General features: G+C 53.1%; 57 protein-coding genes and 2 riboswitches (2 of these 59 cut by a window edge). Of the genes, 27 read left to right on the forward strand and 30 right to left on the reverse strand.

The features are described 5' to 3' along the window. The 3 genes from EDM60_RS26285 to EDM60_RS26295 form a co-directional block, all read right to left on the reverse strand. Positions 1-359, reverse strand: partial view of a methionine ABC transporter ATP-binding protein gene (locus tag EDM60_RS26285; RefSeq protein WP_122966698.1) — the 5' portion only. Its footprint begins 655 nt before the window's first position; 359 of the gene's 1,014 nt are visible here — the first part of the coding sequence; it begins with the start codon at positions 357-359; its stop codon lies off the left edge, out of view. A 110-nt stretch (positions 360-469) separates the two neighbouring features. Then, positions 470-589: riboswitch (SAM riboswitch) on the reverse strand. A 105-nt stretch (positions 590-694) separates the two neighbouring features. Next, a complete protein-coding gene (locus EDM60_RS26290) occupies positions 695-994 on the reverse strand; it encodes a Ger(x)C family spore germination C-terminal domain-containing protein (protein WP_233454207.1) in 300 nt (99 codons plus the stop codon). 283 nt (positions 995-1,277) lie between these two features. Continuing rightward, a complete protein-coding gene (locus EDM60_RS26295; protein WP_122966601.1) occupies positions 1,278-2,291 on the reverse strand; it encodes an LCP family protein in 1,014 nt (337 codons plus the stop codon). A 189-nt stretch (positions 2,292-2,480) separates the two neighbouring features. On the opposite strand from EDM60_RS26295, the gene EDM60_RS26300 reads away from it, so the two are divergent. Then, complete coding sequence (locus EDM60_RS26300; RefSeq protein ID WP_141254253.1) at positions 2,481-3,041, forward strand: MFS transporter; 561 nt, start codon at positions 2,481-2,483, stop codon at positions 3,039-3,041. 288 nt (positions 3,042-3,329) lie between these two features. Continuing rightward, entirely contained in the window at positions 3,330-3,893 is a 564-nt protein-coding gene (locus EDM60_RS26305; protein ID WP_233454138.1) for an MFS transporter, read from the forward strand. A 100-nt stretch (positions 3,894-3,993) separates the two neighbouring features. Here the strand turns inward: EDM60_RS26305 and EDM60_RS26310 are convergent, their stop codons facing one another. The 4 genes from EDM60_RS26310 to rnjA form a co-directional block, all read right to left on the reverse strand. Next, a complete protein-coding gene (locus EDM60_RS26310) occupies positions 3,994-4,695 on the reverse strand; it encodes an SDR family oxidoreductase (protein ID WP_122966603.1) in 702 nt (233 codons plus the stop codon). 113 nt (positions 4,696-4,808) lie between these two features. After that, complete coding sequence (locus EDM60_RS26315; RefSeq protein WP_122966604.1) at positions 4,809-5,681, reverse strand: aldo/keto reductase; 873 nt, start codon at positions 5,679-5,681, stop codon at positions 4,809-4,811. Positions 5,682-5,752: 71 nt separating this feature from the next. Continuing rightward, complete coding sequence (locus EDM60_RS26320; RefSeq protein WP_122966605.1) at positions 5,753-6,181, reverse strand: BrxA/BrxB family bacilliredoxin; 429 nt, start codon at positions 6,179-6,181, stop codon at positions 5,753-5,755. Between the two features lie 88 nt (positions 6,182-6,269). Then, positions 6,270-7,943 carry a ribonuclease J1 gene (rnjA, locus tag EDM60_RS26325; protein WP_167470390.1) on the reverse strand — a complete coding sequence of 558 codons (1,674 nt, stop codon included), beginning with the start codon at positions 7,941-7,943 and terminating at the stop codon, positions 6,270-6,272. 286 nt (positions 7,944-8,229) lie between these two features. On the opposite strand from rnjA, the gene EDM60_RS26330 reads away from it, so the two are divergent. Then, positions 8,230-8,568 (forward strand): YqzG/YhdC family protein, encoded by a 339-nt coding sequence (locus EDM60_RS26330; RefSeq protein ID WP_122966607.1) that lies wholly within the window; start codon positions 8,230-8,232, stop codon positions 8,566-8,568. Positions 8,569-8,570: 2 nt separating this feature from the next. Here EDM60_RS26330 and EDM60_RS26335 read toward each other — a convergent pair whose 3' ends face one another. Both EDM60_RS26335 and EDM60_RS26340 read right to left on the reverse strand, forming a co-directional pair. Next, positions 8,571-9,194 carry an SCO family protein gene (locus tag EDM60_RS26335; RefSeq protein ID WP_063229424.1) on the reverse strand — a complete coding sequence of 208 codons (624 nt, stop codon included), beginning with the start codon at positions 9,192-9,194 and terminating at the stop codon, positions 8,571-8,573. Positions 9,195-9,275: 81 nt separating this feature from the next. Continuing rightward, positions 9,276-9,587, reverse strand: coding sequence for a rhodanese-like domain-containing protein (locus EDM60_RS26340; protein WP_063229423.1), 312 nt, complete (start codon positions 9,585-9,587; stop codon positions 9,276-9,278). A gap of 562 nt (positions 9,588-10,149) precedes the next feature. Next, a riboswitch (SAM riboswitch) is annotated at positions 10,150-10,258 on the forward strand. A gap of 90 nt (positions 10,259-10,348) precedes the next feature. On the opposite strand from EDM60_RS26340, the gene EDM60_RS26350 reads away from it, so the two are divergent. The 11 genes from EDM60_RS26350 to EDM60_RS28980 all read left to right on the forward strand — a co-directional run bounded on the left by EDM60_RS26350 (position 10,349) and on the right by EDM60_RS28980 (position 21,911). Continuing rightward, a complete protein-coding gene (locus EDM60_RS26350) occupies positions 10,349-11,650 on the forward strand; it encodes a homocysteine synthase (RefSeq protein WP_122966609.1) in 1,302 nt (433 codons plus the stop codon). Positions 11,651-11,884: 234 nt separating this feature from the next. Then, positions 11,885-12,931: an ArsR/SmtB family transcription factor gene (locus tag EDM60_RS26355; RefSeq protein WP_122966610.1), complete on the forward strand. Its 1,047-nt coding sequence runs from the start codon at positions 11,885-11,887 to the stop codon at positions 12,929-12,931. Further along, positions 12,931-14,139, forward strand: a complete 1,209-nt coding sequence (locus EDM60_RS26360) for an MFS transporter (RefSeq protein WP_122966611.1) — start codon at positions 12,931-12,933, stop codon at positions 14,137-14,139. The genes EDM60_RS26355 and EDM60_RS26360 overlap by 1 nt, the downstream gene beginning before the upstream one ends. A gap of 56 nt (positions 14,140-14,195) precedes the next feature. Then, on the forward strand, positions 14,196-15,134 hold the full coding sequence (locus tag EDM60_RS26365; RefSeq protein WP_122966612.1) for an AAA family ATPase: 939 nt from the start codon (positions 14,196-14,198) through the stop codon (positions 15,132-15,134). Between the two features lie 5 nt (positions 15,135-15,139). Further along, positions 15,140-16,330, forward strand: coding sequence for a DUF58 domain-containing protein (locus tag EDM60_RS26370; RefSeq protein WP_122966613.1), 1,191 nt, complete (start codon positions 15,140-15,142; stop codon positions 16,328-16,330). Beyond that, a complete protein-coding gene (locus EDM60_RS26375; protein ID WP_122966614.1) occupies positions 16,327-17,694 on the forward strand; it encodes a DUF4129 domain-containing protein in 1,368 nt (455 codons plus the stop codon). The genes EDM60_RS26370 and EDM60_RS26375 overlap by 4 nt, the downstream gene beginning before the upstream one ends. 154 nt (positions 17,695-17,848) lie before the next feature. Then, positions 17,849-18,937, forward strand: a complete 1,089-nt coding sequence (locus EDM60_RS26380; RefSeq protein ID WP_122966615.1) for an ArsR/SmtB family transcription factor — start codon at positions 17,849-17,851, stop codon at positions 18,935-18,937. A 1-nt stretch (position 18,938) separates the two neighbouring features. Continuing rightward, a complete protein-coding gene (locus EDM60_RS26385; protein WP_122966616.1) occupies positions 18,939-19,748 on the forward strand; it encodes an ABC transporter permease in 810 nt (269 codons plus the stop codon). Positions 19,749-19,764: 16 nt separating this feature from the next. After that, positions 19,765-20,751 (forward strand): ABC transporter ATP-binding protein, encoded by a 987-nt coding sequence (locus EDM60_RS26390; RefSeq protein WP_122966617.1) that lies wholly within the window; start codon positions 19,765-19,767, stop codon positions 20,749-20,751. Further along, complete coding sequence (locus EDM60_RS26395; protein ID WP_122966618.1) at positions 20,748-21,563, forward strand: ABC transporter permease; 816 nt, start codon at positions 20,748-20,750, stop codon at positions 21,561-21,563. Before EDM60_RS26390 ends, EDM60_RS26395 begins: the two co-directional genes overlap by 4 nt. A gap of 228 nt (positions 21,564-21,791) precedes the next feature. Next, complete coding sequence (locus EDM60_RS28980) at positions 21,792-21,911, forward strand: putative holin-like toxin (protein WP_208715247.1); 120 nt, start codon at positions 21,792-21,794, stop codon at positions 21,909-21,911. 222 nt (positions 21,912-22,133) lie between these two features. On the opposite strand, the gene EDM60_RS26405 is transcribed toward EDM60_RS28980, so the two are convergent. The 6 genes from EDM60_RS26405 to EDM60_RS26430 form a co-directional block, all read right to left on the reverse strand. Beyond that, entirely contained in the window at positions 22,134-22,826 is a 693-nt protein-coding gene (locus EDM60_RS26405; protein WP_122966620.1) for a M24 family metallopeptidase, read from the reverse strand. 20 nt (positions 22,827-22,846) lie between these two features. Then, entirely contained in the window at positions 22,847-23,623 is a 777-nt protein-coding gene (locus EDM60_RS26410) for an HAD-IIB family hydrolase (protein WP_122966621.1), read from the reverse strand. A gap of 121 nt (positions 23,624-23,744) precedes the next feature. Further along, positions 23,745-25,124 (reverse strand): MocR-like pyridoxine biosynthesis transcription factor PdxR, encoded by a 1,380-nt coding sequence (pdxR, locus tag EDM60_RS26415; protein ID WP_122966622.1) that lies wholly within the window; start codon positions 25,122-25,124, stop codon positions 23,745-23,747. 247 nt (positions 25,125-25,371) lie between these two features. Further along, the gene (locus tag EDM60_RS26420) at positions 25,372-26,400 is read right to left on the reverse strand and encodes an NADH:flavin oxidoreductase/NADH oxidase (RefSeq protein WP_063229408.1); all 1,029 of its coding nucleotides are present in this window, start codon (positions 26,398-26,400) and stop codon (positions 25,372-25,374) included. A 713-nt stretch (positions 26,401-27,113) separates the two neighbouring features. Further along, positions 27,114-28,217 carry a citrate synthase/methylcitrate synthase gene (locus EDM60_RS26425; protein ID WP_122966623.1) on the reverse strand — a complete coding sequence of 368 codons (1,104 nt, stop codon included), beginning with the start codon at positions 28,215-28,217 and terminating at the stop codon, positions 27,114-27,116. Positions 28,218-28,337: 120 nt separating this feature from the next. Next, a complete protein-coding gene (locus EDM60_RS26430; RefSeq protein WP_122966624.1) occupies positions 28,338-29,252 on the reverse strand; it encodes a LysR family transcriptional regulator in 915 nt (304 codons plus the stop codon). A 261-nt stretch (positions 29,253-29,513) separates the two neighbouring features. Between EDM60_RS26430 and EDM60_RS26435 the strand changes: the two genes are divergently transcribed. After that, the gene (locus tag EDM60_RS26435; protein ID WP_122966625.1) at positions 29,514-31,160 is read left to right on the forward strand and encodes a DUF6583 family protein; all 1,647 of its coding nucleotides are present in this window, start codon (positions 29,514-29,516) and stop codon (positions 31,158-31,160) included. A gap of 63 nt (positions 31,161-31,223) precedes the next feature. Here EDM60_RS26435 and EDM60_RS26440 read toward each other — a convergent pair whose 3' ends face one another. The 3 genes from EDM60_RS26440 to EDM60_RS26450 all read right to left on the reverse strand — a co-directional run bounded on the left by EDM60_RS26440 (position 31,224) and on the right by EDM60_RS26450 (position 33,992). Then, complete coding sequence (locus tag EDM60_RS26440) at positions 31,224-31,670, reverse strand: metal-dependent hydrolase (RefSeq protein WP_229049798.1); 447 nt, start codon at positions 31,668-31,670, stop codon at positions 31,224-31,226. Positions 31,671-31,722: 52 nt separating this feature from the next. Continuing rightward, a complete protein-coding gene (locus EDM60_RS26445; RefSeq protein ID WP_122966626.1) occupies positions 31,723-32,085 on the reverse strand; it encodes a cupin domain-containing protein in 363 nt (120 codons plus the stop codon). Between the two features lie 83 nt (positions 32,086-32,168). Beyond that, a complete protein-coding gene (locus tag EDM60_RS26450; protein WP_233454139.1) occupies positions 32,169-33,992 on the reverse strand; it encodes an SgrR family transcriptional regulator in 1,824 nt (607 codons plus the stop codon). A gap of 120 nt (positions 33,993-34,112) precedes the next feature. Between EDM60_RS26450 and EDM60_RS26455 the strand changes: the two genes are divergently transcribed. Beyond that, positions 34,113-35,300, forward strand: coding sequence for an MFS transporter (locus EDM60_RS26455; RefSeq protein WP_229049797.1), 1,188 nt, complete (start codon positions 34,113-34,115; stop codon positions 35,298-35,300). A 135-nt stretch (positions 35,301-35,435) separates the two neighbouring features. Here EDM60_RS26455 and EDM60_RS26460 read toward each other — a convergent pair whose 3' ends face one another. The 5 genes from EDM60_RS26460 to EDM60_RS26480 form a co-directional block, all read right to left on the reverse strand. Continuing rightward, the gene (locus EDM60_RS26460) at positions 35,436-37,124 is read right to left on the reverse strand and encodes a methyl-accepting chemotaxis protein (RefSeq protein WP_122966629.1); all 1,689 of its coding nucleotides are present in this window, start codon (positions 37,122-37,124) and stop codon (positions 35,436-35,438) included. 190 nt (positions 37,125-37,314) lie between these two features. Continuing rightward, positions 37,315-37,896, reverse strand: a complete 582-nt coding sequence (gene clpP, locus EDM60_RS26465) for an ATP-dependent Clp endopeptidase proteolytic subunit ClpP (protein WP_122966630.1) — start codon at positions 37,894-37,896, stop codon at positions 37,315-37,317. 30 nt (positions 37,897-37,926) lie between these two features. Next, positions 37,927-38,181: a hypothetical protein gene (locus EDM60_RS26470; protein WP_122966631.1), complete on the reverse strand. Its 255-nt coding sequence runs from the start codon at positions 38,179-38,181 to the stop codon at positions 37,927-37,929. Then, complete coding sequence (locus EDM60_RS26475; protein WP_122966632.1) at positions 38,178-38,771, reverse strand: winged helix-turn-helix domain-containing protein; 594 nt, start codon at positions 38,769-38,771, stop codon at positions 38,178-38,180. Before EDM60_RS26475 ends, EDM60_RS26470 begins: the two co-directional genes overlap by 4 nt. Before the next feature lie 160 nt (positions 38,772-38,931). Beyond that, entirely contained in the window at positions 38,932-39,690 is a 759-nt protein-coding gene (locus tag EDM60_RS26480) for an MBL fold metallo-hydrolase (protein WP_122966633.1), read from the reverse strand. Between the two features lie 123 nt (positions 39,691-39,813). On the opposite strand from EDM60_RS26480, the gene EDM60_RS26485 reads away from it, so the two are divergent. From EDM60_RS26485 to EDM60_RS29505, 3 genes are all read left to right on the forward strand, one after another. Then, the gene (locus tag EDM60_RS26485; protein WP_122966634.1) at positions 39,814-40,227 is read left to right on the forward strand and encodes an Lrp/AsnC family transcriptional regulator; all 414 of its coding nucleotides are present in this window, start codon (positions 39,814-39,816) and stop codon (positions 40,225-40,227) included. Positions 40,228-40,334: 107 nt separating this feature from the next. Next, positions 40,335-40,616, forward strand: coding sequence for a hypothetical protein (locus EDM60_RS26490; protein ID WP_217365824.1), 282 nt, complete (start codon positions 40,335-40,337; stop codon positions 40,614-40,616). A 26-nt stretch (positions 40,617-40,642) separates the two neighbouring features. Beyond that, positions 40,643-40,777 carry a hypothetical protein gene (locus EDM60_RS29505; RefSeq protein WP_255679197.1) on the forward strand — a complete coding sequence of 45 codons (135 nt, stop codon included), beginning with the start codon at positions 40,643-40,645 and terminating at the stop codon, positions 40,775-40,777. 166 nt (positions 40,778-40,943) lie between these two features. Here the strand turns inward: EDM60_RS29505 and EDM60_RS26495 are convergent, their stop codons facing one another. Then, the gene (locus tag EDM60_RS26495) at positions 40,944-41,252 is read right to left on the reverse strand and encodes a cupin domain-containing protein (protein ID WP_063229484.1); all 309 of its coding nucleotides are present in this window, start codon (positions 41,250-41,252) and stop codon (positions 40,944-40,946) included. A gap of 299 nt (positions 41,253-41,551) precedes the next feature. On the opposite strand from EDM60_RS26495, the gene EDM60_RS26500 reads away from it, so the two are divergent. Beyond that, on the forward strand, positions 41,552-42,718 hold the full coding sequence (locus tag EDM60_RS26500; RefSeq protein WP_122966635.1) for a cation:proton antiporter: 1,167 nt from the start codon (positions 41,552-41,554) through the stop codon (positions 42,716-42,718). A 117-nt stretch (positions 42,719-42,835) separates the two neighbouring features. Then, entirely contained in the window at positions 42,836-43,975 is a 1,140-nt protein-coding gene (locus EDM60_RS26505) for a glycerate kinase (RefSeq protein ID WP_122966636.1), read from the forward strand. A gap of 187 nt (positions 43,976-44,162) precedes the next feature. Here EDM60_RS26505 and rpmG read toward each other — a convergent pair whose 3' ends face one another. Together rpmG and EDM60_RS26520 are read right to left on the reverse strand one after the other, a co-directional pair. Further along, positions 44,163-44,312, reverse strand: coding sequence for a 50S ribosomal protein L33 (gene rpmG, locus EDM60_RS26515; RefSeq protein ID WP_063229390.1), 150 nt, complete (start codon positions 44,310-44,312; stop codon positions 44,163-44,165). A gap of 22 nt (positions 44,313-44,334) precedes the next feature. Next, positions 44,335-45,543, reverse strand: coding sequence for a GTP-binding protein (locus EDM60_RS26520; protein WP_122966638.1), 1,209 nt, complete (start codon positions 45,541-45,543; stop codon positions 44,335-44,337). 202 nt (positions 45,544-45,745) lie between these two features. Here EDM60_RS26520 and EDM60_RS26525 point away from each other — a divergent pair, with 202 nt between their 5' ends. Continuing rightward, positions 45,746-46,507: a DUF3800 domain-containing protein gene (locus EDM60_RS26525; RefSeq protein WP_122966639.1), complete on the forward strand. Its 762-nt coding sequence runs from the start codon at positions 45,746-45,748 to the stop codon at positions 46,505-46,507. Positions 46,508-46,801: 294 nt separating this feature from the next. On the opposite strand, the gene EDM60_RS26530 is transcribed toward EDM60_RS26525, so the two are convergent. Beyond that, positions 46,802-47,752: a hypothetical protein gene (locus EDM60_RS26530; protein ID WP_122966640.1), complete on the reverse strand. Its 951-nt coding sequence runs from the start codon at positions 47,750-47,752 to the stop codon at positions 46,802-46,804. Positions 47,753-47,977: 225 nt separating this feature from the next. On the opposite strand from EDM60_RS26530, the gene EDM60_RS26535 reads away from it, so the two are divergent. From EDM60_RS26535 to EDM60_RS26545, 3 genes are all read left to right on the forward strand, one after another. Next, positions 47,978-49,339, forward strand: a complete 1,362-nt coding sequence (locus tag EDM60_RS26535; RefSeq protein ID WP_122966641.1) for a VCBS repeat-containing protein — start codon at positions 47,978-47,980, stop codon at positions 49,337-49,339. Between the two features lie 78 nt (positions 49,340-49,417). Next, the gene (locus EDM60_RS26540) at positions 49,418-50,128 is read left to right on the forward strand and encodes a response regulator transcription factor (protein WP_122966642.1); all 711 of its coding nucleotides are present in this window, start codon (positions 49,418-49,420) and stop codon (positions 50,126-50,128) included. Next, positions 50,115-51,551 (forward strand): ATP-binding protein, encoded by a 1,437-nt coding sequence (locus EDM60_RS26545; protein WP_122966643.1) that lies wholly within the window; start codon positions 50,115-50,117, stop codon positions 51,549-51,551. The genes EDM60_RS26540 and EDM60_RS26545 overlap by 14 nt, the downstream gene beginning before the upstream one ends. Positions 51,552-51,900: 349 nt before the next feature. Here the strand turns inward: EDM60_RS26545 and EDM60_RS26550 are convergent, their stop codons facing one another. Beyond that, positions 51,901-53,316: an amidase gene (locus EDM60_RS26550; RefSeq protein WP_122966644.1), complete on the reverse strand. Its 1,416-nt coding sequence runs from the start codon at positions 53,314-53,316 to the stop codon at positions 51,901-51,903. Continuing rightward, positions 53,309-53,497, reverse strand: coding sequence for a hypothetical protein (locus EDM60_RS26555; RefSeq protein ID WP_122966645.1), 189 nt, complete (start codon positions 53,495-53,497; stop codon positions 53,309-53,311). Before EDM60_RS26555 ends, EDM60_RS26550 begins: the two co-directional genes overlap by 8 nt. Positions 53,498-53,706: 209 nt before the next feature. On the opposite strand from EDM60_RS26555, the gene EDM60_RS26565 reads away from it, so the two are divergent. Further along, a complete protein-coding gene (locus EDM60_RS26565) occupies positions 53,707-56,025 on the forward strand; it encodes a transporter substrate-binding protein (protein ID WP_122966647.1) in 2,319 nt (772 codons plus the stop codon). A 7-nt stretch (positions 56,026-56,032) separates the two neighbouring features. Here EDM60_RS26565 and EDM60_RS26570 read toward each other — a convergent pair whose 3' ends face one another. Then, positions 56,033-56,665: a nitroreductase family protein gene (locus EDM60_RS26570; RefSeq protein WP_122966648.1), complete on the reverse strand. Its 633-nt coding sequence runs from the start codon at positions 56,663-56,665 to the stop codon at positions 56,033-56,035. A gap of 134 nt (positions 56,666-56,799) precedes the next feature. Between EDM60_RS26570 and EDM60_RS26575 the strand changes: the two genes are divergently transcribed. Next, positions 56,800-57,343: the 5' portion of an SDR family NAD(P)-dependent oxidoreductase gene (locus EDM60_RS26575; RefSeq protein ID WP_122966649.1), read on the forward strand. 212 nt of this gene lie beyond the right edge of the window; only the first 544 of its 756 coding nucleotides appear in the window; the start codon lies at positions 56,800-56,802; its stop codon lies off the right edge, out of view.

Genomic DNA, 57,343 nt, shown 5'->3' on the forward strand with positions numbered 1-57,343 from the left:
TTTTTCTGGATTTCAGCCTTCGAGCGATTGGCGAGCTTGAGCGGGAAAGCGACATTCTCGCCTACGGTCGCGGAAGACAACAGGTTAAAGTGTTGGAAAATCATCCCGATCTGGCGGCGCTTTTCCTGAAGCTTGCTGTCATCGAGCTTGGTCAAATCCACTCCGTCGACAACGACTTGTCCTGACGTAGGGCGCTCCAACAGGTTGATGCAACGAATCAGGGTACTTTTCCCCGCACCGGAATGCCCGATGATCCCGTAAATTTCCCCTTTATCTATGGAAAGGTCAATCCCGAGCAATGCCGGAATCGTCTTGCCTTGTACTTGATAGCTTTTATGCAGTTGTTGCAATTGAATCAACGCATCCACCTCCCAGCAAAATCTGTCTACATGCCTTGTGAAAAACAGAAAGCCCCTTTTTTCATAAACGAAAAAGGGGCTGCAACGCATGTATACGTTCGCATCCACCCTTCTCATCTATCAAGATCCAACCAATCTTGTAGGAATTGGCACCGCGACGCTCATTTTCGAAAAAATGAACCGGTTGCCGGGCTTCATCGGGCCTGTCCCTCCGCCTCTCTTGATAAGAAAGATTTCCACGTATATTATGTTCGTTTTTCATATTTTCATGATACAAACCGGATTATATCCTTTTTGAAAATATCCCGTCAATAGCAATCCCAGGAAAAACTTTTTTAATCCATCACTCCGTTGCGGATAATGGTTGCCTGAACATGAAAACGAAAAGACGCCTGCCGAAAATTTTTTCTCCAGTCGCGGTTCGTCATCTCTTTCAATCCCCTCTGCTGGGCGCGATAGACGATGCCAAATCCTGCCGGATCGACGTCCAGTTGCTGCAATTTTTTGACGACTTTTTGCAGTTCTTTCTCGATTTCCTTTTCCAATGCGTCCTCCATCGTTTTCATCATTTTGCTGTAACGGGAGGAGATGCTGCCAATGCCTTTTTTCGCAAAGTGCTCATTGTACAATGCCACCCGTATTTGCCCGCCTAAAAGTTTTTTGTCTGATTGCAAATTCGCCTTGTCCCGCATGCCCTTGCTCGTTTCCCCAGTCCCAAGTGCCTTTCGACATGATCGATATTCAGTCTATCCTGATCGATTTCCCTCAGCTTCGGAATAAGCTCGCTGTACACGACTTTGGCATCCGCCATGCGAAAACCATCTATGCAGGAACTCCTGGTCCATCTCATTCACCCCAATGTGCCTGTACTGTAGAAAATCATGGATAGTGTGCCCAAATATGCAAAAAAACAGCACGCTACATTCGCGTGCTGTCTTTGCTGTCTGTACTGTCGTCTGTTTTGTTGTCCTCTTGTTGCATCGTTTCAGTCGGCGGCTCAAGCTTTTCCTGAATGAACGACTGAATCTGGTCTACGTCGGGAATGAGCACGGCTCCTGCCTTGTGCGATTCCCGGAACATTCCCATCGGCGGCAGCTGATAGTTGCCCGGTTGCATCGTATCGAGCTTCAAGCCGAGCGCGGACAGCTTCAGCATGTCCATGGAGCTGATGTTCGTCTGGATGTACGGCGCCACTTGTTTGAGGATGGACGGCAACTGGATCAGGGATGTGCCGCTCTTCATCTGGCTCGCTACAGCGGCGAGCAATTTGCGCTGACGCTCGGTGCGCGTATAGTCGGATGTGGCGTCATGGCGGAAACGGACGTACTGCAACGCCTTGTTGCCATCCAACTGCTGCACACCTTTTTTCAGATTGATATCGTAGACGCCTTTATCTGTCGGGTCATGGTAATACATGTTTTTCTCTACGTCGATCTCGACGCCGCCCACCGCGTCGATCAGCGCCTTGAAGCCTTCGAAATCGGTAATGACGTAGCGATCCACAGGAAGTCCGGTAAACTGGCTGACCGTCTTCATCGCCAGCTCAGGCCCGCCGTCTACAATCGCCGAGTTGATACGCGAGCTGCCATTTCCGGGAATGTCCACATACGTATCCCGCAAAATGGAGAACAGATCGTAACGCTTGGATGCCGGGTCGATACTGACCAGCATCATGGAGTCGGAACGGGGAAGCCCGTTATTTTTCATTCCCCTGCGATCCACACCCATCAGCAAGATGTTCACACGCTCTTGACCATCCCACTCGGGTATCTCCGCCGCTTTCGTTGCGGCTCCGCCATCCGGCGGGGCAGGTGTAACAACATTAGGAGCCTGGATATTTTGAGCAAACTCATAAAAGGAGTATCCGTAATAACCCGCTGTCGTGGCAATCACGACAAGCATCAGGAGCAACACTCGTTTCCATATTCGCATAAAGAACTACTCCACCTTTTATTCTCTGTATCTACTTGAACTCATCTCACCACTTGTTTAGTATACTCGAATCTTTACAATGTGGAGCAGCCTTTATTTGGGTAGCTTAACTTTTTATACTTTAACGTTTACAAAATTTGCAATATTCTTTATACTACCTTCATACTCGTTTCCAAGGGGTGACTTGTCGTGCTTTCTCCATCCGTATTTTTTCAGCGTTACCCGCAGGAAGCCCTGTTTTTTCTCGTTGCAAGCTTTATCAATTCTGCTGGCAGCGCTTTCATGTGGCCGTTGACTACTTTGTACGTACATACGATTCTCCAACGCTCCATGACCGAAGCCGGCTTTGTTTTGATGGTCCAGTCTTTGGCGGGCATTGCCGGGCAATTCGTCGGCGGCTCCCTGTTTCACCGCTTGGGCGCCAAGCGTCTCATCGTGGGAGCGCTGCTTTTTCAAGGATTGATTCAGCTGTCCATTCCGTTCATCAGCAGCTGGCCCGTCTATCTCGTGCTCATGACCTGTTTGGGCTTTACTTTCAACCTTTCTTTTCCGGCGATCCAGGCATTTATTGGCTTTCGCTGGAAGGAGCAGCGCCGAGAGCTGTTTAACATCGTCTACGTAGGCAACAATCTCGGCATGGCGATCGGCACTTCGCTTGCCGGGGTCATCGCTACCTTTTCCTTTCAGTTGACCTTTTTGTTCAACAGTACGAGCACGCTGTTGTTTGCGCTGTTCTTCTTCCTTTTATGAAACGCTCTTTTCTAAGAAATTGTTGCTTTTAGAAAAGCCGTGAGTTGCTTGATATTTATAGTACCAAGCGAAGCGTGCATTCACGGTAAATGGAAATCCTATAGACTTCCTGATTTTCATTATAGAGCACACGTTTCCACAACAGCAATAGCAACAAAATTTGCGAAAAGAGCCTTATGAAAAATATCTCGCACCAAGCTGGTTGGCGACCAGGCAAAAGAAAACCGGCGGCAAGGCGAGGCGAAAAATACGTTTGCCCTGCTTCTGCGCTACCAGCTTTACTTGTTCATGGCACTGGGAGCTACCTGTATTTTCTTTTCCAACATGGTCTGGAACATGGGTGTCGCCCCTTACATTACGGCGCAGGGCATGCCGCTGTCGGCCTTCAGTTGGCTGTGGACGATCAACGGCATCATCATTTTTGCGGGTCAGCCCATCACGTCCTGGATCAAGCGCATCCTGCAGCAAAACTTGTCCGCGCAGTTGGTGGCAAGCGCGGTGGCATACGCTCTCGGGTTCGGCTTCATGCTCATGTATCACGGCAGCTACTTTGCTTTTATCGCCGGCATGATCATTACCACTTTTGGCGAAATGCTGATCTCTCCGACCATCCCGACTTTCATTACGGAAAAGACGGGGGAAAACGCTCCCTTTTACCTGGGAGTCGTCGGGGCGATTACCGCTGTGGGGCGCTTGCTCGGCCCGCTGGCGATGGGCTATATGTACGACCACGGTGGCGTGCAGCCCACGTTGCTTTTGGCCTCTCTCGTTTCGCTTGCTTCCGTCTTCCTCTGTTTGCTCCATGCGTATGTCCAGCGCGAAAAACGAGTCTCGGCGACAAAAGCCAGTTGATTCGTTTACACATAAACAAGCCGCCTGCTTCCAGCTTGGAAAAAGGCGGCTTGTTTGCTATCCAGACCGTTCTCGATTGTCGCTTTCTTCGTAAACCCGGCTACCTCACTGGCGGGCATGTCAACGATTTGCCGTTGTCCTTCGCAGAAAGGCTCATGATGTACGGCACAGCTACACGGCTCCACTCTTGTGCGGATGGGGCTGCCGCCATGTCTTGCGGCGAACACGCTTGCAGCATGGACATACCGACGCTTCCTCCCGGGTCAAGCGCGACTGCCGCCATCCCCTTCGGCAATTCTTGCGCCAGCGATTGGGTCAGCCCTTCGACTGCGAATTTGGATGCGCAATACGGTGCTACATACGCTTCCCCGACTCGCCCCCAGTACGAGCTGATGTTTACAATCACTCTGCCCTCCGGATCGGGTACCATTTTCGGCAAAAAAGCGCGACAGACGTAAAACACGCCGTTTACATTGACATTCATGACTGTCGTAAATTCCTCTGGCGACAGCTCCATCAGCAGGCTATTGCGATTGATCAGGGAGGCGTTGTTGAGGAGAAGATCCGGTACGCCAAGCTTGCTGCACACTTCCTCTGCCCAGCTTTCCACCCGCTTCCCGTCGGAAACGTCGATCATCGAAAAATGATGCCTTTTTCCAAACTCGCGATTCAAGTTCCACACTTCTGCCATCGAGCGGCCGCATCCCGCGACGACCCAGCCCGCTTCATGAAACCGCTCCACCATCGCCCTGCCCAATCCCCGGGTCGCCCCTGTAATGACCACCAGCTTGCTTGCAGACACAACAATCACCGCCTTTTATAAACTTATTATATATAATAGTATAGTAAAAGACGAAAAGGAATCCCCTTCCAGCAAATCAAATCCAGAAGAGGTTCCTTCTCTTTACGGCTCAATCAAAATGGCAATTCGGGCAGCTGATACCATTCGCCAGACATCCATTCGCGGGCTTTCCAGCGCAGGACATCCGGCCGCACGAGTGGCATGATTTGTTGGAAAAGCTCCACGCGTTCGATATCGGTCATCGGCACAAAAGCGTCTGCCGCGGCCAAATCCGCCTCCAGCTCGTCCATTTTGCTCACGCCCAAGATCGCTGTTGCGACAGGCAAACTCCATGTATAGCGCAGCGCCTGCTCCGTCCACGGAGCCAGCTTGCCCAGCCCCATCACCTTCATCCCGATGACGGCCACGCCTTTTTCGACTGCTTGCGGCACGAAATCATGGGCAAAGCTGTAGATGAAGTGATCCAGAGCAGACAAAGCCACGAGCGCACTGTCAAAAGGAAAACGGCGAATCGCTTCTGCCAGCAAGCGCGGGTCGGTATGTCCGCTAATGCTGATTTTGCGGATCAGTCCCTGCTCTTTGGCTTCCAGCAGAGCTTCCAGAGCGCCGCCTTTGGCAAAAATCGCTTCCAGATCGTGCGGCTGCATGATGTTGTGCATGCGCCACTCGTCGACGTAGTCCGTCTGGAGCCGCTTCAAGCTGCCCTCCAAATCTTTCAAAGCCAAATCGCGGGTGCGTCCTCCCGTCTTGGTCGCGATCCACACGCGGTCGCGCAAGCCTTTTAACCCCAAGCCCACCCGGGTCTCCGACTGCCCGTCGCTGTAGCTCGGAGCTGTATCGAAGTAGTTGACGCCCGCTTCTACTGCGCGGCGAATAATCGCGATTGCCTGCTCTTCGCTGCAATCGTGCTCGTCCACGATCCGCTGCGCACCGAATCCGAGCAAGGAAACTTGATGGGGATCTCGTCCAAATGATCGGGTCTGCATGCTGGTGGTTGCTCCTTTCGGATGTAAAACAAGACGCCCGATTCCGAGCGCCTTGTCATGGTCATTGTTGTTTATTTGTATGTCTCGTAAGCTGTGGTCAGCAGGTTGGAGATGGTTTGCAGATCGTTGTTCTCGATCTGATGGCGCTCGATCATCGTCATGATTTTGCCGTCCTTCATGATCGCAAAAGACGGAGACGACGGCGCATAGCCTTCAAAATACTCGCGGGCTTTTGCCGTAGCTTCTTTATCCTGACCTGCGAATACAGTATAGATGTTGTCTGGCTTGGTGGAATGGCCCAAGGAATGAACCACTGCCGGACGAGCGAGTCCTGCTGCGCAGCCGCATACGGAGTTAACGACTACGAGAGTCAAACCTTTTGCATTCGGCAATGTTTGTTCAACTTCCTCTGCCGTGCGCAGCTCTTGAAATCCGTTGCGGGTCAATTCATCGCGCATCGGTTGAATCACTTGGCTCATATACGCTTCATAAGACATCATGGGGCAACCTCTCCTTTGTATCACGTTTCCATTTACGTATTATTATAACCTGATCGAGCCCTCGCGAGAACGCAGAAGTGCTTTCGTTCTACACTTCCATCAAAATGGTGAGGATCATCGGATTGCGTCCGGTCTTTTCATAAATAAACGGCTTGATTACTTCATTGATCTGGGATTTCAGCTCAGACCATTCCTTGATCTTCTTGTCGAGCGCTTCCTGGAGGCGCTGGCGAACCAGAAGCGTCGCTTCCTGAATGAGCGACTCAGAACCGCGCACATAGACAAAACCGCGGCTGACGATGTCTGGTCCCGTGAGAATCTTGAAGTTTTTCATATCGAGGCTGACGACGACGACCATCAGGCCATCTTCCGCCAAATGCTTGCGGTCGCGCAGAACGATGTTGCCTACGTCTCCGATGCCGCTGCCGTCGATCAGCACGATTCCGGCGTGCACCTTGCTGAGCCATGCCTTTTCACGGTTGCAGTTCAGCACTTCCCCGTTGTCCATGAGGAAAATGTTGCTCTCGTCAATTCCTACTTGCTGCGCCAGCTTGGAGTGCGTCTTCAGCATCCGGTATTCACCGTGAATCGGAATGAAGTATTTCGGACGAATGAAGTTGAGCATGAGTTTCAGTTCTTCGCTGCTTCCGTGTCCAGACGCGTGAATGTCAAACACGTGACTGAGCACGACGTTTGCGCCTGCCCGGTACAGCTTGTCTATCGTCCGGCTGACATTGATCGTGTTGCCCGGAATCGGCGAAGCAGAGATGATCACCGTGTCTTCCGGATAGATCGACACAGTGCGGTGCGATCCGGAAGCAATCCGGGTCAGCGCCGCCATCGGCTCGCCTTGACTTCCCGTGCAAATAATCAGCACCTGATTGTCTGCGTAGTTGTCAATGTGCTTGATATCAATCAGCATACCCTCAGGCATCTGGATGTAGCCCAGTTCTTGTCCAATCAGGAACACTTTTTCCATGCTGCGGCCGATGACCGCGACTTTGCGGTTGCACTGTTCAGCGGCATCTACCACTTGTTGCAGACGATGCACGTTGGACGCGAATGTAGCCAGGATGATGCGACCGCGCGCTTTGCGCACCACATCGAGAATCCCCTCGCCAACTGTGCGCTCTGACATGGTGAAGCCGTAGCGCTCACTGTTTGTACTATCGGAAAGCAAAGCCAAAACGTCGCCACTCGCGCCGAGTTTGGCAATTTTGCCGTACTCTGTGGTCTGTCCGACTGGAGTCATATCAAATTTGAAGTCGCCTGTATGGATAACCATGCCTTCAGGCGTGTGGAGCACAACCCCGAGCGAATCCGGGATGCTGTGATTCGTACGGAAGAAAGTCGCTTTCAGTCGATTGAACGGAATTTCCGTATCTTCCGAGATCGGAATCATCTTCACGTCATTTTGCATGCGATGCTCTTCCAGCTTCGCCTTGACCAAGCCCAGGGTCAGACGACCACCGTAGATCGGCACGTTAATTTGTTTGAAAATATAAGGAATCGCTCCGATGTGATCCTCATGTCCGTGCGTTAACAAAAGTGCTTTAATCTTGTGCTGGTTGTCCACCAAATAGGAAATATCGGGGATGACCAGGTCGATACCGAACATTTCATTTTCGGGGAACTTCACCCCGCAGTCAATGATGATAATTTCATCCTCATACTCGACGCAATACATATTTTTTCCGATCTCGCCGAGGCCGCCCATTGCGAAAATCTTAACGTCGCTCAAACTCTTTCCTCCTAACTTCATCGTGCATGATTTTGGGAACCCGAACCAAGCATGCCATTCTTATTGTAACACAACGCGAGGCGTTCGTTTCATCCTGTCTTGTTAATTCCACACATTCATCTTCGGTCAATATTAGAAAACTGATACGCGGTATCTCCAACTCGAGCAAAAGCTGGGCATCAAGCGACTGCTCCGGCCGCAAGCCCCCTTTTGCACGTGTAAGGATTTTCTACGAATGACCGCTTTAAAAAGACTTCAGACTACATGGCAAGCCCGTTTTCCAACACGAAAAAGGAGAGCCTCCGCCATGCATTCTTCCATGAACATGTTCCTCACGCGCAGCTTTCTCGCTACACTGGCCGCAAGTTTGCTGCTGTTCTTTTTCCAGTATGCCCCAGCAAATGCCCAGCCGCCATATGCCAAATGGGGCAGATTGGCGATGCAGGAAACGATGCAAAAATATCCGCACGCGCAAATCGTAGACTATTTGCATGTCGGGCGCATAGCAAAAACGCCCACCACGTCAGAGGAGACGTTCAAGCTCTTGCTCCAGCAGGGCAATCGCAGGTGGGCGCTTCTTGTGCATATTGAATTTGAAAACCAAACGGAACGAGTCGTGAACATCACGTACGAAGAAACCGTCTGAGTCTAGTCAGCGAGCTGTTCCATTTCTTTCATCATTTGCTCCATGTCCATGTCCGCCGCCATGCCGTAAGCACGGCGCATGTTGCCGTCACCGTCGACGAGGAACATGCGTGCGGTGTGGGCAAAAGAACCGTCAGGCTGCTTCAGTACCGCGATCCCGAAGTCTTTCGTTACTTTTTCCACCGCCTGGGCATCTCCGCGCAAAAACTTCCAGCCGCTTTGATCAGCCTTGAACTTCGCTGCATACTGCTGCAAAACCTCAGCCGTATCAAAGTCGGGGTCGAAGGTGATCGAGACAAACTCAACCTTGTCGCCGAACAGCTTTTTCTCCTTCAACTGATCCTGAAGCTTGGACATGTTGTACGTCGTTGCCGGGCAAATATCAGGGCAATTGGTAAACATGAACTCGACAAGGCGCACCTTGCCTTTGCCTTGCGAGAACGTATAGGAAGTTCCGTCACTGTTGTCCAACGAAAAGTCCGCGATCGGTTTCATCACCGGAATCGGATCTTTTGCCAAGTATTTGTAGCCGAACACACCTACAATCGCAAGGATAATCAAGCCTGCCAGCACCGTAAACCAATGGCGCTGCAACGCTGACCCTTGTTGCTGTGCTCCTTCACTCACGATTTCCTGCCTCCCCTGCACATCTCATGCGCCATCCCGCTTTGCTTGCAGCGGCGAGCAGCGCACATTTTCTCTGTCTTTCTAGACTTCTTTTTCCCCAGGCCATGCCAGCATTCCGCCAACCATATTGGCAGCGTCAAAGCCAAGCTCACACAAATATTCAGTTGCCCGGTGGCTGCGTGCGCCGCTTCGGCACACCATGATGACCGGAATGTCTTTGTCCAGCTCGTCGGTGCGATGCGGCAAAAAGCCGAGCGGAATCAGCTTGGCCTCTTTGATATGGCCTTCGTTCCACTCCTCCACCTCGCGTACATCAATCACCTGAAGCTGTTCTTTTGCCGCGAGCTTTTCCAGCAGCTCTTGTGGTGTAATTTCCTTCACGCCATGGCTCATCGCGTTTTTTCCTCCTATATGTACAATCGTTTAGTCGTTTTCTGCCATTTCCATCATATCATAGGCCCCAGGCGTTTTCTAACGGCGGGAGCTGCGAAAGCGCCGAGATATAGGGGCAATTTTGTGACAGCAAGGCTCGGTTGCTTGCAAGTTCAGAGAATTTACAAAAATGACCATAAAATTATAAAATTACAAGTAAAAAACCATGTCTGCCAGTTCATGAAAAAGAACGCTGATAATTGATGAAGCTTAGCGTGAGGGGGAGTTATTTCTATGATGTATGTCCTTGGAATTTTGGCTGTTTGCACTCTGGCTGCGGTCCTCTTGTATGCCAAAAAAGGAAAACAATCTCGTAAGGCAACTCATTTGGTTTCAGATGAAGGAAACCCTCATACAAACCATGTAAACAGAGCTTACCAGACAGGCTCTCTGGATCTTATGGGCAACAGCATGAACGGGTAAATCTTTAAAATCCACAAAATCCACCCCGATAACTTAATCATTTGATGTTGACAGCGAAGTATGGTTTTTCATACAATTATGACAACAACTGAAAGCTACATTTTCATCAAGAGCGGTGGAGGGACAGGCCCTATGAAACCCGGCAACCAGCAAGCGAGTCTTGCGCGGTGCTAATTCCTGCAGAATCCATAGATTCTGAGAGATGAACGCACACCCGTGCATAGCCGGAGCCTTCTTCTACTCAGGAGAACGCTCCGTTTTTTTATTTCCTTACCCCCATATAAAAAGGAGAGATGATCATGTCTGACCAACAACAATGGAAACCGGAAACGCTCGCCGTACACGGCGGACAGGAGGTAGACCCGGTAACAGGCTCGCGCGCGGTTCCGATCTACCAAACGACTTCCTACGTCTTCCGTGACACGGAGCATGCTGCCAACCTGTTTGCTTTGAAAGAGTTCGGCAACATCTACACGCGCATCATGAATCCGACCCAAGACGCATTTGAAAAGCGCGTCTCTCTGCTCGAAGGCGGCATAGGTGCGCTGGCAACCTCTTCCGGTCAGGCAGCCATCACCTTCTCGATTTTGAATATTGCGCAAGCGGGCGACGAGATTGTCGCATCTAGCAGTTTGTATGGCGGGACGTACAACCTTTTTGCCCATACGCTGCCACGCCTGGGCATCAAAGTACACTTTGTGGATCAGTCCAATCCGGACAACTTCCGCGCGTTCATCAACGATAATACCAAGGCGCTCTTTTGCGAGACGATCGGCAACCCTCGCATCGACGTGGCCGACTTGCAGGCAATTGCGGACATCGCGCACGAAAACGGCGTGCCGCTGATTGTCGACAATACATTCGCTTCGCCAATCCTGACCCGTCCGTTCGAGCACGGAGCCGATATTGTCGTTCACTCCACGACCAAATTCATCGGCGGACACGGCACGGCGATTGGCGGCATTATCGTAGATTCCGGCAAATTCGACTGGAACAACGGCAAATTCCCTGGTCTGACGACGCCAGACCCAAGCTATCACGGAGTCGTTTATACAGAAGCAGTCGGCCCGCTCGCCTACATCATCAAAGCGCGCGTGCAACTGCAACGCGACATCGGCGCTGCCGTAGCTCCTATCAACTCTTTCCTGTTCCTGCAAGGTCTGGAGACACTCCACCTGCGCATGGAGCGCCACAGCCAAAACGCACTCGCGGTAGCGAAATTCCTCGCCGAGCATCCGGCAGTGGAATGGGTCAGCTACCCAGGTCTTGAAGGCGACGCCAACTACGCACTCGCGCAAAAATATTTGCCAAAAGGCGCTGGCGCCATCCTCACCTTCGGCATCCGCGGCGGCGTGCAAGCAGGCAAAACATTGATCGAATCCGTGAAACTCTTCTCTCATTTGGCAAACGTAGGCGACTCCAAGTCGCTCGTTATCCATCCGGCGAGCACGACGCACCAGCAAATGAACGAAGCGGAACAATTAACGGCAGGAGTAACTCCCGGATTGATCCGTCTGTCTGTCGGAACAGAGGCGATCGAAGACATCATCGGCGATTTGAAGCAAGCTTTGGAAGCAGCTGTTGCCGTGAGCAAGGTATAGGTTTTCCTACAACACCATACCTTTTCATTCAAGCGAAAACGAAAAAACCACTCTCGTCAGGGAAGTGGTTTTTTCGTTTTTTTGTGTCTTTCACTGGATAGTCTCAACTAAATCAGCAGAGAAAAAAGAACAAATGCGAAAATCATTGAACTATTCATTCGAAATAACTTGAATTAACAGTTCGAATATTTTAGAATTTGATCTATGAAAAAAATGGGAAAAGGGTGATCCGCTTTGAAAATATGGAACATCGGCAGTGCACGCACCACCTACCAGCTCGACTTCGCTTGCTCACCGCTTTTTGAAGCCGCACTCGGAATCGCCGTCGCCACTTACGATCAGATTCACCACACGCTGGAGCATCCGCCTGAGCACTGGAGCAGCATGCTGAGCGCGCTTCCGCAATCCGTCGAGCTTGAAGTTGATTACGCCAAAAGGCACAACACTTGGAAGACGTTGCTGCAACTGCTCCACCACCAGCCTTTTGCCGATCTCGAATCGTTTTTGCATGTTGTCAGCGAGCTGTCGGCAGAAGAGTTGCGCTACCACGCCCTGCCTTTTTTGGGCCAGGAACGACAGCAAGCACGCGAAAATGCCGCGCAGGGCAGCGCAGCAGACGCCGAGCTTTTGCAAGCAGCATGCCGGGACCACCTCTTTTTTGCAGCGTATATTGCCCATATCACCTCTGTCGATACAAATGAACTGCGCCAGCATCTGCTCACCTTGATGGAAGGCTGGTATCAGACACACATCAAGCCGCAAGAAGCCAGCATCCGGCGTATGTTGGAAAAGGATTCGTCGCAAAAGCGCGCGATGCAGGACAAGCTCGATCCTGAAGCACTGGTGGAGTGGGCAACCGGAGCAAGCTATCCCCCTGAGCCAACCGTCACTCGTGTGCTACTAATCCCCCAAGCGATTTATCGCCCCTGGACGGTGCAGGCCGATGACGCGGGCACGAAAATTTTTTACTACCCGGTCGCCGATGAAAACATGAGCGAGCACATCGACCCGTACCAGCCGCCGCAGGCTCTGGTGCAAAGCTTCAAGGCGCTCGGAGACGAGCAGCGGCTCCGCATGGTCAAAATGCTGGCGGAAAAAGAGCTGAGCTTGCAGGAATTGACCGACGTCCTGCAAATGGCAAAATCGACGGTTCATCACCATTTGTCCATGCTTCGTTCCGCGCGTCTGGTAGAAGCGTCCGGCTCCCGGTTTCGCCTGCGCAGCCAGTCCGTATCCCAGCTTTCCCTCCTGCTCGATCAGTTTCTGGAAAGGGGATTTTGATGATTCCGCTCTGGAAAAACCGTTCCTACACCTGTATTTTGCTCGGTCAGCTGATCTCCGAGTTTGGCGCATCGCTTTCGACGCTGGCAAACAGCTGGTTGCTCTACCAAATCACCGGCTCCCAGACTGCTGTCGGACAAATGTGGCTGCTTTACTTTTTGCCTTCGCTGCTGGTGCAGCTTGTGGCTGGCCCTTATCTTGACCGCTTTGACAAAAAGCGCGTCATGCTCTTTTCCCAGTGGATGCGCTGTGCGGCTTTCGGCTGTGCTTTTTTGGCGATTTCCTATGCGCCTGACGCTCTTTGGCCGCTCTATCTGACATCGCTGATCAACGGTCTTGTTCAACCGCTGTACGTGCCAGCGAGCCAATCGCTGCTCCCGACTCTTGTCAAACAAGAATCGCTGCTGCAAGCCAACTCTTATCTGGACAGTGCCATGCGCATCGCGATGATTGCAGGCCCGCCGCTGGGCGGGATTCTCGTCGCGAGCATCGGCGGCACACATGTGCTGGGCCTGGTCGCCATCGGGTATGCCGTCAGCGGAGTTTTTCTGCTTTTGTGCGAAAAGACTTCGGTCCCTCCTGCCAAAACAGCAGAATCATGGCTTTTCATGTTCAAGGCAGGGCTGTCCGTCTTTCGGGAAAAACCGTTTCTCTTCTATTTGAGCCTGTACTCCGCACTTGTGCAGTTCGCGGTCGGTGTGACTCTGGTGCTCAATCTGCCGTTTGTGGCGGGCGAGCTGCACGGAACGGCTCTGCATGCGGGATTGTTTTTGGCAGGCTATCCGTTAGGCTACCTCATCGGAACTTTTCTGGTGCCCAAGCTGTTTAATCATCTGGAGCCCTCTTTAGTCATGCTCGTCTCCTTGGTGGCAGGCGGGTTGAGCTTTGTCGCTTTAGGCTTCACTCCGTTCATCGAGCTGGCAATCGCCATCGAGCTGTTGGCGGGTGTTACTGCCCCCTTTTTTCAACTGCACAGCACGCGACTCTATCAACTGCACGTCCCAGCCGGGATGATGGGACGCGTATTCTCAGTGCGTCTGCTGATCGTTCGCACTACAATGCCTATAGGGATCTGGCTGGGAGGAACGCTCAGCGACAGCGTCGGCATTCGCCCGCTCTATTTCGCGATCGGTGCGCTGATCGTGGCCGTTTCCATCGGCGGGATTGCTTTGCAAAAATTTGTAAAATATAGGATATTCCATGTATAATGAAATGCGTGGAAATGACATCACCCCATACCCTATCTACATAAAGGAGAAATCTCATGACTCATCCTGCTCTGGATAGCCTGCTTGCCACCGTAAACCGAGTAATCGTGGGAAAAGAAGATCAGGTCCGCCTGCTGGTAACAGCTCTTTTGGCGCGTGGACATGTGTTGCTGGAGGACTTGCCTGGCATGGGCAAAACTGTACTCGCCAAAACTTTGGCCCAAGCGATCGGCGGAACGTACAACCGCCTTCAGTTTACTGCCGATCTGCTCCCGTCCGATGTAGTAGGTTTGCATGTTTTCAATCAGCGCACGAGCGAGTTTGAACTGCGCAAAGGGCCTGTTTTCGCTGACGTGCTGCTCGCTGATGAAATCAATCGCGCGACCCCGCGGACCCAATCCGGCTTGCTGGAATGCATGGAAGAACGCCAGGTAACGATTGAAGGCGTTACATTGGCACTGCCTTCGACCATGCTGGTAATCGCCACCCAGAACCCGATTGAATCAGAAGGCACTTATCCATTGCCAGAGGCTCAGCTGGACCGCTTCCTGTTCCGGTTGTCGCTTGGCTACGGCACACGCGAAGACGCCAAGGAGATTTTGCGCAGATTTCGCAGCAGCTCTCCTCTGGAGACGATTCAGCCCGTAATAACGGTGGAAAAGATTGCTGCCCTGCAAAAAGAAGTCGCCGCTGTCCACGTCAGCCAGGCGGTAGAAGACTATGTCATCGATTTGACCGAAGCTACCCGCAGCCATCGCTCTGTCGACGTCGGCATCAGCCCGCGCGCCATGCTTGCCCTGCTGCGCTCGGCACAGGCTTACGCTTTTGTATCCGGGCGCACTTACGTTTTGCCGGACGATGTCAAAGCCGTGTTCCCGAGCCTCGCTGCCCATCGAATCCGTCTGTCGATGGAAGCCGAGCTGCATGTGACGGAGCAGGAAGTGGTTATGCAAATCATGTCCAGCGTGCCGGCACCTGTTGAGGAAAGCGTGTAAGCCTGATGGATACGAAGCAAACCTTTCATGTGATCGGCTTTCTCCTCCTGCTTTTCGGACTTTTTTCGGGCAGCTGGTTTCTCTGGCTGCTTGGCGGATTTTTCTTTTTCATGCCTGCTGCCCAAGAGTGGTGGGCAAAATCGATAGTCAAATGGGTCAAGCTGGAGTGGACGAGCGACCAGACCCGCGTCATGCCTGGCACACCCGTGAACATCACCATTCGCCTGCACAACCGCTCCTGGCTTCCCCTGCCAGCTACGTGGCTGCGCTTTTCCTTGCCTGAGCATGTCACGGTGGACGGTGGAAACGAAGTCAAAACAAGCAATCAGCGCACCATCGTGCGACTGCGCTTTGATTTGCCCATCCGCCAGAGCGCAGCCAGAACGTTGACGCTGACCCCGCACAAGCGCGGTACGGTCTGGCTGACGGAAATTCAGTCAGAGACGATGCCGCTATTCGCAGACGAAGTAACTTTCTTGCCGATGCCGTTGTCTTTCTCCATGCTGGTTTACCCGTTGCCGCTGCCGCTTCCTCCGCTCGTCCTGGAAGAGACGCAGCCAGACGGCAGCAAGCTTTCGCGCCAGCGTCAGCAAGAGGATGTCACTTTTTTGCGCGGGACACGACCTTACATGCCAGGCGATCGGTTCAAGCATATTCATTGGAAAGCGACTGCGAAGACAGGCACGCTTGAAACAAGGCTTTTCGAACATACTGCCCATCCGAACTGGCGGATCATCGGCCACATTTTGCCGTCCTATGAACCGCTTGCGCAACGGCATAACGATGAAGCCAATGAACGCATCATTTCTTGCCTTGCCGCCTTGTCCATGCTTTGCCGCAAAAAGTCCATCGGCTTCGAGCTGTTCCTGACCGTCAAGCAGCGTGGACGCGAGCATTTTCACCTGCCTGCTGGCAGCGGAAAATCCCATCATTTGCACGTCATGACCCAACTGGCGCAATTGAACCATTACGTGACGACGCCTCTGCCCTCCCTGCTCCGGCGACTGGAAGAAAGCCCGGCAAAAGAAGCGGTGATTCTCGTAACCGCGCGTCCCGATGAACTGCCTGTCGCCACCATGGAACAGCTGCTTCGCCGCGGTCACAAAATCGCCGTGCTGGATGTCTCGCAGGAACAGGTTGTATTCGCACGGCAAGAACTGGCACAAGCCAGGAAAAGGAGTGTGATGGCGCGGTGACCTTTTCTCTTCTAAGCCGCTGGACGCTCATTTTCTGGCTGGAGGCGCTGCTGATCGGTGGGGCACTGATGCTGTTGGGCTGGATTACGGCAAGTTTTGGTCAGCTGCTCTTCTTTTGCCTGGCCGCCTCCCTGCTGTTGCTCGCCGGAAGCTGGCTGTACCATCACGGTGGTCGGCACTCTCTTCTCCATCTGCTGCTCTATCCAGTCGTACTGGGGGTTGGCGTACTCAGCTATTACTTGTACGGCTCCTGGCTGATTGCGCTCGCTTTGACAGGCATTTTTTATTGGCGCGTGCAAACGGCAGTAGCCAATGGCCTTGGGCATAGCAGTATGCAACGCCGTTTCGTGCTGGCATTTATGGTCTGCCTGATTCAACTCGTCGTGGCCGCCTTGTACGGAACGATGGTTCATCCGGAAACGTTTACGCCTGCCCCGTACTTCGGCATGCTGGCCCTGGTTACGGGCAGCTACGTGTTGATTTCTCTCGCCGTTTTCCTGCTGCGGGAAGAGTCTCTGCCTGTCCGTCTGCCCGGCTCTTTGGGCGCTAAACTGGCTGCGCAGGTTGTCGGGACGCGGCTGGTGTTGACGGTTGGCTATATAGCGGCTGCCTCTGTCGTGCTCGGCCTTGTGGGATTTGTCTGGTCGTGGGTAAAAGGGCCGCTTGGCGCAGGGCTTTACATGCTCATCGAACCAGTCCTGCTCAAGCTTGCGGATTGGATCGGCGGCTTGTCGCAAGTGCTGAACAAAGACCAGCGTGTCCATAACGCCCTGGATGGTCAAGGTCAAAGCGAAAATCTCCCACTGGACCCGGTTCAGCAAGGTGAACCACTGTTTTCCGTGTTGGAGCCGTATTTGATTGCGCTCGTCATTCTCGCATCGCTCATTCTTTTGGGCTGGTACATGTGGAAGCGCCGCCGTCGCGCCGAACCCACAGCGGCACCCGCAGACAATACGGATTACGCGACAAATTTGTCTGCGCTTCCGCCGACTGTTGACGGTGACGCGGCAGCATGGGATGTCTCCCAATGGTTTAAAAAGCCGATTGGCCCGGAAGACGATCCCACTCGTTACGCCTACTATCAGTTTTTGCAGGCAATGGCGAAGCGCGGGGCCACCGTCCAGCCATATGAGACAACGCAGGAATTTTTCAAGCGATTGCAGTATCATCCGGTTATGACGGCACCAGCGCTGGAGCTGGCCGCCAAAATCACCAGTTTCTACGAACAGTATCGCTATCAGGAGCATTCGCTGTCGCCTGAGGAGCTTGCGGACATGCAGCAAGCTGTCCAGGCGCTGGCTGCCCACGCGGAAAATGACAGCCAGAGCCAGAACCCGAATCAGAGTCAGGCGCAAAACCAGTGACCAAACCAAAGAGCAACCACCCGCCATCGGCGTTCGTGGTTGCTTCTTTTTTTCTCTTGACATCCTCCCCTCTCTCCTCCATAATTTCCTCACTTTTGCCCGCTTCCAAATTGGATTCACCAAACAGTTAATCAAACGAAAAGGAGGGGGAACCATGCAAGATTTGCCGCTCTGGCTGCGCAAACACCTGTCGATTGCCTACGTGCCCGGCTTTGAGTTTTTTCTCAGCTTGCACGTCCTGGCAAGACCCGATCACCACACGTCCCGGTTGGGCTGGGCACAGGAAACACTCCAGGCGCTTCCGGCATCGCTCGTCAAGCAACTGCATCAGTTCAGCAGCATGTCCAACCAGTTTCTTGACGCCATGGACTTTCTTGTACCGTGGGAAGAAGGCTATGAGCATTCCGTAGAGGCCAGTCTGGAGCGGGTGCAGGCGCTGGACGCGGCACAGTTTGTCCAATTGATGATGGGGCCTGTCTATCATCCCCGGCAAATGCAAAAGTGGCTGCAAGGCTACACGGATGACGCATTCGAACAGCTTAAACCGGAGCATCGGGACTTGCTGCGGCATCCATTGTCCGCCAAGCGCAGCTTTCTGGAATTTTGCTACGCCTATCTGCCGTTTTTTCGCGCAGAAGAAAGGCGCATTGAGCCGTGGCTGGTGCGCGCCGTTCATGAAGGCCAGGAGCAGATTGCCACAGATCCGGTCGGGTTTTTGTCGCAGGTGCATCCCCGGCTGAAAGTACATGAGAAATTTTTGCAATTTCACAAGGCACAAACGTATACATTCGCCTATTCCGAGCTGGCCCGCATCCATTTGCGCGTCTCCACGTTTGTCTCGCCGCATTTGCTGCTTGGCATATACGGGGAGCACATCTCGGTAGGTTATTGCGTCGATGTGCCGGGGAGCACTGCCACCTCAGCGATTCCGGCAGATTTTACGCTGAAAATGAAAGTGTTCAGCGATCCGACGCGGACGGCTATTCTCAAGTCGCTGCTCGCTCACCCTTATTGCACGCAGCAGCTCGCCGACCTGCACGGCGTCAGTGAACCAGCGATCAACAAGCATCTGAAGCTTTTGGTAGACGCTGGCTTCGTCTGGAGCGAGCGGCGCGGTAGGTACGTGTTTTACCGCGGGATTACCTCCCGCCTGGAGCAGTTGGCTGTCGATCTGCACGAGTTCATCGACATGCCGACACCTGCGCTACCCATCTCTCCCCCGCAAAACGAAAGGAGGAATTGACTTGTTTCGAGTCGCCAAAGCAACCTTTGTCCGCAACACGCTTGTCATGCTCCGGGCTTATCCGTGGTCGTTTGTCATCGGTCATATTTTGGCTGGCGTGTACACGGTGCTGTTCGCCTACTTTGCCTATCATTATGTATTTGCCGGGCAGCTGGACAGCCGCTTCCAGCACTTGGCTGGCACAGCCGATTATTTGTCCTATGCGATTTTGGGCGGCGCTTTTTACGCTTTTGCCGTCTCCACCTTGATGAACGTAAGCCGTTCGCTCATTACCGAGCTGCGGGAAGGCACGCTGGAAGCGGTGCTGCTCACCCCGTCTTTGCGCCGAGGGTACTTTTTGGGCAATGTCGCCCAGCAAGTCATGCGCACGGTGTTTGAATTTTCCATCATCGTGCTGATCGGAGCGCTGTTCGGGCTGAATCTCGTTCATACACACCTGTGGAGCGCGATTGCCGTCTGGATTTTGTCTACAGGTGCGTTTTTCTGCCAGGCTCTCGTGCTCGGCTCGCTGATGCTGCGTTTTCGTGATACATACATCACGCAAAACACGCTGTTTGTCATCATGGCGTTCGTCTCTGGCGTCACGTTTCCCACTCCGTACTTGCCGGAATGGCTGCAGCCGCTCGGGGCGATCATGCCGCTGTCGCCTGCGCTGGACGCTTTTCGCCAATGCGTGATTCAGGGCAAGCCGCTGGTCGCTGTTGCTCCCCAACTGCTCCATATGGCCGTTTTGTCGCTTGCGTACCTCGTCATCGGCATGTGGGGCATGCGGCGAATGGAGAAGCGCGTCGTCGAATCGATATTTGCATAAAAGGAGGTCTTTTCCCGTGCTGATTGTGGAAAATGTGCGAAAAGTATATCACGTGAAGGAAAAAGGAAGCTGGCTTCGCCAACAATGGAAGGAAGTAGAGGCCGTATCGGATGTGTCGTTTCGGATGGTGCCCGGAAAAATCATCGGGCTGTTGGGAATCAACGGAGCGGGGAAAACCACGACGATCAAAATGTGCTCGACCTTGCTCACTCCTACCAGCGGAACGATTACGGTAGACGGGTATGACGCGGTCAAGGAGGATCGGTTCGTAAAAGCCAAAGTCAACATGATCGCAGGCGGCGAGCGGATGCTGTACTGGCGCTTGACCGGGCGGGAAAACTTGCACTATTTCGGCAGCCTGTACGGACTGCACGGCGGAGCGTTGCGCAGCAGAATCGATTCGCTGCTCTTGCAGGTCGGGCTGCTCGATGCCGCTGATACCCCGGTAGAGCGCTATTCCAAAGGCATGAAGCAACGGCTGCAAATCGCCCGCGGCCTGATTAACGATCCGAGCTATTTGTTTCTGGATGAGCCGACACTGGGGCTGGACGCTCCGATCGCCAGGCAATTGCGCAAGCATGTAAAAGAACTGGCTGTCGCGCACGGAAAAGCGATCCTGTTGACCAGTCACTACATTCACGAAGTCGAGGAGCTGTGCGACGAGGTGTACATCATCGACAAAGGCAAGCTGGTCGCACATGACACCCCTGCGCAGCTGACCCAATCGCTCAACCTGGAGACAGCTTTGCACGTCGTCATCCCGGCGCTTTCCGCTTCCCTTGATCTCGATTTGCACAAGCTCGCCGTGCGCTGCGGCGGCTCACGGGAAATTGCCGAAACAGATGAACACACATGGGAAGTGACCTTGCGCGGGCAAACCGATATGACCACGCCGCTGCTCTCGCTGTTAGCCGCCCATCAGTCGCCCGTCCTGCGCCTACATACCCAGCAGCCGTCCCTGGAGGATGTCATCCTGCACATGGCAGACAGGAGGGGCGCATGAAGCAGCTTACTGCGCTGTTGTGGGCGGAAATCCAGAAGGAGCATCGGCATTCTTTTCACAGCAAAATGGTGTACTTCAGCCTGCTGATCTGGCCCGCCATCATGTTCGTGACCGCGTACTATTCGTTTGCGCCGTTTCGCACAGGAGCCGATTCGCCGCTTGCCCGCTTCCTCTCTGCCGAGCAGCTCCCGCTGTTTTTATTGACCGGGTATCTCGGGTACATTTTTTTCTGGTGCCTGGTGCAATCCGCCTGGCAAATGAGCTTCGAGCGGCAGGCCGGGACGATGGAAATGATTTTTATCAGCCCGGTCAATCGGCTGGCTTTCCTGTACGGGCGTTCCCTCTCCTCGCTTGTCGAGGGCGTCTGGCTGTTCTTTTGCTTCACCCTGCTGGCGCTGCTGTTCGTCGGCGGGATGCATCCAAGCGGCTGGTGGGCGATCCCGCTCGCGTTTTTCGTCCTGCTTGTCTCAGCCATCGTCTGGGGCGGTTTTTTAAGCGTCCTCTTCCTGTTTTCCCGCGACGCGAGCTTCTTGTATACCGTCCTGGACGAACCGATGCTGATCTTCTCCGGCGTACGCCTTCCGCCGCTGGCTTTTCCGCTCTGGGCCAAAGCGATTTCGTTTTGCTTTCCGCTCACCTACGCTCTCCAGCTTGTGCGCGGCTTGTTGATGGAAGGCGCGCCTCTGTCCGCTTTGGCGCCTGAATTGGCGCTGTTGGCCAGCGTCTTGCTGCTGCTCGTGCTGGTGACGGTCGTGTTGCTGAAAAAGGCGGAAAAGCACATGAAAGAGACGGGCAACATGGTGATGTACTGAGTTTTGCGCACAAAAAAAACCGCTTGATCCGAATGGGAGCAGGCGGTTTTCCGCTATGGCATGACCAAGCGGTACAACAAGCTTCGACCGCCGCGCCATTTTATTCAAATACGAATTAGACAATCATACCAGAAAAATAGTAAAATTTGGACAAGTACACAGATACGGCTCAATCTTGAGGGTGGTCGGCTCATCTCCCCACGTCACAAACGGAAGGGAGGTGGGATCGTGGCAATTACTCACGAAACGCTTTCGCTTATGCTCCAGTTTGGCGGCTTTGTTGTCGGACTGCTGAGCCTAGTCGTAGCAATCGTTGTTGCCTTGTCCAAACGAAATGACCGCCCTTAAGCTTTGACGTGGCTAAGGCGGTCATTTCGTCCGTTTTACAAGTCACTTGAGCCGATCCCCGTAAAGGGGCCGTCTTTGTACCACCGACATGGTGTTACCAGCACCGTGTCGGTTTCTTTTTTATCGTTCCCGGTTGCAGTTATCGATATAACGATAACTTTCTAGCTTCATAATAGCACCCTCTCCCATCCATTGACAACGGGAGAGGGTAAAAATGATGGATTAGTCCACCGTCAGCAGCTTTTCTACGAAGCCGCCGATTTCCAATTTGCGATCGACGAAGTGTACCTCCAGGATCCAGTCGCGCGGATGACCATTGTGATCAGGGTCTCTCATCGGTTTGTTGTTGTCCGGGTGAATGTAGTTGACGATGTCTTCCCCCTGAATTTTCTCGTGCGGAAATTCGCCGATGAGGTGTCCGGCGTGTGGCCCGCCAAACTCCCAGCCGTTCTCTTCAGCGACCTGGCACATGTAGTGAAACAACTCGCTGCTCGTAATATCCGGCTTGGATTCAAAGTAAGCCTTGCCCAAATCCCACGCTTTTTCGATATCGTCGCGCAGCTTGATTTTCATCGGGTCATTGCCGAGTACGTACGTCCGCCCCAGATCAGCTTCCCAGTCCTCAAAAATCGGTCCGAAATCGAGGAAAATAATATCCTCTGGAGTGACAATCAGGTCCGGCGGATTCTCCCTGTATGGATGGAGCGTGTTTTTTCCGGCGCGCACAATTCGCTTGTGCCAATACTTTTTGATCCCGAACATTTGAAAGGCAAGCTCGTAAATCTCTTGATTGATCTGTTTTTCCGACGCCCCGCTGCGAATGATTCCTGTTTCTTCGATTCGGGCAAACAATTGCTCTGCTTTTGTTTCTGCTTCACGCAAAGCCCGGTGTCTTTGCACCAATGCCTGATTCATCTTCCATTCCCCTCCTCAATTTAATACGTCCGAGCAGGCTTGTACGCCACGCTCAGTTCCTGAATTTTGGAAACAATCACACTCTCGACCTGGCTGTCCACCGCGATTTTTTCAGTCGCCAGCGGCACGAGCGGCTCGTACTCGCCAATCAGGACACTGTGCTGCGCCTGTTCGAAAAGCGGCAAGTCGTTCATGTCATTGCCAAAACAAATGAATGGTTCATCCTGCGGGGCAAACCACTCCAGGGCAGCGAGCTTGTTGACACCCCGGCAGGTGAGATCGAGAATGTCCTCTGCGGAATGGTGGTGCATGGTGACGTCGAGTTCCTTCAGTCTTGCCGCCAGCTCTTTCGTCCGGTCTGCCGATAAAATCAAGATTTTCAAAACGGCATCCAGCTGATCGAAGTCGATGCGGCTAGCTTTGCGCCCACAGTCGATATTGCGCATGACCGGGTGAGCTTCTGTGCAGTTATGAGCGTAATCCCACTTGTCATCAATCAAAAACTGCGCTTGATGATCAGCCAGGATACGAATGATTTCTGTTGCCAACTGGCCGGGAATCGCCGTGTAGCTCTGCAACCGTCCCTGATGATAAGTCATGGCTCCATTCGCCCCGATCAGAAGATGGTTGGCAAACCGCTCATCCAAAACCGGCAGCATATCCCGGCACGGCCTGGCGGAAGCAAACCCTACGGTGTGGCCTTCCTGCTCCAGTTCAAGCAGACAATCCAGAATGCTCTTGGAGATAGGCTGCCCCTTGAAGCAGATCGTCCCATCCAAGTCGAAAATAAACCTCATCTGCTCCCTGTCCCCCTTTACTCTATCGCTTTCATATGTATCATCATAGAGTGCAAGAAGCCCTCTCTTGAAGGGACAGATTTCACAAAATGACCGGGTCAGATTCGCAAAAAGCGGCTTTTTACCCGAACCAGGCAGCAGCCAACTGCCGGATGCCCGCCTCGATTTCTTGTTCGTTCAAAGCCCCGTACCCGAGCAGAAACGACGGGTATTCCCGGATGTCCTGCACCCAGTACCTCGCTGTCCCGTACACTTTTACCCCGTTTCGCAAAGCGCGCTCCATCCACTCTGCTTCGCTGCCTTTTTCCTTAACGGTCAAAAACGCGTGCAGCCCTGTGTCCTTTCCTTGCACGTCCACGCGTTCCCCCATCCAGCGGGAGACAGCTTGAAGAAAAGCTTGCCGCTTGTCTGCATAGCTTTTGCGCATAGCCTGCACGTGCCTGTGCCAAAAGCCGTCGGACAAATACGCGGACAATGTCAGCTGATCCAGTCTGGCGACGGGCTGATCGTATTCCGGCACACGCTGGTAAAAGCGCGACAAAAGATCATAGGGGAGCACCATGTAACTCAGATTGCAAACAGGCAGCAACGCTTTGGACAGCCTGCCGATGTAGACCACTTTTTGCGGAGACAAGCTTTGGATCGCAGGAAGGAAGCTCTCTTCGTACTTGAACTCCCACTCATAGTCATCTTCCACGATATAGGCGCTGGTTTGTGCCCATTCGATCAGCTCGGTTCTTTTTTCAAGCGGCATCACAAGCTTGTTGATGAACTGCTGGGACGGGCTGACGTACATGACGGTTGCCTTGCTGCTCAGAAGCTCTGGTATGGAGACGCCGTCCGCGCCTACCGTGATGCCCCGGACTTGATAGCCTCCGTTGACAAACGTGTTTCGCGCGCCGTCATAGCCAGGGTTCTCCACGCCAATGATCTGTTTCTCCCTGTCCAGAAGCTGTACCAAAACGGAAACGAGCTGCTGGGGAGTAGCTCCGACGACAATCTGCTCCGGGGTCGCCATGACTTTGCGCGTCTCGTGCAACAGCTTTGCCAGTTCTTTTCGCAGCTCGAACTCGCCCTGGTCCTGACCCTCTACCATGTAGCGCTGCTGGTGGTCGGCAATCACCCGGTTGCGCAGCTTGCTCCACTGCTGAAACGGGAAAGCTCCCAATTCGATATTGCCGTAGCGAAAATCCGTATGAATGTTCAAAGGAGCTGCCTCTGTCGTGCTTGGAGTGTGCCTGGTCGCAGGGGCTTCCGCCTTGTAGACGACCTGATATCCCTTTTTCGGCATGCTGCTGACATAGCCCTCGGACATCAATAACTGGTACGCGACTTCTACCGTATTTTTGCTGACGCCAAGCGACTGCGCGCAACTGCGAATGGAAGGGAGAAATTCCCCGTGCCGGACTTGTCCGTTCACGATTTCGTCTCTTAGATGGTGATACATTTGCGTAAAAAGCGGTTCTTTATCGGTAAACCGGATCGTCGAAAATTCTCGCAAAAACTACCGTCTCCTTTCGGCCGTACTTTGTGCATTAGTCTATCACAGAAGCTGACTCTTCTCGACGCAGGATCGTTTTGTGTGAGGGCGTCTGCTTTTTTGAGCCTGTCTTTTCCGCACCTGTCAGATATGTGAAGCTGCGCTGTTGCAGGGATGATCTTTTGGCATGCAAAAAAGCAACCTCTCTGTCTGCGAATCACGAATCGCGAATCGGCAGCAAGAAAGGTTGCTTTGTTTTTAGGAGTGATTAAAATGCACGCGCGTATTGCTTTGGCGCGTCAAGCTCGTCGGCGGACAGCTCGCGGATGGCGTGAAGCGCCCAGTACGGATCGCGCAGCATGCCGCGTCCGACAGCTACCAAATCCGTGTCGCCATTGCCGATCGACGCTTCTGCCAGCCTCGGATCGTCGAGGTTGCCGACTGCAATCACCGGAACATCCAATGCCTGCTTGATCGCGCGGGCAAGCGGCACCTGATATCCTGGATGGATTCCCGGACGTCCGCCTGAACCGATCGGACCTTCGCCGCCACTCGACAAATGGAAAATGTCCACGCCCGCTTCTTTATATCTACGGGACAGCTCTGTGCTGTACTCCAGGCCATAACCGCCATCTACATATTCTACCGCGGAAATCCGCATGATCAGCGGCATGTCTTCCGGGATCACTTCTTTGATCGCCTTGATGATTTCTACGCCGAACAGCGCTTTGTCCCGTCCGTATTCATCGTCCCGCAAATTCGTCAGTGGCGAGTGGAACTGATGGATCAAGTATCCGTGCGCACCGTGGATTTCAATCGTGTCCACTCCCGCTTCCACTGCGCGTCTCGCTGCCTCCTGGAACTTGACGACCATCGCTTTGACTTCTTCTGTCGTCAGTGCCCGTGGCGTTTTGTAGCGAGAGCCAGGGAAAGGAACCGCAGATGCCGAGACAGGTACTTCGGCGTCCTCCGCTTTGCGGCCAGCGTGAGCAATCTGGATGCCGATTTTCGCGCCGTACTTGTGTACCTCGGAGATAATGCGCTTGTATGCCGGAATCTGCTCATCGGACCACAGGCCGAGGTCGAAGTTGGAAATGCGGCCATCCGGTTCCACATCTGTCATCTCTACGATGATCAAGCCTGTACCTCCTACTGCGCGAGACACGTAATGGACAAAATGCCAGTCGGTCGGCGTTCCGTCTTGCGCTTCCACGGAGTATTGGCACATAGGCGGCATCACTACGCGATTTTTCAAAGTGAGTCCTTTGAATTGAAACGGGGTAGACAACAGAGCCATTGATTCCACTCCTTACTTTTTTTCATTATCATGCCAAAAGTTAGCGACCTCTGCAATCCCCCTGCTGCACTTTCGGGTGGTGGAGTTGCAGATTAAGCGGAAAAGCTGGGTTGGGGGCGTGCTTGGGAGCTGGTGGTGATCGGCGGGAGTTTCAAGGAAAAATGCCAAATACGAAAAGCTTGCTTGGGTTTGACCTTCGTAGTCTGCTTCATCGGTACTTCAGGCGTAGCGAGGAAAGAGGCTGGTGAGTTCGACGTCAGTTTCAAAAAAAAACATGAAAACAGATTAAGGCTTTTCTTGAAGAAGATTGCTGTATGCGACTCTTTCATGCAAAAAGCTCGTTGCTGCCTGCATTAGATTTTCCGCCCCTGATCAACTTTCAAAAATCACTCCCCGACCAAAGCCTAACGTTGGCCGAGGAAACAGGAGAAACAAGCAGCAGGGCTTTCGGGCTCCTACCCAGCCGGAGGCGAAAAAGGAAAACGGCCTTTAAGCGGCAACGTGAATCCACTTCTCCGAACAAACTGCTTTTGACGCGGTTTTCCTGTTTCACCGCAGGCGGCCAGTTTAAGCTCCCCGCAAGAGGCCAGGTGCCCTGCTGCGGTTTCTCCTGTTTCCTCCCTCCACTACAGCTTCGCTCAACACCCACCTGGATTTTTCAGCAAAAAAAGCCATCCGCAACAACGGATAGCTTTTGTAAAAGGCAACGTCTATTATTCCGGCATCGAGCCGATGTAATTCGATTGCGGGCGAATGATGCGGTTTTTCGCAGCCTGCTCCAAAATATGAGCGCTCCAGCCAACCACGCGGCTCACGGCAAAAGTCGGAGTGAACAAGTTCTCATCCAACCCAACCGCGCGCATGACCGCAGCGGCGAAGAACTCCACGTTTGTGTTCAGCTTGCGGCCCGGTTTGTACTCGTCCAGCAGTTGCAAACCGACCTTTTCCACATGTGTCGCCAGGTCGAACCACGGATCGTCCGCCGACAGCTCGGAAGCCACCACGCGCAAAGCTGTTGCACGCGGGTCGATCGTTTTGTAGACGCGATGACCGAAGCCCATCAGGCGGCCGCCGCTTTCCAGCTTGCTGCGCAGCCACGGCTCCGCATTTTCCTTCGTGCCAATCGCTTCGATCATCTCCGTTACTTCCGACGGAGCGCCGCCGTGCAGAGGACCTTTTAAAGCCCCGATGGCTGCCACAATCGAAGAAATCAGGTCAGACTCGGTTGAACCGACGACACGGCCAGCAAAAGTAGAAGCGTTCATGCCATGCTCCTGCGTCAAAATCAGGTACGCATCCAGCGCACGAACATGAGCCGAGTTCGGCTTCTCGCCTTTTAGCATGTACAAATAGTTCGCCGTGTGATCAAGCTCCGGGCTAGGGGAGATCGGCTCGCGGCCTTCCAGACAGGCGAAGCGATACGCTACGATTGTAGGCATTTTCGCAGCCAGCGCAATCACCTCGTCAATCGTTGGCGGGAAGCCTTGGGAGGAGCTGCCCAGCGCGGAAACGCCTGTGCGCAGCACACTCATCATATCGACATCTGCCGGGATCAGCTTCAAAATTCCTTTGACATGCTCTGGCAGTTCGCGGTTTGCTTTCAATTTATTCTTTAATTCCGTCAGCTCCTGCTCGCTTGGCAAATGGCCGAACCAGAGCAAGTGCGCTACTTCTTCAAACGTGTGGTGAATAGCCAGATCGCGCGCCCAATAGCCGCGGTATACGAGCAATCCGTTGATTCCATCTACCAGGCTCAGGTCTGTCTCCGCTACGGCGATTCCTTCCAGACCGATTGCCAAAGGATGTTGTTTTGTCATGATCGCCACTCCTTTTTCTTCTCTTTTCCCTTCAGTATATCGATTATTAATATGGAAGGGAAATAAAAGAAAAACCCGTTATCAATCACATTTTATAATCATTTGGCCCTTTGCTCCCCCCTACTGCCTTCCCCCTTGCACAACCGAAGGCATCGGCGGATAGAGCGCCTGCAAAATCTCCATGAAATGCTTGGCTGGCTCGCTAATTCCCACTTTCGGCACGAGCAGGTAAGAAGCCACCTTTGGCAGCACAAGCCCCGGCGTCGGCAGCTCGATAAAGCGATTTTCAAACAAATCCCGACTGACAGCCGACCGGGGCAAAAAAGACACGCCAAGCCCGTCTTCAATGAAGCGTTTGGTGATGTCCACCTGCGATACCGCCATCGTGCGCAAAGCAAGTCCTCTCTGGCGCAAAAGCAGCAGCAAATCGTCCCAGTAGCCCGGGTGATTGTGGGTCAGCAAACGGTTCGCCTGCACTTCCTGCTCCCAATCAGGCAAAGGAGCATCCATGTCGCCTCCGCTATGCGGTACAGCGAACACCACCGGATCTTCATACAGCAAGTACGTATCCAGCTGAAACTCGCCTGGCACCATCCGGGTCAGTCCCAAATCAGCCTGTCCACTCTGCACGAGCGGGCCGATCTCCACCGATTCGGCAATTTTGATCGAAATGTCTACATCCGGATATTGCTTGGTGAAACGGTGGAGCAGATGGGAGAAGCGGGCGCGGGCAATAATCGGCGAGACAGCCAGATGAAGCTTCTCCCGGTATCCTTGCCGCCACGCCTGCAAATCTTCCATGCTGTGGTGCCACTGTTCCAAAAGACCTTTTGCATGCGGCAGATAGCGCTTGCCCGCTGCCGTCAGCCTGACGCGTTTCCCAACCCGTTCAAACAGCTTGATCCCCAATTCCTTCTCCAGTTGTCGAATATGCTGGCTGACCGTTGGCTGGGCGATAAACAACGCCTCAGCTGTCTGATGAAAATTTTCTGTTGTAGCCGCTACCAAAAACGTCTGCAGCACGCGAAAGTCCACACAATCTCCTCCTATCCATCCCCTTGTCTCTGTAGCCCGAAAAGCCGTCTGCCTTACCTGTTGTCGATTAGACAAGCTGTCCAGGGTGAAAAATTGGAACAAACACTTATATTTTTGGGTCTTTCTTCCTCATTTTTGAAAAAATTTACTGGAAATCACTTTCATCCTTCCCCCTTATGGTACAATACAAAATCGAGTGCGAAAAACCATTTACAGTTCGTACGCAAAAAAAAGAGAGAGTGTTACAAAGGGGAGGAACTCATGGAAACCACTACAAACGTGAACCCGCCACGCAAAAGCTCCAAAAAACCGCTGCTGATTGCGGGAGCAGCTGCTGTCGTTATTTTGGGCGGGCTCGGAACGGCCTACGCCAAATTCGACTTGTTCAAAAGCGCAAAAACGATCTACCTGCAATCGGAAGCGGAGAGCATGATGAAGTTCTCGTCCAACGTTTCCAAGGCTTATGGGGAATACGAAGAGTACATGAAGCCATATCTGGAAAAGCCTGTGCACTCCACAACCGAACTGTCTGATATTGCGATAGATGCTACAATCCCAGACCCGCAAGCACAAAAAATTCTCGATCTGCTGAAGAGCGCGAAAGTCGTCATGCAAAGCAACATCGACGAGCAAAAGCACCAGCAGCAAGGGAATCTCGAAGTTCATCTGAAAGACAAGAAGCTGGCTACGATTGAGTACTTCATGAACGACTCGCAGTTTGGCTTCCGTCTGCCTGATTTTTACTCGAAATACGGCTACATGGACTTGAAAGACCGCGATGCCCTCAAGCAAAAATACGGTCAAGAGATGCCTAAGCGTTTCCTCACCTATCGCGAACTGATGGAAGCAGTCCGCTTCAACCAGGATGAAGTGAAAAGCGTGCTGACTCCGTATGCTTTGCTGTACGCAGATTCGATCAAGGACACGCAAGTAGCAATCAACAAGGATGCTTCCTTCTCGGAAGAAGGCTTCAAGGAAAGCGCTCGTGAAATCACTGTGACCTTTACCGAAGAAGAGGCAAAAGCGCTCGCAACCAAGCTGGCAGAAAAAGCGAAAGCGGACACGAAGCTGTTTGATCTGATCTACACCCGCTACCACAACGTCGCTACCTTGATGGCTGACAGCGGTTATGTGGTAGATGAAGTTTCCAAAGAAGAGTTCAAGAAAGACTACGATCAAGGCTTCGATGACTTGCTGAAAGACATTAGCGACAGCTCTACAGCGAGCAAGGAACAAGTGAAAATGGTCGTGCTCGTAGACGGCGATCACCAAATCTTGTCCCGCAAACTGATGTTTACTGGGGAAGACAACAAACAGGAAAACCTGTTCTTCTCAAGCACCGCTTACCAAAAAGGCGCGGACAGCTACTATCGCTTCGCCATCCACAACCCGGAAGATCCGAAAAACGGCGAAGTATCCTACACGTACAAAGCGACTGAGCAAAGCGGCAAAACAAACGGCAAGCTGAATCTCCTGGTAAAAGAGAACGAGCAGCCAGCGCTTGATCTGTCGACAACATTTGAAACCGTCAAAGAAGGCAAAAAAGTAGACGGCAAGTACGATTTCGCAGTCGTTCTGGCAGACGAATACTCCGAGCCGATCGCTCTGAGCGGGAACGTCACTGTATCCGAGACATCTACAGATGCCGGGCGCGATTCCGACGCCAGCGTGAAAATCAACTTTGACCAGGCGACTCCAGACATGCCAAAAGGTATCAGCCTGAAAATGAAGTCCAAGCAAGAATTTGGCAAAGCGCTGGAAATTCCAGCCATGACAGCTGACAATGCCCTCAACCTGGCAACCATGACCGATGAGCAAATGATGGAAGTCCAACAAGAGGCAGGAGCCGCAGCAGAAAAATTCATGGCGGAAAACGCCGAGCTGGTCCAACAATTCATGATGCCATAAGCATCGCAACTGCGAGAATAAAAAGAACCTTGTCCACTGTGAAGTGCGGCAAGGTTCTTTTTCTTACATATATCCCATGTAGATGATGTAGACGATCGCCGCATAAAAGACGAGACGATCTACGGTACCATAAAGCGCGCGCGACAGGCGCACACCTACCCAGCCCATTCGCAGCGGCCAAAACAGCTGAATACGCCCCACCAGCATGTCGCTGATCAGGTGCGAAAGCAATCCCCACAAGGCCGCCCAGCCCTCCGGGGAATCGCCCCAAAAAGCAGCCGGAAGCAGCAAAATGACCCACGAATGCGTCAGCGTCCGGTGCCCAAGCCCTTTTTGCAGCATTTTGGACACAGGGCCCAGGAAATGCCCCAGCTTGCTTCTCGCCTGATCGATATCTGGCACCAGCGCCATCGTGGCACCGATTACGCTCCCCTTCCAGGAAGGGTACGCCCAGTATCCCGCGATTGCGCCAAGGAGCATATGTGTCTTCCACGTCATTTCTTTTTTCACACCGACTTTCTCAAGATGATCTTCCTCGTGCATGTGGAGTTGGCGTGAACCATTATGCTTCCAACAACGTCATGAAGCTGTCGGGATCAAGCTCCTCTCCCTCGATCACGATCGCTGTCATCCCAGACTCTGTTCCCGATTCGTGACCCTCGCCCGCCTGCCAAAAAGCCGCCTGGCCCGCCTGAATCGGAATCCGCTCGTCATCCTCTCCCCGCACCCAGCCCTCTCCGTTGACCACGAGAAAGAGCTGCGGGCAAACAGCCGGATGATAGCCTACTACCCCGCCGGCTTTTACATGAATACAGCCGATAGACACAGCGTCTTTCGTACGCAAAATGCGGGAAAACACCGCGCCGACAGAATCAAAACGCTCGATCTCTCTCCCAGCTTGTTCGTCAAATCGGAATCGTCTCATCGTCTCTCCCCCATTTTTCGCACTGAACTCCTATCTTATCGCAATCGCCACATTCGTGACAGACTCTGTTTCGGCGCTCTCCGTCATTCTGCTGCGGCGACATGCGCCTGTTTGAACCAGATGTCCTTGTAATTGGCTTGGCCCAGCGCATTTAACGAGACTCCGGCAAGTGCCGAGTGGTAAACCGAATGCTGCCTTGTATGGTACAAAAACAGCAGAGCGCACTGCTCGGCCAGCAGCATCTCGATACGCCGCAGCCTCCTTTGCTGCCCTTCCTCGCCCTGTCCCTCCGCCAAAAGCTCCAGTTCACGATCAATCCGCTCGCGCAAGGCCGGATTCCACAAGTTCCGGGCAAAGCTGATGTCCGAGCGAAAAAACTCGACCATCCCCAAAATCCACTGCTCATCAAAAACCTCTCCCGCCAAAACGAGATCGGCTTGAAGCAATACCTCCGGCTTTTTCAACGTTTCAATCGGCACAATCGTCACATCGACGTGGACACCATACTCTATCAGCTGTTGCTGCACCCACTCGACGTTGTTTTCATTGCCCGCGCCTTCGTATGTATACAGCTTCAAGCGCTCTCCCCTATAACCGCTGTCCTTTACGGCAGCCTGTTTTTCCTCGCGGCTTCCCGCTGCCAGAGCGGGTTCGATCCCCGGAACTTCCGGAAAAAAGCTGTAGGCCCGCCCGTAGCGGTTTCCTTTCAGTTCGGCAATCATCTGCTTGCGCGAGAGGATGCTATCCACAGCCTGACGAAAAGCGCGGTTTTGCTGCGGGCCTTGCCGATTCAGGTTAAACGCAAGGTAAGTAGCCCCTCGCTCCACTTGCTTCAACTCCTGCCAGCTGCCCAGCGGCTTCGGCATGCTCCAGGCTGTCTGGAAATGGACTTCTTTTTCCGTAGCAAAAAATTTCTCGCTGCGCTTGTCAAATTGCGGCACTACCCAGATTTCCACCCGATCCAAGTGTGCTCGTCCCTGAAAATAAGCGGGAAATGCCTCCAGAACAAACTGTTGCTCATCATTCGTCACCAGCCGAAAAGGCCCGCTTCCGACTGGCAAGCGACTGAACTCCTCGCCTTTTTGCTGCACCATGTCCACCGGAACGATGGACAGACGATCCGAAGCGAGACAGGCAGGCAGCAGCCGATTGGGCCGTCTTAGCCGGATGTGCAAAACGTTGGCGCCAAGAGCCGCCATTCGCTCCACATCTTCAAGCATCCAGCGATACGGCGATCCCGTCTGAGGATCAGCCACCCGCTCCAATGTCCGAACTACATCCTGCGCGGTCAACTCCCGCCCGTGATGAAACAAGACTCCTTTTCGCAAATAAAAGGTCCACTCCGTCCCTGCCGCATTCGTCTCCCAATGATGAGCCAAACGCGGCTTGTAGGCATGTTCCTTAGCATCGTAGCTGATCAGCGTATCGAAAATTTGCCTGACCATGTGCGACTCTGTGCGTCTGTTCACAAAAGCCGGGTCAAGACGGGGAATCGTTCTGTAAAAAGACATGCGCAGCGTGTCCAATGTCCGCTCTTCGACAATTTGACTGTGAAAGCCGAATTGCCCGGAGAGCCAGTCAAAAAAGCGTTCCCTGCCCCCGGCAGGAAGACGGGACTCTTGCAGCAACTGCATAGCCCGCTCCAGATCGCCTTGCTCAATCTGGGCTTTGGCGAGCGGCATGACAATCTGCTCGACACTGCGCAAAAAGACAAGCTGCGAGCCGATTCCCCGCCCTCTGCCCGGCGTCCATTCGATCCAGCCTTGTTCGACCAGCTGCTTGATGATTTTTTTGACGTTGCGTTCCGTACAGCACAAAATCTCCGCCAGCTCGTGAAGCGTAATCGCTTGCGCTTCGCCCTCCTGCCTGTTGGCAAAATGTTGGCGCAAGCGCAAGTAATGATACACAATCTGCAAAGTTGCCTCACTTCTTTCTGTAAAAAGGGGAACTGCCTCTGCTACTACTCTACCCTTTTTCTTCCCCTTTTTCCAACTACAATGGAGAACGAAAAGGGGGTTTTGATTTTCATGCCGATCTGGCGCAATCGACCGTTTCTCATCTTGTTTTGCACGTCCACACTGCTTGCTTGCGGCAGCAAAGTATACGAACTGGCCCTGCCGCTCATTTTGTACGACATGACGCAGTCAGCCATAGCGATGACCACGATGAAAAGCATCGAGTTTTTGCCCAACCTGCTGCTCGCCATGTTCATTGGCGTATGGGTCGACCGCTTTTCGAAAAAGCGCTGGTCGCAATGGATGGTCTTCGGGCAAATGGTGCTGCTGTTTTCACTGTACGCCTTGTCCGCGGCTGGGCACGCCCAGGTCATTCACTACTACATCGCCGGATTTTTTCTGATGGCGTTCAACTACGGCTTTCAAAATGCAAGGGTGAGCATGATCAAGCAAGTCGTGCCTACGCCGCTGCTCACCGCGGCAAATGCCCGTTTTTCGTTCATGAGCACGTTCATTGAAATTATGGGCCCGGCGATTACCGGATTTATTTTGCTGCTGTCCAGTCTGTACTCAGGGCTTCTGATCACAGGCGTAGCCTATATGCTCGCTTTCATCGCGATCTCGTTCCTGGAAAAAGCCGATCCACCTGCTGCGCAAAAAGCCGGGTTCTGGCAGGAGCTAAAAGCTGGCTGGGCCGAGCTGTTGAGCAATAAACCGCTTTGGCATATCACGCTGCTCGTCATTTTTCTCAACGCGACTTCCGGCATGTACGACGCCATGATCATTTTCTTTGCCAAAGATCATTTGCGTCTCGATACTTCTACATTGGGGCTGGTCTTGTCTGTCGCCGGGCTTGGCGGCTTGATCGGCAGCTCCATCGTCGCTCCGCTGCGGCGGCGCTTTCCGCTCGGGAAAATGATGGGCGTAACGATTTTGTCACTCGGCTTCTCCTCTCTGCTCATGGTCTTCGCCAACAGTACGTGGCTGCTCTGCCTGTCCCTGTTTCTCACCGGGCTGATCGCTACGATTGAAAATGTCTGTATCTGGACGTTTCGCCAGGAGACTACGCCCGCCCATCTGATCGGGCGGATTAGCGGCATTACCGGCTCGATTTTCAAGCTGGGAATCGTCTTCTCTATCTTCGGCTCCGGCTTCATGACGGTATCGATCGGCCCGTGGGCAGTCTTTCTTGTCGCTGCTCTCGGCAACATGCTGATCTTTCTCGTCTACCGCAAGCTGTCCTTGTGGCGGCTGGCCTGATCCGGCAATCACCGCACTCTCGCTTTATGTGGCAAAGAAAAAGCCACTTGCAGTTTTTTCGTGCCTGCAAGTGGCTTTGCATCTTCGCGCATGGTGTTTCGCTGCACGACAGCATTCCATTTGGTATCCTAGCCTTTATGCTTTGAAGCGGCTGATCATCTTCTCCAAATCCTCCGCCAAATTGGCGAGAGAAGCAGCCGAGGAATGAATTTCCTGCATGGAGGCAAGCTGCTGTTCTGTCGCCGCAGATACGTCCAAAGTCCGGCTGACAGCGGTGTGCGTGACGGAAGCGACCAGCTCCATCGACGCTGCGACTTTTCCCGTGCTCTCTGTCAAGGTACGCGAGGCTTCCGAAACGCTCTCCACGTCTTTTGCCACACTGACAACCGCATCGCGGATGTGCGAAAAGACTTCGCCCGCCGTCGCGACACCTTCCATCCCCGCTGCCACCTCGTCCGAGCCTTTTTGCATCGACGTTACTGCATCAAGTGTCTCTGCGCGTATGGCGCTAACCAGCTGGGTGATTTCCTGTGCGGACGCGGACGCCTGCTCAGCCAGCTTTCTCACCTCATCTGCGACTACCGCAAAGCCTCTGCCTTGCTCACCCGCCCGGGCCGCTTCGATGGCCGCATTGAGCGCGAGCAAATTGGTTTGACCTGCGATTTGCGTGATCACCTCGACAATTTGCCCAATCTGCTCCGAGCGGCTGCCCAGCCCGCTGACCGCATGAGCCAGTTGCTGCATCGTTTCACCGACGCCGTTCATCTGTTCTACCGCAAGCTGAATCGTCCGGGTTCCTCCCGTCGCCAGCTCCGAGGCGTTCAGTGCCGCAGCCGAGACATTTTGCGCACGCGCAGCGATTTGTCTGATGCCTGCGGTCATCTCCTGCACTTCCTTGTCGCCCTCTTCCACTTGATGCGCCTGCACATCTGCGCCTGTAGCCATTTCCTGGATCGTTTCCGCGATTTGCTCGGTTGCCTTGCTAGTCTGCTCCGAGCTGGCCGTCAACTGCTCTGCCGCAGCCGCTACTTGCTGGGCGTGCCCGCGAATCTGGGAAATGAGCGTGCGCAGATTGGCCAGCATCCGGTTAAAGGACGCAGCCAACTCGCCGATCTCGTCTTTGGAGGACACCGTCAGCTCCTTCGTCAGATCGCCTTCCCCATCTGCTATGGCAGCCAACTGCTCGTTAACGCGATTGAGCGGACGAATGATCGCCCGAATCAACAGTCCGCCAATGACGACAGCTACAAGAACTCCTGCGACACTAAAAGCAATCTGGATGTTGACGGACACGACTTCCCGTTCACGCAGCGACTGATCGTCGGCTTCTTTTTCCCGGCGAACATCCTCCATGAGCGTGCTTACCGTCGAATCAAGCTTCTTTCGCGCTTGCCGCTCCAATCCAAAATGATAGACCATCGATTCTTCCCGTCTGCCTTCGTCCAAAGCTGCCACGGCCTTGTCGCTTGCGGCCAAGTACCCTTGATAAAGTTTCTTCGCTTCTTGCAGCGTTGCTTTTTGCTGCTCCGTAATATCCTCGTACTCGTCCAGCTTTTGAAACAGCGCTTCGATTTTGCCTGCTTTCTCCTTCAACTCCTTGCGATACTCTTCATCGCCCGTGAGCACATAGCCGCGCTCGTCATTGTTTCGACCTGTGAGGGTAAACTGCATCTCGCGCAAATCGGTCAGGAACTCTCCGTCGTCGAGCATCTCCTCATAGGCAGATTTCAGTTGTTGCATATGAATGTACATATATGAGCCTGAGCTGAACATAACGGCCAAAATCAGGCTGAAAGCTAGAATGAATTTGGTTCTGATTTTCAAAAGAGTGCCTCCTCTTGTCGAAATGAATGTGATCATGTCGAAAATACTCGGATACCACCCTTTTTCTTTCCCTGTCCTTTTCCTCTTTAAACCAGGCTAAAAAAATATACGCATGTTTAGGGGCAAACGAAAAAGGCATCCTCGAAAACTAAGTTCCGAAGATGCCTCTGCGTCTATGTTTTACAAGCTTTTACAGCTTTTCAATGACTTTATCGATGATCCCATACTCAAGCGCTTCGGCGGCGGACATGAAGTAGTCGCGGTCGGCATCCTTTTCGATCTGCTCAACCGACTTGCCTGTACGCTGGGCAATGATCGAGTAAAGCAGATTCCGATGCTTCATGATCCGCTCGGCAGCGATTTTAATATCGCTCGCCTGTCCCTGCGTGCCGCCCCATGGCTGGTGAATCATGACCTCTGCATTCGGCAGGGCGTAGCGTTTGCCGGGCGCTCCTGCCACCAGCAGCATCGCTCCCATCGAAGCAGCCATACCTGTGCAGATGGTGGATACGTCGGGCGCCACGAATTGCATGGTGTCGATGATCGCCATTCCCGCTGTCACCGAGCCGCCGGGGGAGTTGATGTACAAATGAATGTCTTTTTTCGGGTCCTCTGCCGCAAGAAACAGCAACTGGGCCACAATTGCATTTGCTACCTGATCATCAATGGCGCTGCCGAGAAAAATAATGCGATCTTTCAGCAGACGGGAGTAAATATCGTACGAACGCTCGCCATAACTCGTCTGCTCAACGACTACCGGAATCAAATTCATGCCAAACCCTCCTTTATATCCTTTAGGCTTTTAGGCTGCCATGCTCATGCGCACGGACTGTGGCGGTACAGCCGCAGCCTTGCTTTTGCCAAACCCGGATGACACCTGAGTGATTACAGCAGGCTGGTCGCTCGAACCGATCGTCCACTCTGTCACTGCTGCTTCCCGTTCCACGTTGTTGCCGTTTGCCGGAAGCATGATGACGTTGTCTGCCTTCGGTTCGACCCGTCTTTCCCACACAACGACTGGTCTTGCTTTTACAGGCGCTGAAGCCTCTGCCTTCATGACGGCTCGCCTCCTTCTTTGGGATACACCGCGAGAATGACCTGATACGTCTCCTGTGCACTTGTCTTCGTCTGATACTTTTTGACGAGCTGATTGACGAGCTGCACGTATTCCTCGACAAAAGCTGCCCGCTGCTCCTCGCTGGCGAGGCGAATGCTCGTATCGAGCGTGGCACTCGGAATTTCTTTTTCCTGATCCGAGCGTTCCAGCAAAGCGAGGGCATCCCGCTTGATCCGCTCAGCCGTCTGGATCAAGTGCGACAAAGCTCCCTGATCCTTCATCTGCTGCACGGTGTCGTTAGCCCAGTTCAGCCCTTCGGAGAGCACGTACGTGCGAGCTATCGCCAAATACAGCACTTCAACCAGATTGCGGACCTGCCGACTCCCTACGCGCCTGACCAGCCCGACCTTTTCCAAAGCTTTCAGGTGATAATTCACCCGCTGTGGAATCTCGTTGATTCCCCGCGCTACTTCCGCCGCTGAAGCAGGCTCCGCCAATCGGCTCAAAATCTCGGCCCTGAGCGGATTCAACAACGCCATCGCCTGCTCGGGCGTTTCGACGATATACGTTTCCAGCTGTTCGTGCGCCACAACAACACCTCATGACATTAATCATTTACGTAAAAATAGTTTATTACGTGACAACTCGTTTGTCAAATGCTGGCCAAGCCCGAATTTGCTCGCAGACGAAAAAGCAGCTCCGCCCGTCAGCGAAGCTGCTTCCTTTTTCGATCACACCTTACCTCACAGGTCACAGGTGTGCAACGATCTCCCCGTCATTCGGCACAAGGACGCGTTTTTGCAGTTTGTGCTCGCCCAAAAACTCGCGAAGCTCGCTGCGCGACAACAGGCAGTGATTCCACGTCTCCATGTGGGCTACCAGCACGTGACTATCCGGTGCGGCTGCCGCCACAGATGCTATGTCCTCTTTTGTCATCGTGATCGGATCGCCCGCCAAAAACCTTGCCGCCCCGGCGAACACGACGATGGCATCTGGCGAGAACCGTTGAATCGTCTGCCCTACCTCGTCGCACCAGATCGTATCTCCTGCCATGTACAAGGTCGGTTCGCCAGGGGCTTGCAGGACAAAACCGGAAACTGGCCCCATCGCTTTTCCGATCTCGCCTGTCCCGTGCTGCCCGGCTGTCCGATTCAGGCGAATCCCTTGCCAATCATGTTCGTCCTTGATGGCGGTAACCTGTGAAAATCCTTGTTGCAGCAGCATTTCCTCGTCTGGCTGCTGGCAGAACACAGGTAAATTCCGTGGCAACAGGCTCATCGCTTTTTCGTCCAAATGATCGCGATGCGTATGGGTAATCACAATCGCGTCAACTCCTGCCAGCACTTCTTCCACAGAAAAAGGCAGGTCGACCAAAGGATTTGCCCGCTGATTCGGCGTATTCGGTACAGCAGGCAGCTCCCCGGCATCGCTGAACATCGGGTCGATCAAAAACGTGCGGCCGCCGTAAGCCACTTTCAATGTGGCGTGTCTAACAAGTTGAATGTGCATCTCTTCACTGTCCTCCAGTCCCGATCGTATAATAGAAATGAGCTTGCTTTTATTGTAAAAAACAAACGCCTCTTCCCGCGAAACAAATACAGCGCCCCACTTTCACCGTGAAAGGAGATTTCCATGCCAGACCAAACCGACCTCGCCATTTTGGCCTTGCTGCGCCAAAACAGCCGCCTTTTGTGGAAAGACATCGGCGAACAGGTGCATTTGAGCGGACAAGCCGTCGGCAACCGCATTCGCCGCATGGAGGAACAGGGTATTATTACCGGCTACACTACACTCGTGGATGAAACAAAGCTGGCTCCGTCCCTCACTGCCATGGTCACCATGTTCATGAAGACGACCGATCATACGAGCTTTACTCGCTTCGTCGCCTCCCGCAGCGAAGTTCTCGAAGCGCATCGCATCAGCGGAGAAGGCTGTTATACGATGAAAATCAACGTCCCTGACCAGTCCGCCCTCAACCGCTTTTTGGATGATCTCCTGCCCTTCGGCAACTATCGCGTCAACCTGTCTATCGGCAAAATCAAATAATCGGATCATTGGCAATGGAATCAATCCCCCTGCTTTTTAGGGTTGCTGGAATATGTGAACAGGAGTAGAATGATGGATACGAAAGGAGGAGGATCGCCGTGGAAGATATGCTGCTGCTGTTTTCACTGGATGATTTCTTCGCCTTGCTCGCCCTCCTTGTGGGTTGCTTCACGTCCGGCTTTTGCCTGAGACGTTGTGACCACCCGCAATTGCAGGCGTTTCGTTGGAGCACGAGCGACAGCTATCAACCCTCCATCAATCCTTGCTCGGTTGAAACTTATCCGATGGCAGCAAGGCAACCGCTGCGCTTCCGCATCATTCGGCGGATTCAGCACGCGAATGGCGACAAGGATACATACATCTCCCTTTTTTTGGATCGCACGGCTTGAACCACATCCAAAAGGAGGTAGATCTTATGATCGCCAAATATATCGGAGAAGTTTTGTTGTTCGTCGTCGGTTTGCCTATCTTCGCTTACCAAACCGGAGAAAGCTTGCACGCTTTGGCAGACGCATTCGCACAAATGTCCGATTTCGTTAACTGGAAATAAACGTGTCCGCTAGTGGGCAACGATACAAAAAGACCTGGCCGTCCTGCGACAGTCAGGTCTTTTTCTGCGGAAAAAACCTCGGCGTATTTCGTAAACGCAGATGTGCCCGCATGCAGCAGCATCTTGTCCTTCAAAAAAAAGGAGCGCTTGGTCATGACCACTTGTGTTACTTGGTATGAATGCGGTCGCCTCGCGTTGTCGGCTGGGAAATGACCAGAAATTCCACGTCTGCGCTACTCTCGTTTTTCATCTGATGCTTGGCCCCCGGAGGTACTTCTACCCCTTCCTGGACGCCAATCTCATACCGAACGCCTTCTACTTCAAGTACGGCCTGTCCACAGAGCACGAAAAAAAATTGCCGGGAACGCTCATGATAATGGCGCACCTCCGCCGTATTGGCTGGCATTCGCTCAAAAATGACGCTCAAATCCTGGCCTTTGACCAGATGCCAACCGTCGCAATTGTCGCCCCACATGTAATGCTCGGCATTGTGCTTGCTCACTTTTAGCGTATCGTTTGCCTGTTCCGCCACTGACTTTCCCCCTGTTTTTTACTTTCCATGATGACATGCCCGCAGTCTTGCTGCCACTGTTTCTTTACTTTTTCTCCCCGTTATGTTAAAATGTAATTGTATCGCAAATGAATATTCGTTTCGTTTATGGAGGAGCCTGTCATCATAGGGTTCTTTTTGTCTTTTTTTAGCTGACAAAAAGAAAAACCCCTTGATTACGGGCTCTTTTTGTTTTTTTTCAAAAAGATAAAGGGGGAAACCACATGCTTATTTTTCAGCTGGCTGTCATCTTGATCGCCTCCAAAATCGCCGGTGACATCAGTGTGCGCCTGGGACAGCCGTCCGTTTTGGGGAAGTTGCTCATCGGTATCGTTCTCGGCCCTACTGTTCTCGGGCTTGTCACTGACACGGAAATTTTGAAAGAAATCAGCCAGATCGGGGTCATTCTGCTCATGTTCATCGCGGGTTTGGAAACCGATATAGACGAGTTCAAGCGCACCGCCAAATCCTCCACCAGTGTAGGTGTGGCGGGCATCATCGCCCCTTTGGCTCTCGGGTATGTAGCCGGAATCACGATGGGACTATCCTCGATCGAATCGGTCTTCTTGGGACTCTTGCTCTCCGCAACCAGCGTGAGTATTTCCGTCCAAACGCTGAAAGAACTGGGCAAGCTAAAATCCAGGGAAGGCGCGACCATCATGGGTGCTGCTGTGATTGACGACGTTCTTGTCATTTTGGCCCTCGCCTTTTTGATGAGCTTTGCGGGCGGCGACGTCAACCTGGGAATGGTCGTTTTGAAAAAGGTCGCGTTTTTCGCCGTCGTCATTCTCCTGTCGTGGAAAGTGGTTCCATGGGTTCTGCGTAAATTCGCGCCGTTGCAAGTAACCGAATCCGTCATTTCCGCCGCCCTGATTATTTGTTTCCTGTTTGCCTACTTTGCCGAGTATACAGGTGTAGCCGCGATCATCGGCTCCTATATCGCTGGTGTGGCAATCAGCCTGACCACGTACAAGGAAGAAGTTACGCACAAGGTGGAAACGATCAGCTACGCGGTATTCGTTCCGGTCTTTTTCACCTCGATCGGGGTAACTGCGCAGTTTTCCGGTATTGTGGAAAATCTGTGGCTGATCGTCATCTTGAGTGTCATCGCCATTGTCTCCAAGCTCGTTGGCGGTGCCCTTGGCGCCAAAATGACCGGGTTCCCCTGGAAAAATTCAATGGCAATCGGAGCGGCCATGGTATCGCGGGGCGAAGTGGCGCTGATTATCGCCGCCATCGGGTTGGAAAACAATCTGCTGACAGACGATATGTTTGCCGTCTTGATCGTCGTTGTTCTTTTGACGACGATTGTTACCCCGCCGATGATGAAGTGGTTTTTTGCCGACAAGGACGGACAGGAAGAAAAGCTGTTGATGAAAAAGAATGCGTAACGACAAAAAAACAGGCTGCTCCGCGTCACGCGACGCCGGGGCAGCTTTTTTCATCGGCAGACGTTTCTTTGGCGAGTCGTTTCGGCTTATCATGAAGAAAAAAGGAGGGTGTCCCGCATGAAAGTCGTCATCGCCCCCGATTCTTTCAAAGGAAGTCTCACGGCCAAGCAAGCAGGTGAAGCGATTCGCGCAGGGGTACAACGCGCCTGCCCCCAAGCCGAAGTTATCGTCTCGCCCATGGCAGACGGCGGCGAAGGAACCATGCAGTGCCTCGTTGATGCCACCAATGGCACAGTTTTGACTGCGCAGGCCATGGACCCGCTCGGACGCACGATTGCAGCCCAGTTCGGCATTCTTGGCGACGGCGTGACCTGCGTCATCGAGCTTGCCTCAGCATCTGGTCTGTATCTCATCGCCAAAGACGAACGCAATCCGCTGCTCACTACTACATACGGCTTCGGCCAGCTGATTTTGGCGGGACTCGATCACGGGTGCCGACGCTTTATTCTCGGACTCGGCGGCAGCGCGACCAACGATGGCGGTGCCGGAATGCTGCAAGCTTTGGGCTACAGGCTGCTCGATGCAAACAATCAGCCGCTTGCTTTTGGCGGCGGCGAGCTTTCGCGGCTATCGCATATCGACGACAGCGACAAAGACAAACGGCTGGATGCGTGCCAATTTGTCATCGCCTGCGATGTCGACAATCCGTTTGTCGGTCCAAACGGTGCTTCCCGCGTATTTGGCCCGCAAAAAGGCGCCACCCCGCAAATGGTTCTCGCACTGGACGAGCATTTGCGGCATTTTGCCGACGTGATCAAACAAACGACTGGCACCGCCATTCACGACTTGCCCGGGACAGGAGCGGCAGGCGGCGTGGCAGGGGCGCTTTTGGCTTTTCTCGGCGGCAAGCTGCAATCCGGGATTCAGATCGTCATGGAAACGACCCGGCTCGCTCTCGCCATGGACGGAGCCGATCTCGTCATCAGCGGAGAAGGCCAGGTCGATTTTCAAACAGCGCAAGGCAAGACACCATGCGGCGTAGCACAGCTCGCGCAGCAATGCGGCATTCCTGTCATCGTGCTGGCAGGCTCTGTCGGGGAAGGCATAGAAGCTTTGTACGAAAAAGGCGTTACCGCTGTCATCGGGATCACCAACAAGCCGATGACGCTGGATGAAGCCATGCAGAATGGCGCTTCCCTGTTGGAACAAGCCGCTGAGCAAGTCATGCGCGTCTACGCCTTGGGCAAAAACGGCTGAAACCGTCCGGCCCGTGGCTGGTTCACACTGTTTGCAACTTCCTTCCATTCTTCAGCAAAAAAGCCCTCCCTCGCCTGCGAAGGATCGGTCCGGAACTGACCTGATTTTCGCAGCATGAGAAAGGGCTTTTTTTCATGAAATGGGATGTGGCCGCTTGCGGTCAACAAAACGGTCATGACCGCTTTGTTTACTTCGTCTCCCGGTGCAGCGTATGGCGTTTCAGGCGAGGCGAATATTTTTTCAGCTCCAGCCGCTCTGGATGCGTTCTTTTGTTTTTGGTCGTGATGTAGTTCCGATCTCCTGTTTCCGTACACTGCAAAGTAATGTTTACGCGCATGTGACGCTCCTCCTTTTTCCTTTTACATCGACATCTCTACGACGGTGCTGGCTGTAGGCAACGGATCAGGGAGCATGCCCCAGTCCGACTCGTATTCCTCGTCCGTCAAGAGACAGGCATCGAGTTGCTCTGTCACCGCTGTCTGATCCAGCCCAATGCCGATGAACACCACCTCTGTCATCCTGTCGCCGTGATTCGGGTCCCAATTGTGCTGCCAATCCGTCTCTTCTGCAAGCACCGCCTGCTGTTCCTCTGGCGGCAGCGCTGCCGTCCAGTACCCGGCTGTTCCCACTTCAATGGACGGCCCTGCCTGACTGAGCGTCATCGCCAGATCATTTCGCGTTGCCAGCCAGAAAAAACCTTTGGCTCGCACGACCTCTTCCGGCCATTGCGCAAGCCATTCGCCAAATCGTTCCGGGTGAAAAGGTCGGCGCACGCGGTAGACAAACGAAGAAATCCCGTACTCGTCAGTCTCCGGGGTATGCTCCTCTTTTTGCAGCTCCGCAATCCAGCCCGCCGATTGGCTGGCAGCTTCGAAATCAAACAAGCCTGTATTCAAAATCTCGTGTGGATCGACCTGACCGCGTACGGAGCGAATCAAGCGCGCCTTTGGCTGCAATTTTCTCAGCACAGCTTCCAACTGCTCCAAATCCTCGGGAGCTACGCGATCGCACTTGTTCAAGATCAGCACGTCGCAAAACTCAATCTGATCCACCAGCAAATCGACCACTTCTCGCGTATCGTCCTCGCCCACAGCCTGATCCCTGTCCAACAAGCTTTCCCCCGAGGAAAAGTCATGCCAGAAACGGTAGGCATCCACCACTGTCACCATCGTGTCCAACCGGGTCAACAGCGACAAATTAATCCCGTTCTCCTCATCAACATATGTGAACGTTTGCGCGACCGGAACAGGCTCGCCGATCCCTGTCGATTCGATCAGTATGTAGTCATACCGTCCTTCGAGCGCCAACCGCTCCACTTCTGTCAGCAAATCTTCCCGCAAAGTGCAGCAAATGCAGCCGTTCGACATCTCCACGACCTTTTCATCTACGCGGGAAATGCCTCCCCCTTGCACTACCAAAGCTCCATCCATATTCACTTCGCTAAGGTCGTTGACAATGACGGCGACGCGCAATCCGTCCCGGTTGTTCAAAACGTGATTGAGCAATGTCGTCTTCCCTGCTCCCAAGTAGCCGCTCAACACTGTTACCGGGATTCTTGTATCGTTCATCAGTTGCTCTCCTTTGTCTGTTTGTTTAATAAAACGTAATCATTACGATTCATGAATCATACTAAACCAACCGAAGTCGTCATGTCAACACAAAACGAAATAATTACGATTTAACGAACTCCCCACGGCCCAAAACACGTCCTCTTTCTGTTCCTTTATTTGGTATAATCGAACTATGTCGCAGTCGAAAGTAGGAGCAAATGTGACTTTATACGGGTTTTACACGGATGAGTCAGGAAACAACGGCTTCAACGATATGAAAAACCAGCCGGTACTCTGCTATGCAGGCGTACTTGTTCCGATCCATCACCAAATCCACTTGCACCGTGAAGTGCAGAAAATAAAAGACAACCTGGAAAAAGACATAAAAGCAGCCATCCACGGGATACCCGCCGAGCAATTTCCGCACATCGATTTCTTCAAAAAGTTCGAGATACACGGAAAAGCATTTATTGATGGCGAAAATTTTTACTATAATTTGTCAGATGCACAACGCTTCCGGGTCGTTGATGAATTGCTGTCTCTGGTGAAAGCTGCCGAGGTAAAAGTGGTGGCGGCCCTTGTCAACAAGCCGCTTTATCAGGCCAAGGCAAAAGAAACGAATCATAACCGGATGCACCTTCATGCGTATACGGAACTCGTGAAGTGCCTCTCAAACGAGATGAGTCATTCCGATTCTTACGCCTTCATCATCTGTGACGACGGCAAGCCTAGCGAACTCAACCATTTTCGTGACGCCTTGCGAAATCCGGCAAATCGCCGGGTGTACCCGGACCTTCAAATCAAATTGTCGCATGATACAAACGCAAACCTGATCCAGCTTGCCGACATGATCAACTTCATCACTTCCGTTTATTTTCGGGCGATCTACGGCTTTCCTCCGCGCAAACGGCACCAGGAGACCCTCTTCGCTCTTTACACCAGGCACCTGAAATCCAAGATCATCACATGGGAGTATAAATAAAAAGAGGAGAACGCACCCAACGTGCGAACTCCTCTTTTCGGTCGTACACAACGTGCGACCTGTTCCTACCCTATCCACAATCCGGCGCTTTTATGCCCAAAACAAATTAAGACACTCTGTTCATAGATCAAAAACTGAGCTACGCACAGAATGCCTTAATTTCATGTGGATTTAGTCGTACACAACGTGCGAGCAAATCCCTCGATTTCTATTGTATGCCTGGTTCCTTTTTTTGTCAAGGCTCATGAACAAGCAAGGAGAAGAGGATTTGCTCTTCTCCTTGCGCCAGTCGCTTTAGCGCAGTCTTTTCATCGCAACAGCTTCTCCATGCACGCCCATTACCGGCTGGTATACAGTGCGATTGTTCAACTGATCCTGCTCCACAACCGGACGAGGACGGTTCTCTTTCCAGGTGATCTGACTGTACACATTGCCTGCAGCCGTAGGCATGGTAACCAAAATGTCCTTCACCTGATCCTGATTGCCATCCGCGATCGCCAATTTTGGCAGCAATCCTTGATCGCGTTTGCCCACGGGGATGATCGTCTGTTGATGATCTTTTCCTTCCCGCACGACCAGCCGCAAATTTTTCGCTGTCTGGTTCATGGAGAAGCCCATTTTGTCTCCGATCAAAAGAATCTGGTCTTTTACCCCATCGCCCGTTACATCGGCATACTTCGTATCCAGTACATATGTACTGTCGCCCCGCATGCTAAAACCGCTATTAATCGAAACTTCCTGCGATGGCATGTTGTCTTCGTCCGCTTTTTCCACCGTCAGTGACAGCAGTTGCGGCTTGTTGTCAACGACATTCCACACGCTGGTCGCCACTGCAACGTAATCCTCGTTGTTGAATCCCCACATAATCTGTTTGCCTATCCAGCGCAGGTTGCCTTTGGCGTCGCGGAAAGGCACGAGTTCAACCAGCTTTTGCGTAAACCCGTCCATCGTCCTCAACAGCTTTCCGTCCGCTTGATAAATCCCTTTGTCCATATACTTCGTCTTGTTCGCGGACAAATCAATTGTCGTGACCGCTTTTGTGCGCAAGTTGGTCACCTTCGCCTGAAATCCAGCGGTAAACTGAACGGAAAACGGGATATCTTGCCCAGGCTGGAGCAGGACTACCGGAGCATATGCCTGCGTCTGGAAAGTGCTCGCATGAACCGGATCGGCTCCCACTCCTGATGCGATGAGAATCGCGCCGCTACATGCGATCGCTGCCATTGCCTTTTGCCATCGTTTCATAATTGTTCTCCTCCTCTGTAAATGGGCATGCTATTTCTTGCCAGATTGTTACACCCGTGTATTTCCTTCCCTCTATACATCTCTAACGAGGGGGACAGGGTAAATGTTGCTAGTAAATAATTCCTAAGTTTTCTTGCTCGTTTTTACCGATTTGCAACAACTTTACAGAAGCGGCAAGCTACAATAGAGTCAAATGTGAAGCAGCTACAGAAAGGAACAATCACAATGAAAAAGGCTTGGCTCTTGTCTGCGGCATTCTGCGCTGCCTTGTTGAGCGGTTGCGGCCTGACAGATACTCCAAATGAATTGATGCGCGCCCCTTCGGCTGACGGCGACCAGAAATCGATCAATCAGGCCGTCATGCAATTTTTGCCTGCCGGTTCTCAGCTGGCGGTCCCGCTGCACCCTGCGGAAGCAAGCGCTGTCTCCCTGCAAGACTTGAACGGAGACGGGGCTCCCGAGGTTGTCGCGTTTTACAAGTCAGATAAAACCGACTACGAGATCGGCGTGCTGGTGCTGACCCAAAAGCAGGGAAACTGGCAAAAGCTGACTTCTTTTACCGGGATCGGCAATGAGCTGGACTACGTTTCGTTCAACGACCTGACTGGCGACCATATCCCGGAGATGCTGATAGGATTGGGCGGCGGTGACGGCTTGAACAAAGAACTGTCCGTCTTTTCGATCGCCGATGACAAGACCCAGGAACTGATGAAGCAGTCGTATTCGGTAATGGCGGTTGGCGACCTGAACGGAGATCAACAGCCCGAGCTTGCCCTGGTCATGCACGATCACACCAACTTCACCTCCAAAGCAGAGCTGTTCGGCGCAAAAGACGGGAAAATTACCAAACTGACTGAGATCGCGCTCGACGGCTACGTAAACGGATACGAACAGGCGATTATCGGCAAAGCATCGCCTACGCGCAATGCGCTGTTTATCGAATCGGGTGTCGGCGCACATTCCTCTGCCACCGACCTGCTGCTCTGGGAAAATGGCGAGCTGCGCAATCCGCTGGCTAAAGTAGAGGGAGAAATGGATTTGACCTTCAAGGCTTATTCTTTGTACAGTGAGGATATTAACGGGGATGGAATTATTGAGGTCGGCACGATGATTCAGCCGCTTGGGACGGAAGATATGGCGATGGCCGAAATTCCTTGGATCTCCTCCTACTTTCAATGGGATGGAAAAACGGGGCTGAAACACGTGGAGGATCACTACCAGAACTTTGCCCAGGGCATCGATCTGAAAATTCCCGATAAATGGCGGGACAAATACTCACTCGCGACCCTCCCCAGCTCCAATTCGTTCACGATGCGCTTTTTCTACTACGGAGAAAACGGGAAAAATAAAGCCGAGCTTTTGACTCTCCAAAGCGTTCCGCAAACCGAGTGGAGCAAATTCGAGAACGGACTCAAGCAGAAGCAAGTTCCTTACGTCCTGCTGAAAGAAGAGGGCAAGCAAGTTTTGATCGCGATTCTGCCGCAAGCAGCACCTAACCTCGGCAAGTCTGCCATGCAGGAGTACCGTGCCATGCAGCTCACTGCCGACGAAATACGCCAGCTCTACAAGCCTTTATCCATTCCGTGATAAAGGCCAGCGCTGTTTACCCGTCCATCGTCTATGGATAGCTGAAAAAGTCGAAATCAGATCAAGGGGATTTGCCTTATGAAGGTTTTATTGCTGGAAGATGAAAAATCGATCCGCGATTTTGTGCGCATCAATCTGAAACGCGAAGGCTGGGAAGTCATCGAGGCAGCCACCGGAGAAGAAGCACTGGAGATCGCAGACGCCAATACCGATATCGAGATTGCCATTCTCGACGTCATGCTGCCTGGCATCGACGGCTTTGAAGTATGCGGGCATCTGCGCAAAAAATATCCGCGGCTGGGCATCATCATGCTCACCGCCAAAAGTCAGGAGCTGGACAAAGTAATGGGGCTGGAGTTCGGCGCCGACGACTATGTGTCCAAGCCGTTCAGTCCCGCAGAGCTGTTGGCTCGCGTCAAGGCGCTGCACCGCAGGCTCGCTCCTGTTCCCGCAGCTGTTGAAGACAAAAACGTCATTGATATTGCCCCGTTCACCTTGCTGCTCGATGAGCGGAAGCTGACGAAAAAGGACCAGGAAATTGTCCTGACCCCGAAAGAGTTCGCGATTATCAAGCTGTTGGCCGAGAACGCGAACAAAGCAATCAGCCGCGATGAGATTTTGACCAACGTCTGGGGCCAATTTTTCGTCGGCGACTTGAAGATCGTCGACGTGAACATGCGGAGAATCCGGCAAAAAATCGAGGATGATCCTGCTCACCCGACTTTCCTGGAAACAGTTTGGGGATACGGGTACCTGTGGCGAAAGGATGCTCCTCATGAAAGGAATTAAAAGCAGGCTTGTCCTCTACTTCGGCATGATCCTGCTTTTGATTGTGTTGTTGCTGGAAGGCCTGTTTTATTGGGCTGTCCACACTTACTACTTCGGGACAGCGACCGAAGCATTGGAAACACGCAGCACGACGTTCACCAATTTTATCAACAAATACGCTACCGGCTACCGCCTGAAGGATAAAGCTCGTTATATTTTGGAGAACATATCCAGTCAGGAGTATGCCAAAATCGAGGTTCTCGACCTGAATGGCAAAGTCATCCTCAACTCTTACGGGTTCCAGACAGGAGAGCTGATCCAGACTTCCGACGTCACAGATGCCATTCGCGGGCAAAAAGGACTGTTTGTCGGCAGAAGCCCGCAATCCCGCGAGCGGGTAATTGCCATCTCCAATCCGCTCACGTTTGCTTCTGAATACGTCGGGGTGCTGCGCTACACGATCTCCGCCGAGCCTTTATATCAGGCGGTTAATCGCATTGCCCTCTACGGACTGAGTGTTGGGGCGGGCGTAGTTTTGCTGGCTTTTGCTCTCAGCCTGCTCATGGCAAAACGAATCGTCGACCCGATCGAAGAGCTGACCAACGCCGCGAAGCAAATGGCCGAGGGCAATTTCACCGCTCGCGCCCCCAAACGCTACGATGACGAGGTAGGAACGCTGGCCGATACATTCAACTACATGGCAGCGGAGATCGGCAAAAACGAGAAGCTGAAAAACGACTTCATCTCCTCCGTCTCCCACGAGCTGCGCACGCCGCTCACTTCGATAAAAGGCTGGGGGGAAACGCTCATTTCTGGCGGCTTGGAGGAGCCGGAGGAAACGATGCTCGGCCTTGAAGTCATCTCCAAGGAAACGGATCGGCTCATCGGCCTGGTAGAAGAACTGCTCGACTTTTCCAAGTTTCAGTCCGGCGAGATGAAGCTTTCCCGCGAACGGATGGACTTGCGCGAGATTTTGGACGATATGCATGTGCAATTCGCCATCCGCTCCCAGGAGAAGCAAATCGATTTTCAACTCGACCTGCCCGCTTCTCCGCTGATCGTCATGGGCGATCCAAACAGGTTGAAGCAAGTGTTTGTCAATCTGCTGGACAACGCCTTCAAATTCACGCCAAAAGGCGGCACGATATGCGTAGCGGCAACGGCCTCGGAAGACAGGCTGACGGTCACCGTAACGGATAGCGGAGAGGGCATCCATCCGAACGATTTGCCGCATGTCACGGAAAAGTTTTTCAAAGGCACCTCCAAGCTGTCTGGAAGCGGCCTGGGGCTTGCGATCTGCAAGGAGATCATTCAACTCCACACAGGTCGATTCCTGGTCAGCAGCGAGCAAGGGCGCGGCACTTCCATCATGGTTGATTTGCCTCTGGCCCCTCCCCTTGCCGGACTTGCCGGAAGCGCGTCGACGGTGGAACGAACGGAGTGAAAACGGCAATCGCTTACTTCCTCGACGTACACACCCGGCACAGAGGTTTTGCCTCGCCGATCGGTTTTGATTCTACCTGCAATTGTACTCTCGCTTCCCAAAAGCTGTCCGAACAGCGCAGCCTGCTTGAATGCGAAGGTTGCGCAGCAAAAAGCTGTCCGATATCGCCAGGTACATGCATCGCTAATAAAACACGTGTCTATACCATACAAAAAGGCAGCGCTGTCCCATGACTTTTTCCTGTCCGGGACAGCCGCTGCCTTTTTCCTTGCTTGCCTTGGCACATGCACATGCGCTGCCTGTTCCGCTCGTTCCCTGTGCCATTTTCCTTGGTGTTTACAGTTACACGCTACACCCGCACCAGCTCCGGTTTTTTGCCTTGCAACGGATTCGTCTGCTCCACCGCGTAGCCCACATTCAGCACCAGCCCTTCTTGCAGAGCTGGACCAATGATTTGCAAGCCTACCGGCATTCCGTTCTTCAGCCCACAAGGAACCGTCAAAGCGGGCAGTCCGGTGAGATTGCTCGGCCCGGTAAAGCGAATGATCTGATTGATCAAGTCGACCTGTTCACCATTCAAGTCAGCGAACGCCTCTCCGATATTAGGCGCAATAATCGGCAAAGTCGGGGCAATGATCACATTCACCTTTTCAAAAGCCTTGCGGAAGTCGCGCTTGATTTGGCGGCGAAGCTGCTGCGCCTGCAAGTATTCGACCGCAGACGGAAGCTCTCCCAGCTCAAACAACAGGCGGATATCGCTGCCAAAGTCGTCCGGCCGCTTCAGCAAATTGCGATGATGGATGGTAGCGGCCTCTGACAAAATCGTAATCATCTCTGCGTACTCCGCGTAGGCAAGTGCCGGAATCTCGACCGCCTCCACTCTGGCGCCTTGATCTGCGAGTGCCTGGATCGCCTTCCTCACCAGCCGCTCCACTTCCGTATCCACCTGCTTGAAGAAATAGTCCTCGTTCACCCCGATCACCAGCTTGCTCACATCGCCAGTCAGCTCAGCCGTGTATGTAGCAACAGGCGCATTTACAGATGTCGGATCGTTTGGATCGTAGCCTGCAATGATTTCCAGCAAGCCTGCCGCATCCTTCACCGTTTTCGTCATCGGGCCGATATGGTCAAGCGACCAGGAGAGCGGAAAGCAGCCGTATTTGCTTACCCTGCCGTGCGTCGGCTTCAACCCGACAATCCCGCAAGCAGAAGACGGAATGCGAATGGAGCCAGCCGTATCCGTGCCAAGCGAAGCGACGCACATATCCGCTGCCACTGCTGCTCCCGAGCCGCCGCTTGAACCGCCTGGGATTTTATCCGGGTTCCACGGGTTCCGGCACGCGCCGTAATGCGGATTGTTGTTCGTAATCCCCCACGCGTATTCATGCATGTTCAGCTTTCCGGTAAAGACAGCCCCGGCTTCCCGCAGCTTGGCAATAATCGTCGCATCGTAATCTGGAACAAAATGCTGATGAATTTTCGATGCCATCGTCGTCACTTCATTTTGAAAGTACAAGTTGTCCTTGATCCCCATTGGAATCCCGTGATACATCCCGCGATACCCGCCGGAAGCAATCTCCGCATCTGCTTTTGCGGCCGCTTTCTCAGCCGCTTCTCTCGTAATGGACAAATACGCATTGATCGTCGGATTCAACGCTTCGGCGTGATCCAAAACAGCCCTCGTCAGTTCCAGCGAGGAGACATCCCGCTTTTCCAGCAGGCCAGCCAGCTCTTCTGCCGACTTGCCGATCAACTCTTTACTCAAGATGGTCACCCCCCGGGATATTTCGCAATGCGATATCGTGATCATCCAGCAAAGCCGCTTCTGTCTCTTGCTTCAAACTGACGATCCCCTGCCATCTCATCTCCAGTTCATCGAGATGCTCCTTGGGCACTCTCACGCCTTTTGTTTCCAGACTATCGAGAATGAACAATTTCAAAGCCATTCCCCTCCTTCCTTTTGCGCTTTTCCTATCGCAACTCTTATGCCAATCAAAAACAGAGGCAGGACAAGCATTTGCCGCGAAGAATCTGTTTCATTAACAGACTTCCACGCGTAATTTTCTGATTTTTCTATACAAAACTCGCGGCAAACACGCTCTTTCTCATTTTGAGACTGGTTTTCGCAAATCAAGACATGAAACGAGGGGATATTGTGCGCATCCAAATCGGCTTGCTTTTTTCCTTGACGGGAACTACCTCGCTCACCGAAAAAGGGCAATGCGATGCTGCCAGGTTCGCCATCGAGGAATACAATCGCGCTTCCTGCCAAGTCGAAGCTGTCATAGCGGATATTGGCTCCGATCCGCGAAAAGGGGCACAAGCAGCGGAAAAGCTGGCCCGGCAAGGAGTTCGCATCTTCGTAGGCTGCTACACGTCGACCTGCCGCCAAGCCATCCTCCCTGTGCTGGAAGCATACCATTGCCTGCTTGTTTATCCGACGTTATACGAGGGGAAGGAGTGCCACCCAAACGTCATCTACACCGGGGAGCTGCCGAACCAGCAAATTCATACGCTGCTGGACTATATGACCAGCCATTACGGCAAGCGCGTCTACTGCATCGGCACTGATTACTACTATCCGCGCGAAACGCATCGGCAGGTGCATTCCTTTTTGACGCAACGCAATGGCATGGTTGTAAAAGAGCATTACGTGCCGTTCGGACACCAGCATTTTCACGATGTCTTGTCCGATATCGCCGAAGAACAGCCGGATGCCGTCTTTTCCACGCTGGTCGGGAAAAGCATCGCGCCCTTTTACCGGGATTTTCACCGCATGGCGGCTCCGCGAAAAAAGATTCCCATTTTCAGTCCGATCACAAAAGAGACGGAACTGGCTGCAATCGGCACGCCATACCGCGCGGGTCATTACAGCTCCGCCAGCTATTTTCAGTCGCTGCCTGGCGAGGACAACAAAGCGTTCATCGCTACTTTCCAGCGGTTTCTCGGGGAAAAGCGCCCGATTTCCTCTGTCATGTACAACACGTACCTGGGAACCAAGCTCATCCTGGAAAGCTTGCTGGACACAAAAAGCATTAGCCACCGGGACATTGTGAAGCAGATCAAGGGCCGCACATTCCCGACCGTATGCGGCCCGATGGCGCTGGACACCTCTGATCGCCATCTGTCCAGACCCGTCAAAATCGGCAAATCGCTCCCCAACGGACAATTCGAGATCGTGTGGGATTCCAAGCGCAGCATCTCGCCTGCTCCCTTCCTGACAGATACGAAGCTTCCTGGCGCTTTGCCTGAAACGGTCTTGAACGGTTGGAGCCGGATCAGCGACGAAGCGCTTATCGTGGCCACCATGGACGGCTTGATCGTCTACATGAGCGAGCAGGCATCTGCTTTGACGCAGCTCTCCCCTGGTCAAACGGTGGCAAAAAACAACTGGGCTGACCTCTCTTCCCGCTATGAGGTGACATGCTCCGAGCAAGCGCCTTATCTTTTTTACTTGTTGAAAGCGAAAGCAAGAGCGACACCCACCGTTCAGCTTGCCAGTCCTGCCGCTTCCTTTGGCCGCGTGCGAACATCCCATCCCGGCTACCAAGCGGAGCTGAATGTCGCTCGTCTGGCGGCGGAATCGCAAGCCAATGTGCTTATTTTGGGCGAAACGGGAACAGGCAAGGAAGTTTTGGCCGAAGCGATTCACCGGGAAAGCGAGCGCCGCCACGGTCCTTTTCTTGCGATAAACGCTGCCTCGCTGCCGCGGGATTTGATCGCCAGCGAGCTGTTCGGGTTTGTCGACGGGGCATTTACAGGAGCAAAAAAGGGCGGGGCGATCGGCAAATTTGAGGCGGCCAACAACGGAACGATTTTTCTCGACGAAATTGGCGACATGCCGCTTGACTTGCAGGCTGTCCTGCTTCGCGTCATCGAATCGAGAAAGATCGTCCGCCTTGGCGATACAAAGGAACGAGCCATAAACGTCCGCATCATCGCCGCCACCAACCGCAATCTGCTGCAAGCCGTGGCGAATGGCGATACGTTCCGGGCCGATTTGTTTTACCGTTTGAACGTGCTGTCCATCACCATTCCGCCGCTGCGCGAGCGCAGCGAAGATATCCGGCAGCTCGCCCAGCAATTCCTGCACGACTTGTGTGCCCTTTACGGCAACGGGCCACATCTCATCGAAAAGGCAGCCTGGAATGCCCTCTTAGACTACCAGTGGCCGGGAAATGTACGCGAGCTGCGCAATGTCGTGGAACGGGCTTTTTTGTTAGCCAAAAGAGCAGGCGAACCGATTCGCCCGGAACACTTGCCCAGCCAGATTCGCGAAGATGTTCCCCTCCCGTCCGCTTCTCCTTTTTCCTTGAAAAAGCTGGAGCAAAAAGTGATCGAAGAAGCCCTGCAAAAATCGCCCAACGTGGAAGCGGCCGCGCAAATGCTCGGTATCGCCCGCAGCACCTTGTATCGAAAAATAAAAGAAGGCACAAAAAAACTGCCGGAAAATCCGGCAGCCAAGGAACCCTAAGTAAACATTAGAAGCTGTTCGTGATCACGAGTTCATCCAGTCCGAAGCGGGTAGTTGGGTACGCCTGCACACTCGCTGTTCCGATGGTGAGCATCAAGGTCGGCAAATAACGCGATGGGATGTTCAGCTCTTTGATCAGCGCATCGCGGTTGTATCCGCCCATTGGGCATGTGTCATAGCCTTTTGCTTTTGCTGCCAGCATGAGCTGCATAGCGGCATAGGAAGAGTTGCGGATGGCCTCGTCACGGGCGATCTCAGGGTTGTTTTTGTAAGCCCCTTCGATTTGTCCGATCAAGGTGTCGCGTACTTCCTGGGTGACGTAGCCTTTTTCCAGCGCGGCGTCATAAATCGTATAGGCGGACTTGTTTGCTTCCAAATCGCCCAAGATGATGATGGTCGCGTAAGCATCCACAACCTGCTGCTGACCGTAAGCGATTGGCAGCAGCTTTTCCTTGATCGCCGGGTCGGTTACGACGAGAAAACGCCAATGTTGCAAATTCCAGGAAGACGGAGCGCTGGCTGCGAGACGCAAAATCTCATTCAGCTCTCCTTGGGGAATCGTTGCATTCGGATCGTATTTGCGTACGCTGTGGCGTGCTTCCATCACCTGTTCAGCGGTCATTTTCAATTCTGTGTTCATACTCATTCTCCTCTCAGTATTGAAATACCCTTGTTGAAGTATATAACTTACTTTAATATAGTTACAAACATTATTCAATCATTTTTTCTTACACTTTACCGCTTTTCATCCCCTATTGTTTGGAGGCGCTTCGTTTGAAATACACGGATAACATTGTCATCGTCACTGGCGGCGGTCAAGGCATCGGTTTGGCTGTCGCCTCCATGTACGCAGCTCACGGCGCTCACGTCGTCATCGCGGAGCAAAATCCCGCAGCAGGCGAAGCCACTGTCGAAAAAATAAACGCTGCCCGAGATACTCCCGGAACGGCTTTATTTGTCCAAACAGACGTAAGCTCGCCCGAGCAGATCGAGCAACTGATGCAAACAGTCGACTCCCGCTGGGGGCGTCTCGATGTGCTGATCAACAACGCTGGCCTGTCCGTCTGGGAATCGCCTTACGACTTGGCTGTCGACGCATGGGATCGCATCTTGAACACCAACCTGCGCAGCGTCTTTCTCGCTTCGCGGGAAGCAGCCAAAATCATGCGTCGCAACGGCGGCGGCGCCATCGTCAACCTCGCTTCTACAAGAGCGCATATGTCCGAGCCGCACTCCGAAGCATACGCCGCTTCCAAAGGGGGCATTCTCGCACTCACCCACGCTTTGGGCGTGTCGCTTGGACCTGACGGAATACGCG

Origin of the sequence: Brevibacillus parabrevis (assembly GCF_003710905.1) — a bacterium.
GTDB lineage: Bacteria > Bacillota > Bacilli > Brevibacillales > Brevibacillaceae > Brevibacillus > Brevibacillus parabrevis.

Coding starts and splice junctions, on each gene's coding strand:
- EDM60_RS26295 (WP_122966601.1), bottom strand. CDS start 2,291: ATGCGAATATGGAAACGAGTGTTGCTCCTGATGCTTGTCGTGATTGCC.
- EDM60_RS26305 (WP_233454138.1), top strand. CDS start 3,330: ATGGCACTGGGAGCTACCTGTATTTTCTTTTCCAACATGGTCTGGAAC.
- EDM60_RS26315 (WP_122966604.1), bottom strand. CDS start 5,681: ATGCAGACCCGATCATTTGGACGAGATCCCCATCAAGTTTCCTTGCTC.
- EDM60_RS26320 (WP_122966605.1), bottom strand. CDS start 6,181: ATGATGTCTTATGAAGCGTATATGAGCCAAGTGATTCAACCGATGCGC.
- rnjA (WP_167470390.1), bottom strand. CDS start 7,943: ATGAAGTTAGGAGGAAAGAGTTTGAGCGACGTTAAGATTTTCGCAATG.
- EDM60_RS26330 (WP_122966607.1), top strand. CDS start 8,230: ATGCATTCTTCCATGAACATGTTCCTCACGCGCAGCTTTCTCGCTACA.
- EDM60_RS26340 (WP_063229423.1), bottom strand. CDS start 9,587: ATGAGCCATGGCGTGAAGGAAATTACACCACAAGAGCTGCTGGAAAAG.
- EDM60_RS26350 (WP_122966609.1), top strand. CDS start 10,349: ATGTCTGACCAACAACAATGGAAACCGGAAACGCTCGCCGTACACGGC.
- EDM60_RS26360 (WP_122966611.1), top strand. CDS start 12,931: ATGATTCCGCTCTGGAAAAACCGTTCCTACACCTGTATTTTGCTCGGT.
- EDM60_RS26365 (WP_122966612.1), top strand. CDS start 14,196: ATGACTCATCCTGCTCTGGATAGCCTGCTTGCCACCGTAAACCGAGTA.
- EDM60_RS26370 (WP_122966613.1), top strand. CDS start 15,140: ATGGATACGAAGCAAACCTTTCATGTGATCGGCTTTCTCCTCCTGCTT.
- EDM60_RS26380 (WP_122966615.1), top strand. CDS start 17,849: ATGCAAGATTTGCCGCTCTGGCTGCGCAAACACCTGTCGATTGCCTAC.
- EDM60_RS26395 (WP_122966618.1), top strand. CDS start 20,748: ATGAAGCAGCTTACTGCGCTGTTGTGGGCGGAAATCCAGAAGGAGCAT.
- EDM60_RS26405 (WP_122966620.1), bottom strand. CDS start 22,826: ATGAATCAGGCATTGGTGCAAAGACACCGGGCTTTGCGTGAAGCAGAA.
- EDM60_RS26410 (WP_122966621.1), bottom strand. CDS start 23,623: ATGAGGTTTATTTTCGACTTGGATGGGACGATCTGCTTCAAGGGGCAG.
- EDM60_RS26420 (WP_063229408.1), bottom strand. CDS start 26,400: ATGGCTCTGTTGTCTACCCCGTTTCAATTCAAAGGACTCACTTTGAAA.
- EDM60_RS26425 (WP_122966623.1), bottom strand. CDS start 28,217: ATGACAAAACAACATCCTTTGGCAATCGGTCTGGAAGGAATCGCCGTA.
- EDM60_RS26435 (WP_122966625.1), top strand. CDS start 29,514: ATGGAAACCACTACAAACGTGAACCCGCCACGCAAAAGCTCCAAAAAA.
- EDM60_RS26445 (WP_122966626.1), bottom strand. CDS start 32,085: ATGAGACGATTCCGATTTGACGAACAAGCTGGGAGAGAGATCGAGCGT.
- EDM60_RS26455 (WP_229049797.1), top strand. CDS start 34,113: ATGCCGATCTGGCGCAATCGACCGTTTCTCATCTTGTTTTGCACGTCC.
- clpP (WP_122966630.1), bottom strand. CDS start 37,896: ATGAATTTGATTCCGGTAGTCGTTGAGCAGACGAGTTATGGCGAGCGT.
- EDM60_RS26470 (WP_122966631.1), bottom strand. CDS start 38,181: ATGAAGGCAGAGGCTTCAGCGCCTGTAAAAGCAAGACCAGTCGTTGTG.
- EDM60_RS26480 (WP_122966633.1), bottom strand. CDS start 39,690: ATGCACATTCAACTTGTTAGACACGCCACATTGAAAGTGGCTTACGGC.
- EDM60_RS26485 (WP_122966634.1), top strand. CDS start 39,814: ATGCCAGACCAAACCGACCTCGCCATTTTGGCCTTGCTGCGCCAAAAC.
- EDM60_RS26490 (WP_217365824.1), top strand. CDS start 40,335: ATGCTGCTGCTGTTTTCACTGGATGATTTCTTCGCCTTGCTCGCCCTC.
- EDM60_RS29505 (WP_255679197.1), top strand. CDS start 40,643: ATGATCGCCAAATATATCGGAGAAGTTTTGTTGTTCGTCGTCGGTTTG.
- EDM60_RS26495 (WP_063229484.1), bottom strand. CDS start 41,252: ATGTGGGGCGACAATTGCGACGGTTGGCATCTGGTCAAAGGCCAGGAT.
- EDM60_RS26500 (WP_122966635.1), top strand. CDS start 41,552: ATGCTTATTTTTCAGCTGGCTGTCATCTTGATCGCCTCCAAAATCGCC.
- EDM60_RS26505 (WP_122966636.1), top strand. CDS start 42,836: ATGAAAGTCGTCATCGCCCCCGATTCTTTCAAAGGAAGTCTCACGGCC.
- rpmG (WP_063229390.1), bottom strand. CDS start 44,312: ATGCGCGTAAACATTACTTTGCAGTGTACGGAAACAGGAGATCGGAAC.
- EDM60_RS26520 (WP_122966638.1), bottom strand. CDS start 45,543: ATGAACGATACAAGAATCCCGGTAACAGTGTTGAGCGGCTACTTGGGA.
- EDM60_RS26530 (WP_122966640.1), bottom strand. CDS start 47,752: ATGAAACGATGGCAAAAGGCAATGGCAGCGATCGCATGTAGCGGCGCG.
- EDM60_RS26535 (WP_122966641.1), top strand. CDS start 47,978: ATGAAAAAGGCTTGGCTCTTGTCTGCGGCATTCTGCGCTGCCTTGTTG.
- EDM60_RS26540 (WP_122966642.1), top strand. CDS start 49,418: ATGAAGGTTTTATTGCTGGAAGATGAAAAATCGATCCGCGATTTTGTG.
- EDM60_RS26545 (WP_122966643.1), top strand. CDS start 50,115: ATGAAAGGAATTAAAAGCAGGCTTGTCCTCTACTTCGGCATGATCCTG.
- EDM60_RS26555 (WP_122966645.1), bottom strand. CDS start 53,497: ATGGCTTTGAAATTGTTCATTCTCGATAGTCTGGAAACAAAAGGCGTG.
- EDM60_RS26570 (WP_122966648.1), bottom strand. CDS start 56,665: ATGAACACAGAATTGAAAATGACCGCTGAACAGGTGATGGAAGCACGC.